Annotated in this window: 52 protein-coding genes and 4 pseudogenes; 20 read left to right on the top strand and 36 right to left on the bottom strand. The window is 43.7% G+C overall.

Translation table 11 applies throughout. The features are described 5' to 3' along the window. Positions 1 to 91 precede the first annotated feature (91 nt). The 8 genes from fusA to fkpA all read right to left on the bottom strand — a co-directional run bounded on the left by fusA (position 92) and on the right by fkpA (position 6624). Complete coding sequence (gene fusA, locus FE394_RS11805; protein ID WP_319926581.1) at positions 92 to 2200, bottom strand: elongation factor G; 2109 nt, start codon at positions 2198 to 2200, stop codon at positions 92 to 94. A gap of 93 nt (positions 2201 to 2293) precedes the next feature. Next, positions 2294 to 2764, bottom strand: coding sequence for a 30S ribosomal protein S7 (gene rpsG / locus FE394_RS11800; RefSeq protein WP_092513454.1), 471 nt, complete (start codon positions 2762 to 2764; stop codon positions 2294 to 2296). A gap of 98 nt (positions 2765 to 2862) precedes the next feature. After that, positions 2863 to 3237 (bottom strand): 30S ribosomal protein S12, encoded by a 375-nt coding sequence (gene rpsL / locus FE394_RS11795; protein WP_319926580.1) that lies wholly within the window; start codon positions 3235 to 3237, stop codon positions 2863 to 2865. 167 nt (positions 3238 to 3404) lie between these two features. Continuing rightward, positions 3405 to 3692, bottom strand: coding sequence for a sulfurtransferase complex subunit TusB (gene tusB / locus FE394_RS11790; protein ID WP_319926579.1), 288 nt, complete (start codon positions 3690 to 3692; stop codon positions 3405 to 3407). A gap of 19 nt (positions 3693 to 3711) precedes the next feature. Then, positions 3712 to 4071, bottom strand: coding sequence for a sulfurtransferase complex subunit TusC (gene tusC, locus FE394_RS11785; RefSeq protein WP_319926578.1), 360 nt, complete (start codon positions 4069 to 4071; stop codon positions 3712 to 3714). 14 nt (positions 4072 to 4085) lie between these two features. Beyond that, positions 4086 to 4481, bottom strand: coding sequence for a sulfurtransferase complex subunit TusD (gene tusD / locus FE394_RS11780; RefSeq protein WP_319926577.1), 396 nt, complete (start codon positions 4479 to 4481; stop codon positions 4086 to 4088). Positions 4482 to 4487: 6 nt separating this feature from the next. Continuing rightward, complete coding sequence (locus FE394_RS11775; RefSeq protein ID WP_319926576.1) at positions 4488 to 5210, bottom strand: helix-turn-helix transcriptional regulator; 723 nt, start codon at positions 5208 to 5210, stop codon at positions 4488 to 4490. Positions 5211 to 5844: 634 nt separating this feature from the next. Next, complete coding sequence (fkpA, locus tag FE394_RS11770) at positions 5845 to 6624, bottom strand: FKBP-type peptidyl-prolyl cis-trans isomerase (RefSeq protein ID WP_319926575.1); 780 nt, start codon at positions 6622 to 6624, stop codon at positions 5845 to 5847. Between the two features lie 260 nt (positions 6625 to 6884). On the opposite strand from fkpA, the gene FE394_RS11765 reads away from it, so the two are divergent. Further along, a complete protein-coding gene (locus FE394_RS11765; protein ID WP_319926574.1) occupies positions 6885 to 7127 on the top strand; it encodes a SlyX family protein in 243 nt (80 codons plus the stop codon). Between the two features lie 117 nt (positions 7128 to 7244). Here the strand turns inward: FE394_RS11765 and slyD are convergent, their stop codons facing one another. From slyD to kefG, 4 genes are all read right to left on the bottom strand, one after another. Continuing rightward, complete coding sequence (gene slyD / locus FE394_RS11760; RefSeq protein WP_319926573.1) at positions 7245 to 7781, bottom strand: peptidylprolyl isomerase; 537 nt, start codon at positions 7779 to 7781, stop codon at positions 7245 to 7247. A gap of 156 nt (positions 7782 to 7937) precedes the next feature. Beyond that, complete coding sequence (locus tag FE394_RS11755) at positions 7938 to 8141, bottom strand: YheV family putative zinc ribbon protein (protein WP_319926572.1); 204 nt, start codon at positions 8139 to 8141, stop codon at positions 7938 to 7940. Between the two features lie 15 nt (positions 8142 to 8156). Next, positions 8157 to 9962: a glutathione-regulated potassium-efflux system protein KefB gene (gene kefB, locus FE394_RS11750; protein WP_319926571.1), complete on the bottom strand. Its 1806-nt coding sequence runs from the start codon at positions 9960 to 9962 to the stop codon at positions 8157 to 8159. Between the two features lie 2 nt (positions 9963 to 9964). Beyond that, positions 9965 to 10528: a glutathione-regulated potassium-efflux system ancillary protein KefG gene (gene kefG / locus FE394_RS11745; protein WP_319926570.1), complete on the bottom strand. Its 564-nt coding sequence runs from the start codon at positions 10526 to 10528 to the stop codon at positions 9965 to 9967. A gap of 193 nt (positions 10529 to 10721) precedes the next feature. Here kefG and FE394_RS11740 point away from each other — a divergent pair, with 193 nt between their 5' ends. After that, positions 10722 to 12671, top strand: coding sequence for an ABC transporter ATP-binding protein (locus FE394_RS11740; protein ID WP_319926569.1), 1950 nt, complete (start codon positions 10722 to 10724; stop codon positions 12669 to 12671). A 336-nt stretch (positions 12672 to 13007) separates the two neighbouring features. Here the strand turns inward: FE394_RS11740 and FE394_RS11735 are convergent, their stop codons facing one another. Continuing rightward, positions 13008 to 13898 carry a LysR family transcriptional regulator gene (locus tag FE394_RS11735; RefSeq protein WP_319926568.1) on the bottom strand — a complete coding sequence of 297 codons (891 nt, stop codon included), beginning with the start codon at positions 13896 to 13898 and terminating at the stop codon, positions 13008 to 13010. Positions 13899 to 15432: 1534 nt separating this feature from the next. Here FE394_RS11735 and murQ point away from each other — a divergent pair. Both murQ and murP read left to right on the top strand, forming a co-directional pair. Further along, on the top strand, positions 15433 to 16338 hold the full coding sequence (gene murQ, locus FE394_RS11730) for an N-acetylmuramic acid 6-phosphate etherase (RefSeq protein WP_319926586.1): 906 nt from the start codon (positions 15433 to 15435) through the stop codon (positions 16336 to 16338). Positions 16339 to 16364: 26 nt separating this feature from the next. Then, entirely contained in the window at positions 16365 to 17813 is a 1449-nt protein-coding gene (gene murP / locus FE394_RS11725; RefSeq protein WP_319926567.1) for a PTS N-acetylmuramic acid transporter subunit IIBC, read from the top strand. 16 nt (positions 17814 to 17829) lie between these two features. Here murP and FE394_RS11720 read toward each other — a convergent pair whose 3' ends face one another. Then, positions 17830 to 18435: a LysE family translocator gene (locus FE394_RS11720; RefSeq protein ID WP_319926566.1), complete on the bottom strand. Its 606-nt coding sequence runs from the start codon at positions 18433 to 18435 to the stop codon at positions 17830 to 17832. 100 nt (positions 18436 to 18535) lie between these two features. Here FE394_RS11720 and FE394_RS11715 point away from each other — a divergent pair, with 100 nt between their 5' ends. The 4 genes from FE394_RS11715 (at position 18536) to crp (ending at position 21709) form a co-directional block, all read left to right on the top strand. Continuing rightward, positions 18536 to 19552 carry a hydrolase gene (locus FE394_RS11715; RefSeq protein ID WP_319926565.1) on the top strand — a complete coding sequence of 339 codons (1017 nt, stop codon included), beginning with the start codon at positions 18536 to 18538 and terminating at the stop codon, positions 19550 to 19552. Further along, positions 19549 to 19767, top strand: a complete 219-nt coding sequence (locus FE394_RS11710; protein WP_319926564.1) for a YheU family protein — start codon at positions 19549 to 19551, stop codon at positions 19765 to 19767. The genes FE394_RS11715 and FE394_RS11710 overlap by 4 nt, the downstream gene beginning before the upstream one ends. A gap of 79 nt (positions 19768 to 19846) precedes the next feature. Next, entirely contained in the window at positions 19847 to 20716 is an 870-nt protein-coding gene (locus FE394_RS11705) for a phosphoribulokinase (protein WP_319926563.1), read from the top strand. 360 nt (positions 20717 to 21076) lie between these two features. Continuing rightward, the gene (gene crp, locus FE394_RS11700; RefSeq protein WP_004240730.1) at positions 21077 to 21709 is read left to right on the top strand and encodes a cAMP-activated global transcriptional regulator CRP; all 633 of its coding nucleotides are present in this window, start codon (positions 21077 to 21079) and stop codon (positions 21707 to 21709) included. 82 nt (positions 21710 to 21791) lie between these two features. On the opposite strand, the gene FE394_RS11695 is transcribed toward crp, so the two are convergent. The 4 genes from FE394_RS11695 to FE394_RS11680 all read right to left on the bottom strand — a co-directional run bounded on the left by FE394_RS11695 (position 21792) and on the right by FE394_RS11680 (position 25764). Next, a complete protein-coding gene (locus FE394_RS11695; RefSeq protein WP_319926562.1) occupies positions 21792 to 23030 on the bottom strand; it encodes an aspartate aminotransferase family protein in 1239 nt (412 codons plus the stop codon). A gap of 122 nt (positions 23031 to 23152) precedes the next feature. Continuing rightward, positions 23153 to 23728 (bottom strand): aminodeoxychorismate synthase component II, encoded by a 576-nt coding sequence (locus tag FE394_RS11690; protein ID WP_319926561.1) that lies wholly within the window; start codon positions 23726 to 23728, stop codon positions 23153 to 23155. A gap of 246 nt (positions 23729 to 23974) precedes the next feature. After that, positions 23975 to 24541, bottom strand: coding sequence for a peptidylprolyl isomerase A (gene ppiA / locus FE394_RS11685; protein ID WP_319926560.1), 567 nt, complete (start codon positions 24539 to 24541; stop codon positions 23975 to 23977). A gap of 263 nt (positions 24542 to 24804) precedes the next feature. Further along, the gene (locus FE394_RS11680) at positions 24805 to 25764 is read right to left on the bottom strand and encodes an AEC family transporter (protein ID WP_319926559.1); all 960 of its coding nucleotides are present in this window, start codon (positions 25762 to 25764) and stop codon (positions 24805 to 24807) included. A gap of 127 nt (positions 25765 to 25891) precedes the next feature. Between FE394_RS11680 and FE394_RS11675 the strand changes: the two genes are divergently transcribed. After that, on the top strand, positions 25892 to 26785 hold the full coding sequence (locus tag FE394_RS11675; protein ID WP_319926558.1) for a LysR family transcriptional regulator: 894 nt from the start codon (positions 25892 to 25894) through the stop codon (positions 26783 to 26785). Between the two features lie 128 nt (positions 26786 to 26913). After that, entirely contained in the window at positions 26914 to 27537 is a 624-nt protein-coding gene (gene yihA / locus FE394_RS11670; RefSeq protein ID WP_319926557.1) for a ribosome biogenesis GTP-binding protein YihA/YsxC, read from the top strand. Between the two features lie 146 nt (positions 27538 to 27683). On the opposite strand, the gene spfP is transcribed toward yihA, so the two are convergent. From spfP to FE394_RS11650, 5 genes are all read right to left on the bottom strand, one after another. After that, the gene (gene spfP, locus FE394_RS20125; RefSeq protein ID WP_438361642.1) at positions 27684 to 27731 is read right to left on the bottom strand and encodes a small protein SpfP; all 48 of its coding nucleotides are present in this window, start codon (positions 27729 to 27731) and stop codon (positions 27684 to 27686) included. A 309-nt stretch (positions 27732 to 28040) separates the two neighbouring features. Further along, a complete protein-coding gene (polA, locus tag FE394_RS11665; RefSeq protein WP_319926556.1) occupies positions 28041 to 30833 on the bottom strand; it encodes a DNA polymerase I in 2793 nt (930 codons plus the stop codon). A 419-nt stretch (positions 30834 to 31252) separates the two neighbouring features. Further along, on the bottom strand, positions 31253 to 31876 hold the full coding sequence (dsbA, locus tag FE394_RS11660; protein WP_319926555.1) for a thiol:disulfide interchange protein DsbA: 624 nt from the start codon (positions 31874 to 31876) through the stop codon (positions 31253 to 31255). Between the two features lie 17 nt (positions 31877 to 31893). Then, entirely contained in the window at positions 31894 to 32880 is a 987-nt protein-coding gene (locus tag FE394_RS11655; protein WP_319926585.1) for a serine/threonine protein kinase, read from the bottom strand. Positions 32881 to 32901: 21 nt separating this feature from the next. Further along, entirely contained in the window at positions 32902 to 33171 is a 270-nt protein-coding gene (locus tag FE394_RS11650; RefSeq protein WP_319926554.1) for a YihD family protein, read from the bottom strand. A gap of 176 nt (positions 33172 to 33347) precedes the next feature. On the opposite strand from FE394_RS11650, the gene mobA reads away from it, so the two are divergent. Genes mobA through FE394_RS11630 form a run of 4 tightly spaced genes read left to right on the top strand, consistent with a single transcriptional unit; the run spans position 33348 to position 36917 of the window. Beyond that, a complete protein-coding gene (mobA, locus tag FE394_RS11645; RefSeq protein ID WP_319926553.1) occupies positions 33348 to 33950 on the top strand; it encodes a molybdenum cofactor guanylyltransferase MobA in 603 nt (200 codons plus the stop codon). Further along, positions 33947 to 34519, top strand: coding sequence for a molybdopterin-guanine dinucleotide biosynthesis protein MobB (gene mobB, locus FE394_RS11640; protein WP_319926552.1), 573 nt, complete (start codon positions 33947 to 33949; stop codon positions 34517 to 34519). Before mobA ends, mobB begins: the two co-directional genes overlap by 4 nt. Before the next feature lie 2 nt (positions 34520 to 34521). Next, positions 34522 to 35505: a glycoside hydrolase family 113 gene (locus FE394_RS11635; RefSeq protein WP_319926551.1), complete on the top strand. Its 984-nt coding sequence runs from the start codon at positions 34522 to 34524 to the stop codon at positions 35503 to 35505. Positions 35506 to 35531: 26 nt separating this feature from the next. Beyond that, positions 35532 to 36917 carry a pyridoxal phosphate-dependent decarboxylase family protein gene (locus FE394_RS11630; RefSeq protein ID WP_319926550.1) on the top strand — a complete coding sequence of 462 codons (1386 nt, stop codon included), beginning with the start codon at positions 35532 to 35534 and terminating at the stop codon, positions 36915 to 36917. Positions 36918 to 37009: 92 nt separating this feature from the next. On the opposite strand, the gene lsrG is transcribed toward FE394_RS11630, so the two are convergent. The 3 genes from lsrG to lsrB all read right to left on the bottom strand — a co-directional run bounded on the left by lsrG (position 37010) and on the right by lsrB (position 39281). Next, complete coding sequence (gene lsrG / locus FE394_RS11625) at positions 37010 to 37309, bottom strand: (4S)-4-hydroxy-5-phosphonooxypentane-2,3-dione isomerase (protein WP_319926549.1); 300 nt, start codon at positions 37307 to 37309, stop codon at positions 37010 to 37012. Position 37310: 1 nt separating this feature from the next. Next, positions 37311 to 38195 (bottom strand): 3-hydroxy-5-phosphonooxypentane-2,4-dione thiolase, encoded by an 885-nt coding sequence (gene lsrF / locus FE394_RS11620; RefSeq protein ID WP_319926548.1) that lies wholly within the window; start codon positions 38193 to 38195, stop codon positions 37311 to 37313. Between the two features lie 66 nt (positions 38196 to 38261). Continuing rightward, on the bottom strand, positions 38262 to 39281 hold the full coding sequence (gene lsrB / locus FE394_RS11615; RefSeq protein ID WP_319926547.1) for an autoinducer 2 ABC transporter substrate-binding protein LsrB: 1020 nt from the start codon (positions 39279 to 39281) through the stop codon (positions 38262 to 38264). Between the two features lie 751 nt (positions 39282 to 40032). Between lsrB and lsrR the strand changes: the two genes are divergently transcribed. From lsrR to FE394_RS11595, 4 genes are all read left to right on the top strand, one after another. After that, positions 40033 to 41022, top strand: a complete 990-nt coding sequence (lsrR, locus tag FE394_RS11610; RefSeq protein WP_419836333.1) for a transcriptional regulator LsrR — start codon at positions 40033 to 40035, stop codon at positions 41020 to 41022. Positions 41023 to 41093: 71 nt separating this feature from the next. Continuing rightward, complete coding sequence (gene lsrK / locus FE394_RS11605; RefSeq protein ID WP_319926546.1) at positions 41094 to 42686, top strand: autoinducer-2 kinase; 1593 nt, start codon at positions 41094 to 41096, stop codon at positions 42684 to 42686. 96 nt (positions 42687 to 42782) lie between these two features. Then, positions 42783 to 43796 carry an AAA family ATPase gene (locus tag FE394_RS11600; protein ID WP_319926545.1) on the top strand — a complete coding sequence of 338 codons (1014 nt, stop codon included), beginning with the start codon at positions 42783 to 42785 and terminating at the stop codon, positions 43794 to 43796. Beyond that, a complete protein-coding gene (locus tag FE394_RS11595; protein ID WP_319926544.1) occupies positions 43793 to 43987 on the top strand; it encodes a hypothetical protein in 195 nt (64 codons plus the stop codon). The genes FE394_RS11600 and FE394_RS11595 overlap by 4 nt, the downstream gene beginning before the upstream one ends. A 59-nt stretch (positions 43988 to 44046) precedes the next feature. Here FE394_RS11595 and FE394_RS11590 read toward each other — a convergent pair. Beyond that, positions 44047 to 44376: pseudogene (locus FE394_RS11590) on the bottom strand (cupin domain-containing protein); the annotation flags it as partial. Positions 44377 to 44451: 75 nt separating this feature from the next. Here FE394_RS11590 and FE394_RS19925 point away from each other — a divergent pair. Further along, positions 44452 to 44637: pseudogene (locus FE394_RS19925) on the top strand (AzlC family ABC transporter permease); the annotation flags it as partial. A gap of 140 nt (positions 44638 to 44777) precedes the next feature. Here FE394_RS19925 and FE394_RS11580 read toward each other — a convergent pair. The 4 genes from FE394_RS11580 to FE394_RS11565 all read right to left on the bottom strand — a co-directional run bounded on the left by FE394_RS11580 (position 44778) and on the right by FE394_RS11565 (position 48185). Continuing rightward, the gene (locus tag FE394_RS11580; RefSeq protein WP_319926583.1) at positions 44778 to 45164 is read right to left on the bottom strand and encodes an acyl-CoA thioesterase; all 387 of its coding nucleotides are present in this window, start codon (positions 45162 to 45164) and stop codon (positions 44778 to 44780) included. Continuing rightward, positions 45164 to 45634 (bottom strand): hypothetical protein, encoded by a 471-nt coding sequence (locus FE394_RS11575; RefSeq protein ID WP_319926542.1) that lies wholly within the window; start codon positions 45632 to 45634, stop codon positions 45164 to 45166. The genes FE394_RS11580 and FE394_RS11575 overlap by 1 nt, the downstream gene beginning before the upstream one ends. Before the next feature lie 199 nt (positions 45635 to 45833). Continuing rightward, positions 45834 to 47189 (bottom strand): glutathione-disulfide reductase, encoded by a 1356-nt coding sequence (gene gorA, locus FE394_RS11570; RefSeq protein ID WP_319926582.1) that lies wholly within the window; start codon positions 47187 to 47189, stop codon positions 45834 to 45836. Positions 47190 to 47342: 153 nt separating this feature from the next. Beyond that, complete coding sequence (locus tag FE394_RS11565) at positions 47343 to 48185, bottom strand: 23S rRNA (adenine(2030)-N(6))-methyltransferase RlmJ (protein ID WP_319926541.1); 843 nt, start codon at positions 48183 to 48185, stop codon at positions 47343 to 47345. A 368-nt stretch (positions 48186 to 48553) separates the two neighbouring features. On the opposite strand from FE394_RS11565, the gene FE394_RS11560 reads away from it, so the two are divergent. Continuing rightward, entirely contained in the window at positions 48554 to 49354 is an 801-nt protein-coding gene (locus FE394_RS11560) for a hypothetical protein (protein WP_319926540.1), read from the top strand. 278 nt (positions 49355 to 49632) lie between these two features. Here the strand turns inward: FE394_RS11560 and FE394_RS11555 are convergent, their stop codons facing one another. The 5 genes and pseudogenes from FE394_RS11555 to FE394_RS11535 form a co-directional block, all read right to left on the bottom strand. Then, the gene (locus FE394_RS11555) at positions 49633 to 49896 is read right to left on the bottom strand and encodes a helix-turn-helix domain-containing protein (protein ID WP_319926539.1); all 264 of its coding nucleotides are present in this window, start codon (positions 49894 to 49896) and stop codon (positions 49633 to 49635) included. A 274-nt stretch (positions 49897 to 50170) separates the two neighbouring features. Beyond that, positions 50171 to 50707: pseudogene (locus tag FE394_RS11550) on the bottom strand (terminase TerL endonuclease subunit); the annotation flags it as partial. After that, positions 50705 to 50971: pseudogene (locus FE394_RS11545) on the bottom strand (phage portal protein); the annotation flags it as partial. The pseudogenes FE394_RS11545 and FE394_RS11550, both read right to left, overlap by 3 nt. Positions 50972 to 50973: 2 nt before the next feature. Further along, positions 50974 to 51522: an HK97 family phage prohead protease gene (locus FE394_RS11540; protein WP_319926538.1), complete on the bottom strand. Its 549-nt coding sequence runs from the start codon at positions 51520 to 51522 to the stop codon at positions 50974 to 50976. 44 nt (positions 51523 to 51566) lie between these two features. Then, positions 51567 to 52130 (bottom strand): phage major capsid protein (locus FE394_RS11535; RefSeq protein WP_319926537.1); only part of this gene is annotated, 564 nt, incomplete at its 5' end.

The following is a 52130-nucleotide window of genomic DNA, read 5'->3' as shown; positions in this document are numbered from 1 at the left end:
TTCAAACTTTTCTTTAGACACGACTCTATTCCTTAATACCGCTCCCCCACCACAAAGATGAGGGAGCTGAAAAGATAGTAAACTCGAAAACTTATCTAGCTTTACGAGTTTCGATAATAGCCTGAGCGACGTTGCTCGGCGCTTCGTTGTACTTCAAAAACTCCATGGAGTAAGAAGCACGACCTTGGGTCTGAGAACGCAGGTCAGTAGCATAACCGAACATTTCAGACAATGGTACTTGAGCACGAACAACTTTGCCCGTAGCTACATCATCCATACCATCGATCATACCACGGCGACGGTTCAAGTCACCGATGACGTCACCCATGTAGTCTTCAGGTGTTTCCACCTCAACTTTCATGATAGGTTCCAGCAGAACTGGTTTCGCTTTCATGAAGCCTTCTTTAAATGCCATGGACGCAGCAATTTTAAAGGCGATTTCCGAGGAGTCAACGTCATGGTAAGAACCATCGAACAGTGCAACTTTAACGTCAACGATTGGATAACCAGCCAGAACACCGCCCTTCAGCTGTTCCCGGACACCTTTGTCGACACCTGGAATATATTCTTTAGGAACAACACCACCAACGATTTCGTTCGAGAACTCATAGCCAACACCGCCAGCTTCCAGAGGCTCGATACGTAGCCATACGTGACCGTACTGACCACGACCACCGGACTGTTTAGCGTGTTTACCTTCCTGCTCAACAGAAGCACGGATGGTTTCACGGTAAGCAACCTGAGGTTTACCTACGTTCGCTTCAACGTTGAATTCACGACGCATACGGTCAACCAGTACGTCGAGGTGAAGTTCACCCATACCTGCGATGATAGTCTGACCAGTCTCTTCGTCACTGCTCACGCGGAATGATGGGTCTTCCTGAGCCAGACGACCTAAAGCGATACCCATTTTTTCTTGGTCAACTTTAGTTTTTGGCTCGATAGCAACAGAGATAACTGGCTCTGGGAATTCCATGCGCTCCAGAATGATTGGAGAGGTCATGTCACAGAGAGTATCACCTGTAGTCACATCTTTCAGGCCGATCGCAGCAGCGATATCGCCTGCGCGGACTTCTTTGATTTCTTCACGTTTGTTGGCATGCATCTGTACGATACGGCCAAAACGTTCTTTCTTGTCTTTAATCGGGTTTAGTACGGTGTCACCAGAGTTAACAATACCGGAGTAAACACGGAAGAACGTCAGGTTACCCACGAATGGGTCAGTCGCGATTTTGAACGCCAGTGCAGAGAATGGCTCTTCATCGCTAGAGTGACGTTCTGCTGGGGTGTCTTTACCGTCTGGCAGCATACCTTTGATGGATTCAACATCGGTAGGTGCTGGCAGATATTCGATAACTGCATCCAGCATTGCCTGAACACCTTTGTTCTTAAATGCTGAACCACAGGTAACCAGAATAATTTCGCCGGCCAGAACGCGCTTACGCAGAGCAGTCTTGATTTCGTCTTCAGTCAGCTCTTCTCCGCCCAGATATTTGTCCATCAGGTCTTCTGATGCTTCTGCAGCGGATTCAACCAGATTCTGGTGCCATTCTTCAGCCAGTTCCTGCATGTCAGCAGGGATCTCTTCATAAGTGAAGGTAGTTCCCTGATCAGCTTCGTTCCAGTTGATTGCTTTCATTTTCAACAGGTCAACAATACCGGTGAAGGTATCTTCAGCACCGATAGCCAGTTGAAGTGGAACTGGGTTAGCTGCCAGACGAGTTTTGATCTGGTCAACAACACGCAGGAAGTTCGCACCCATACGGTCCATTTTGTTAACGAACGCGATGCGTGGAACATTATATTTGTTAGCCTGGCGCCATACAGTCTCAGACTGTGGCTGAACACCACCAACTGCACAGTAAACCATTACTGCGCCGTCAAGAACACGCATGGAACGTTCTACTTCGATGGTGAAGTCAACGTGTCCTGGGGTGTCGATGATGTTGATGCGGTGTGGCTCATACTGTTTAGCCATACCAGACCAGAATGCAGTGGTCGCAGCAGAGGTGATAGTAATACCACGTTCCTGTTCCTGCTCCATCCAGTCCATTGTTGCTGAACCTTCGTGAGTTTCACCAATTTTATGGTTTACGCCTGTGTAAAACAGAATACGTTCAGTTGTCGTGGTCTTACCGGCGTCGATATGAGCACTGATACCGATATTACGGTAACGCGCTATAGGTGTTTTACGAGCCATTTTTTCCTCTCTCGTGGGCGTTCAATTTAGAGAACGGGTAGCCGAGCAGCTACCCAGAACATATTCACTGCCGATGGATTACCAACAACGGGATTACCAGCGGTAGTGTGCGAACGCCTTGTTAGCTTCTGCCATACGGTGAACGTCTTCACGTTTCTTCACAGCAGCGCCTTTGTTTTCAGCCGCATCAGATAATTCATTCGCCAGGCGCAGAGCCATCGATTTATCACCGCGTTTACGAGCAGCATCAACGATCCAACGCATTGCCAGTGCATTACGACGAACCGGACGAACTTCAACTGGAACCTGATAAGTAGAACCACCTACACGGCGGGACTTAACTTCCACAGTCGGGCGCACATTATCCAGTGCCAGCTCGAATGCTTCCAGATGATCTTTACTAGAACGCTGAGCCAGGGTCTCAAGCGCGCTATATACAATTGCTTCTGCGGTAGATTTTTTACCGTCTACCATCAGGATATTTACAAATTTGGCCAGTAATTCAGATCCGAACTTTGGATCTGGCAGAATTTTACGTTGACCAATTACACGACGACGTGGCATGGAAATACTCCGTTTCGAATTTCAGGGTTGTCCAAAACTCTACGAGTTTATTTTGACATTGAAGTGAAAAATGTTTGGCCTTACTTAACGGAGAACCATTAAGCCTTTGGCTTCTTCACACCGTACTTAGAACGACCTTGTTTACGGTCTTTAACACCAGAACAGTCCAGTGCACCGCGAACAGTGTGGTAACGCACACCTGGCAAGTCTTTAACACGACCGCCACGGATCAAAATAACGGAGTGTTCCTGCAAGTTGTGGCCTTCACCACCGATGTAGGAAGAAACTTCGTAACCGTTAGTCAAACGCACACGGCATACTTTACGCAGTGCGGAGTTTGGTTTTTTAGGGGTGGTAGTATATACACGAGTACATACGCCACGTTTCTGCGGGCAAGCTTCCAGAGCAGGAACGTTGCTTTTCACAACTTTCGAGCTACGAGATTTGCGAACCAGCTGGTTAATAGTTGACATTATTAAAAAAACTCCTGGTTTTTTTGCTTCGTAAACACGGATTTTACCCTCCGTCAGTCATGATGACAAAACGTGAGGACGCGGAATTTTATTGCTGACTTGACGAGGTGTCAAGAAATATACAGTTTTTCTATGCTGGTAAAATGGATGAAAAATAAAGTTCACTTCTACCAGGCAAAATTTTGCTGATGTTTCACCGTTAAGCCAACAAAATCGTTGTAATCAATCACCTGTACACTGTTTGACGTTTGCTCAGATAATCCTCGGGCATCCAGATCTTCTTTCAGAACATAAATGCCAGCCCCGGAACGGATCAACGCCTTCAAATAGTGATTATCATTGATACCCAGTAACACTCCATTCTGAATCAGCAGAACGTCATCTGCATCAGATACCAAGCCAAGGATTGCATTGAAGTCATCATGGTAAGGTGAACGGCTGACAGTATATAACATATTACCTTCCTGCAATAGATTAAAATTTCAACACAATATCGTAATCCGCCAACAACTCCCGTATTGCTGTTGCAGGAAGGAACGCTGCCTCCAACACAAGGCTGTTTGCCGGATTGCCTCCCCGAATCAGCAAGTCATCAAGGCAAACGTAACACTTATCAATGTCATAAAGAGGCAGGATTTTGAAAGTTGAAATATAGTCACGGGCAAGAACCTTATCCGGCTGCTGATTAGCCAATAATTGGAATACTCCATCAGAAATAAAGAATACGCCAATCTGCTCTGTCAATGCTGATGTTGCAAGCAGTGCATCCAGCCCTTCCCTACCGGCAGAAGAGCCGTGGGGGGCTTCAGTAAAAACAAAGGCGATTTTTTTCATCTACCCCGATGCCCTTAAAATTGTATAACGCGATCACACAGCATCATGGCTTCTGCCAGAGATCCCAGCCCGCTGAGTTCAAAGCCATCTGCCAGATTTGCAGCAGGAAGATTCAATTCACTGGCTTGCTGTTCATCCACAACACCACGTCGCAAGGCCGCTGCAACGCAAATAAATAGGCTGAACTGGTGCTGGGCAGCTAATACCTGCCATGCCCTGACCAAATCAAATTCATCACTAGCGGGAGCAAGCAGCTGATTACCATTTTGGACACCTTCGCGGTAAAAAAACACGCTATGCAGTTTATGACCTGAGGCGATCAACGCCTGAGCAAATTGATAAGCGGTGCTGGCTTGCTGAGTCCCATAAGCTGGCCCAGTGACCAGCAGGCAATAAGACAGTGACGACATGACTGATTACTTCTCCGGACTCGCACATTCACCATGTTTAAACTGGCGAATATAGAGGTATACCGTATGCTTGGAGATGTTCAAACGATCAGCGACCTGATTAATGGCATCCTTAATATCAAAAATACCTTTCTCATAAAGATTCAGTACTACCTGTCTGTTTTTCGCATTATTGGAAACATTGCGATCAGCATTCACTTCTTCAATAGTAAATTCCAATGTTTGTGCGACCAGATCATCCACGGAAGAAGCAAAATTGACGTTAGAAGAAACATCATGCGTTCTTTCCGGAATAAAGGTTTGAATAATTTCGGAGAAAGGTACATCAAGATTCATATTAATACACAAAAGCCCAATAACCCGACGCTGGCGATTACGAATAGCAATCGTAATAGATTTCATCAACGAACCACTTTTCGCTCGTGTGAAATAGGCTTTGGAAACACTACAGTCTTCATCCGTAATATCATGTAGCATCCGCAAGGCCAAATCTGTGATCGGGGAGCCAATCTTACGACCAGTATGTTCCCCGTTTGCTATTCTGACCGCTGAACATTTCAGATCTTCCAGTGAATGAAGAACTATTTCGCAATGCCCACCAATCAACATAGCCAGACCATCAACAGCAGCTTCGTAAGATTTTAAAATTTCGTGATCCGTTTCATTAAACGGTTGGTTTTCCAGTAAATCAACATCACTGTTATCACCAGATAATAGCGGGGTAGACATGTAATACACCATCCTTCAAGCTCAGACTTGCCTCACCAAAAACATCAGGGTGAGATTTATTATAAAATCACATTACTGCAACTAAGCACCTATCTCAGTAGATATCTACTGTTGCAGGCAGAATACGCTATACCCGCCGTCTTTCAAGCTGTAGCTTTGCTGGCTACCATTCACGCCTCTGTCATATAATTATAAATACGTAGTATAAGCACGTAGTTATAAAAATCACGTAGTTATAAAAATCACGTAGTTATAAAAATATAGTTATGCTCCGGAGGAAGTGTTCTCTTACCGTCGCCTGCATCTTGAAATCCATTGGATATATATTCTATTCAGAGTAATGACATTAAAACTACATTGACGTTAAAACTACATTGAATTGCCGTCAAGCCTTTACTGAACATACCGCAGGGGTTTATCACAGCTTTATGCCTAATACACCTGAAATATGAAAACGATATCTCATTTAATGCTGAGGGAAATAACAAGCAGAGAAATTCATTCCTCATTTAATTCATGCTTATTACCCATCAAATAGAAGGTAAATATCAATAATAACTTGAAAGACAACGGATATACATGAAAAAACAGGAGCTATTAGCCCCTGTCAGTATTATTTTTTCATTATGCAGGATTATTTTGTCTTAGCATCACTTGCTTTGGCAACAGGCTTAATATCCAGTAATTCAACATTGAATACCAGCGTTGAATTAGCAGGGATTTTAGGCAGGCTTGCCTGATCGTAGGCCAACTCTGGTGGAATAACTAATGTGATTTTTCCGCCTTTCTTCACATGCTGCAAGCCTTCTTTCCAGCCTGGGATAACACTGTCCAGACGAATGGACAGAGGTTCTTTACGCTCATAAGAACTATCAAAAACCTCACCATCAATCAAAGCACCTTTGTAATTAACCACCACTGTATCGGTTTCTTTAGGAGCATTACCAGTACCTTCTTTTTCTACTTTATAGAGCAGACCGGTTTTGGTTTTCACTACGCCAGCTTGCTTAGTGAACTCTTCACGATACTTAGCTCCTTTCTTGCCACTCTCCTCAGCTTCTTTCTTTGCCTTAGCCTGTGCCGCATCTTTCACTTTCGATTCAAAAGCGAGGAGAGTGCTTTGAATTTCTTTATCCGTCAGTTTGCTTTTATTGTTTAAAGCATCATCAACACCAGCCAGTAACTGTGCTTTTTCTATATTGATGCCGAGCGCTTTCTGCTCATTCAATGAGCTTGCCATATAACTACCCAAAGAAGCACCCAGAGCATAAGAGTTTTGCTGTTCTACTGTTTTAAACGCGTTATTCAGTTTTACTTCGCTTTTAGTTTCTGTATTGGCAGCCAAAGCTTGAGGTACACTAAAGGCCACCATCAATGTTGTTGCCAGCAAAGTTGTTTTAAACAATGATTTCATCCTACTTCTCCAATAAATTTGGGTGGGGTTACCGTCAGCACAAGTCACACGTAACATTTACTATAACCGCCTACGGAAACCAATGACAATATTTGCTGCACCTTGATCTAAAAACTATTGAGACAACATTAAAGTAAAGAGGTTGCGTGTCATCTTTTTTACTGAATTTTTTGAATACTATCGTGTCAATTTAACTAGAACAATTTTTACGTTATGCAACCAATTGACCCGATAATTGACTATATGCTGGAGAAAAGATAGTGAAACTATCCGGATTTGAACAAGAATTTGAACAAAGATTTGAACAAAGATTTGAACAACTAGAGACTAAACTGGCCTATCAGGAAGCCACCATTGAAGAATTGAATCAAGAAGTCCGGAAGCAGCAAATCGAAACCGATAAGTTGAAAGAGCAGTTGCGATTAATGACTGAGCGCCTAAAAACCAGTCAGACATCAATTATTGCGCCACTTTCAGAAGAAACGCCTCCCCCTCATTATTGATATTATTTATCTGGAATAATACCAGTCAGGGAAGGTTAAAGCATAAAATAAACATAAAATAAAAAAGAGAAGGCCGTTAAGCGCTTCTCTTTTTCTGCTTATTCCGCCAGCCTCAAATTAGTGGCAGCTTCCACCGCAGCATCCATTCTCTTCGTGCTCATGGTGGTGATCGTGATCACCGCAACCACCCTGACCATGTACATGGCCGTGAGTCAGCTCTTCTTCAGTCGCTTCACGAATTGCTACGATTTCAACATTGAATTTCAGGTTTTGGCCAGCCAGCATGTGGTTAGCATCAACGACAACTTCATCACCTTCAATCGCAGTGATTTCAACTGGGATTGGACCCTGGTCTGTGTCAGCCAGAAAACGCATACCCACTTCGATATCATCAACACCAACAAACACTTCTTTTGGTGCACGCTGAACCAGATTGTCATCATACTGACCGTATGCATCATCCGCTTCTACGCTAACATCAAAACGTTCACCCGCCTCACGGCCTTCCAGTGCTTTCTCTAATCCGCTGATCAGAGAACCACGGCCATGCAGATAGTCTAACGGTGCACTCACCGGGGACTCATCAACTAAAACACCATCTTCTGTTCTTACTTGGTAAGCCAGGCTGACTACCAAATCTTTTACTACTTTCATGACAACTCCTGCATACCCGAGGGGAAAACCCCATGAGGGATAGTTTTTATGACTCAAAAAATGCTGCCGATTGTAACGGAATTCTCCGTCTCTGTACCTAGCAACCACAAAATTTATCCACCATTTATTATTAGTACATTTAGTTAGTACATTTCGTTATTGTGGCGTAAAAATACCAATAACCTGCTCCTGTTCCCTGACATGAGAAGTGACGGCTTTATCGGTTTGCCTCTGTGTATGGCCACAATGGACACACTCTACGATATCAACTTTATTCTCCTGCCACATTACCAGCGTATCCTGTGACTGGCATTTTGGGCAAACTGCCCCCGCAATAAAACGTTTACGACTGACCGACATAATTCACCCCCAACGCTATTCATATTCATCCCACCCTTCCGGCTGGCGACGCTCATTAATCATTTCCCGTTCAAACAATTCTTCCAACTCTCTGCGAGCTTCTTTCACGCGGGATATCTGCGCCACATCACCATGTAATTGGGGCATCAATTCACGCAACATGCGCATATCCAGACGTCGGAAATGCTGCTGTGCGCGATGCGCCTGATGTGGATGCATACCTAACCTGATGAGTACCTTGCGCCCTAGCTCCAATGCACTGGAAAATGTTTCCCGATTAAAATCTTTCACACCGCTCTGCAACAGTTCATGGGCTTCTAAACGCCCTCTGGCACGAGCAAGAATATTCAGGTGAGGAAAATGTTTCTGGCACAAATGTACGATTGCCATTGAATCTACCGGCTCATCACTGGTAACGACGATCGCCTTGGCTTTCGCTGCACCGGCAGAACGTAACAATTCCAGTTCGCTCGCATCGCCATAATACACCTTATAACCATAACGGCGCATAGTACTGATGGCACTCACATCGCGTTCCAATACCGTGACCCGGATTTTATTCGCCATTAGCAAGCGACCAACCACTTGCCCGAAACGACCAAAGCCTACCAGAATCACCTGTGGCTCATTATCCTCTACAAATGGCTGTTCATTATTTTCATCTTGTGTGTTGTATCGATGTGTCAACATGCTTTCAATCAACTGCATCACTAAAGGCGTTGTCATCATTGACAAGGTCACCACAACCAACAAAAGTGACATCTGATTTTGATCCAATACTCCCTGCCCAAGCGCCGCAGAAAATAACACAAACGCGAACTCGCCCCCCTGACTCAACACGCCGGAAAACTGCAAACATGATGCTTTTCTTAAAGCGGATATCCTGCCGATAACATAAAGTATGAGGCTCTTTATCAGTACCAGTCCTAGAACGCTCAGTAAAACACTCGACAAATGGGTAAGCAGCACTCCCATATTCAGGGACATGCCAACAGAAATGAAAAAGAGTCCCAACAGCAATCCTTTGAATGGCTCAATGGAAATTTCCAGTTCATGACGATATTCACTGTCGGCCAACAAAACACCCGCAATAAAAGTACCCAGAGCCATTGAAAAACCCAGTGTCTCCATGAAAATCGCAGCTCCCAGTACGATCAACAATGCAGCCGCCGTAAAAACTTCCCTGACACCTGATTTCACAACCCAGCGAAACAGGGGACGCAGCAGATATCGCCCTCCCAGCAACATGACCGCAAAAGCAGCAATTTTCAGCCCGATGCGATACCAGTTACTGGATGCTGCCCCGCCTGCCAGCAGCGGAATAACCGCCAGAGCAGGAATAACCGCCATATCCTGAAACAGCAGGATAGAAAAACCGAACTGTCCACCTTCATGGTTCGTCATTCCTTTCTCTTTCATCAATTGCAGCGCCATCGCGGTAGATGACATCGCAAGCCCGATGCCACCAATAACCGCCGCCTGCCATGAAAAGTTCACTAAACAAAGGAATGAAGCCAATACCAGAGCAGTTAATATCACCTGCGCCGTACCCGCACCAAAGATTGATCGCCTGAGCTGCCAGAGTTTTGTTGGATTCAACTCAAGGCCAATGATAAACATCAGGAAAACGACGCCAAGTTCAGAGAAATGCAGGATTTCATCGACATCTTTGATAAATCCCAGCCCCCATGGGCCAAGTACGATGCCTGCAATAAGATAGCCCAGTACAGCCCCAATCCTGAACTTTTGGGCAAGAGGAACAGCTACAACAGCAGCAAACAAAAACAGTGTTCCGGCGCTTAACAGCGCTGAATTCTCCATGATCATAACCCTCCCAAAGATAATGGCGCTTGCAGCCATTCCCGATAAGCATTCGCATGACTCGCGAGCGCTTCAGGCCGTTGGCGTCTGGCCCAGTAAATGATCATTGGTGATAACCAATGCATATGGCACATAAGTGCCGTCAACTCAAAAGGCCGGAGAATATCTTCCATCGGATAAAGATTATATCCCCCTTTCCGGTAAGCTCCTTCGGGTTCTCCGGTCGTAATAACAGAGCGCCAATACTTCCCCCTCAACACCTGTTCTGCTCCGCTGACAAAATCACGGCTCAACACGCGATCCATCCACTCTTTTAATAAAGCCGGACAACTATAAGTATACAAAGGATGTTGGAAAACAATGATTTTGTGCTCACGCAACAATTGCTGCTCAAAGGGGACATCAATGAAGAAATCAGGATAACTGCCATAGAGATCGTGAACCGTCACATGCTTCAGTTCCAGCGCAGGCTGCAACAAAACTTTATTGGCCACTGAGTTCAAAGGTTCTGGGTGGGTATATAACAGCAGGATTTTTGGCGGCAATACATTAGGTGACAGTAACATCAATCCCCCCAAAACGTGTCAGGACACATATTTTCAGCTACCATGCACGTCAAGCTATCAAATTGAATATGCCCGTCTTTCAAGTTACAGTTTTGTCGGTCAAGTTCCCTTGCCATCACATTGCATCTTGAAATCCAGTAGGTATACATATAACCGAATTATTAACTTAACACACTTTATATAGACAACATCTATGATTGTTTTCTCTTCACTGCAAATCCGCCGTGGCATTCGCGTCCTGCTGGACAATGCCAGCGCAACCATCAATCCCGGCCAAAAAGTGGGATTAGTTGGCAAGAATGGCTGTGGTAAATCAACCCTACTCGCATTACTGAAAGATGAACTTCAGGCCGAGAATGGCTCTGTCACATTTCCCAATAACTGGTCACTGGCCTGGGTTAATCAGGAAACACCAGCGTTGGAAACATCAGCACTGGAATATGTGATCGATGGCGACCGAGAATTTCGGCAACTGGAACAGAAGTTAAAAAACGCCAACGAACAAAATGACGGTCACGCCATAGCCCACCTTCATGGCTTGCTTGATACCATTCAGGCATGGACAATCCGCTCTCGTGCTTCCAGCCTGCTACACGGGCTTGGGTTCTCTCAGACCCAGTTGGAACAACCGGTACGTTCATTTTCCGGTGGCTGGCGCATGCGCCTCAATCTGGCTCAAGCACTGATTTGCCGTTCCGACTTGTTATTGCTTGACGAACCAACCAACCATCTTGATCTGGACGCTGTCATCTGGCTCGAAAAATGGCTGAAAAACTACACCGGTACGTTGATCCTCATCTCCCATGATCGGGATTTCCTCGATCCCATCATTGATAAAGTGCTGCACATTGAGCAACAGGATCTATACGAATACACGGGTAACTACTCTTCCTTCGAACGGCAACGGGCTGCCAAACTCTCTCAGCAACAAGCGCTATATCAAAGCCAACAGGAAAAAGTGGCACATTTGCAGAGCTATATCGATCGCTTCCGTGCCAAAGCCTCTAAAGCGAAACAAGCACAGAGCCGCATCAAAATGCTGGAACGAATGGAGCTTATTGCTCCTGCCCATGTCGATAACCCTTTTCATTTCAGTTTCCGCCAGCCAGACAACTTACCCAATCCGCTTTTGAATATGGAAAAAGTCAGTGCAGGTTATGGTGATAAGACAATCCTTGATTCGATCAAATTAAATCTGGTGCCGGGTTCACGTATCGGTTTATTAGGTCGTAATGGGGCAGGCAAATCCACGCTGATCAAGCTGCTTGCAGGAGAACTTGCGCCACAGCAAGGAGAAATTGCTTTATCAAAAGGCATCAAACTGGGGTACTTTGCGCAGCATCAGCTGGAATACCTGCGGGCTGATGAATCGCCATTGCAGCATTTAGCCCGAATCGCTCCAAAAGAAATGGAACAACAACTTCGGGATTATCTGGGCGGATTTGGTTTTAAAGGTGACCAAGTGACCGATCCGAGCGGGCGTTTTTCCGGCGGTGAAAAGGCTCGTCTGGTATTGGCCCTGATTGTCTGGCAGCGCCCCAACCTTCTGCTGCTCGATGAACCGACCAACCACTTGGATCTCGACATGCGACAAGCATTAACTGAAGCGCTTATTGATTTTGAAGGTGCTATGGTTGTGGTATCGCATGACAGGCACTTACTACGCTCCACGACAGATGAGCTTTATCTGGTACATGATGGCGAAGTAGAACCTTTCAAAGGTGATTTAGAAGATTACCAACAGTGGCTGACTGAATTGCAACGCCAACAAATGCGTGACAGTCAGGAGAAAGCCAATACGGAGTCTTTAGCGAACGGCACTCAAAATTACAGTGCTCAGGAGCGTAAAGACCAAAAACGACGTGAAGCTGAATTCCGTAACCAGACGCAGCCATTGCGTAAGCAACTGACGGCCCTTGAAAAGCAGATGGAAAAACAGGGTACAGAATTAGCAGGTTTAGAAGAAAAACTGTCAGATAACACACTCTACGAGAATGAGCGCAAAGCTGAATTAACTGAATGCTTATACCAACAGACACAAACAAAATCTAAATTGGAAGATATTGAAATGGAATGGCTGGACATTCAGGAGCAACTCGAACAAATGACTGAAGCATTTAATTCCAATCAAGGAGTTAATTAATTTTTCAAGTCTGATGGGTCAGATATAATCGGGCATTGTTACGCAATGCCCGATTTATTTCTATCCTCTTATTCCATCACTTACTCAAATACTGAAAATAATTTTCCCTGTTTACAGGAAAAAATAAAACTCGCATGTAAACATCTCGTTTACTTGCCGTAAAAAATGATAATTCATTTATGCAGACAGGTTATTTATAATTGGAAAAAACCTAAGATTCGTATTCTCATGTTGCACTCCTTACTGAGAGAATTACTACAATTTTCACAACAAATTACATTCTCACAAGAGGTTGAATGATAAAAATCCTATAGAAATCAGACACCGTTTATTGACTTATAGATTAGCAACAAGCGTAGAAAAGCTCTCAGCATCATCAATAAGATGATCATCTATTGATTTTCCCCACACCACACCAAGCTCAATTTTTTTGTCTGTTTCAACAATTTCCAACAAATTCATATAATACTCAGGAATAGCACTAATAATACGCTTAGGAACACACGTATAAGCACTATTTTTTGTAATCATTTCGATTATTAACATAATGTCATTTGTCTTTAATAACAAATGCATATTGTCACCAGTATAAATAGGGAAAACATTAAGGCAATCAGTTAAGTCGATCATCTCTTTTTTTTCTGACGAATTTGCCGGAAAAATCCCATTCCCAAATTTGCTCAGCGCTGTTCTGAATTTAGATATCAGATTACTCCTTTTCTTAAAGATATAAACCAATCTTTCCGTGAAAATTTTTTTCGGTTCTAATTGAGCAATGGAAGCCAACGGCATTACCGCAACATGTAACATACCTGCATTCAATAAACTTATCTGTTGCTCAACTGACAGACCGGTTACCAGCGCCAGTACAACATTCCCTTTCTTCTCCGCGATCTGCTTCTCTATTTGAGAATAGTTATGGATAGGAAAGCAGGAACCGACATATAAGTGCCTGACCAAATCTTCTTTTGAATCAAAATGAACCCGACTTTTAAACTGTTCATAATGAGTTAAAAACTTTCTGGTATTTTCCAGCGTTTTCTGCCCAAAATCCGTCAATCTTGTTCCATTTGGCCCCCTTGTAAATAGTGAAGCACCAAGAATATCTTCCAACCCGTGTATTTTCTTCGTCAAGGCAGGCTGAGAAAGATAAAGCCTCTCCGAGGCCTTATGATAATTAAGTGTCTCAGCCAAAACGATAAAAGCTTCAAGATTGCGTATATCCATGTTCTTTCGCCCAATGATTGTTAAAAAACTACAAAACATTACAGATTCATGGTGATAGCATTTTAACTTAGTGTTTTGCCAAAGGTTTTATCAGGTCAACTGGTCAAAATGTTAACTAATAAAATGTTAGTTAATAAGGGTACAATTAGCAAAAGATTTATTAATATTATGTTTTAATTCCACCTGATAACAATTTCAACAGTGACTAATGGAAAAGTACAATTTTGGTAATACATAATAAGGCAACCTCCTGTTATCCATACTGAGCAATATCCATTCCATAATTTAAATTTCTGCGTTATTTATCAGGCTGAAATTTAAAACAGATAGGGAATGGCCGATACTAATAACCTTACTGCTGATTATTTTATATATCCTAAGATTAGGGCCACCACCAAGAACTTATAATGAACGGCAAGTTATCAATTGATAACTTTCATTTATTAGTAACCCACTTAAGGTGATACCAAAAAACATTCAAATTAAAATATCATACTACGAAACTATTGTATAAATGATTTAATTTAAAAATATAAAGAAAAGTATATATATCTGACTTACTCGTATAATGAAACAAACAGCAGATAATTCACATCAATTTTATTATTAATATAAAGACTGATCTTTACTTTTATGGCTATTAAATGCTTTACTCTTGCTACGTGTTAATAAGGTAAATCTCCGACTTAAAGTATTATATTAAATACAACAATAATGATGATGAAAACCATCATAAAACGAGTAAAGCAACATCTCGAAAATGTAATATCAATAAACAATAGTATATGGAGAGGAAGGTTTTATAGCGCGTTGTTCTTAATGAAATACATCTACTCTTATTTCAAGTTTTTGATCTTTTTTATATCGGAATATTCTGTATTGGGCTGTTATTTTATGGAGAACATACATGGATTTTTGCATCTTGTTTCAACACGTTGAGGTACTGCCTTGAACTTCACTAGCGTTTTCGCAGTAGAAAAGTGCTTTTTATTGATATCCATTTTGGCTTGGATGCCTTCGCTCCCTACCTTACTTATCAAAGAAGCGGTTAAATACCCGTCTGCATATGTGTTTGTCAGCACAGATGAAAATAAAATTTTTATCACGTGATAATATAAAGCAATCTAATAATTTCAAAATAGAAATACATTAATATAGTTCCTTAAGCACTATTAAGACAATGGTGTGCAATGAATAATAGTTATCAAATGATAACTTAATATTTTCACTAATGTAAAAATAGAGTAAATAAGTCAGACTTCATGTTTGTTTTTTTAATTTTAACAATTTGTAATTTATTACATATTTCTCTGGAGATGTAAGCTGTGGATCTAATAACCAACAAGCCATTAAACATCTAACTTAATACACTTAATATTAAATAATTAGATTTTACAGTTCTTCTTTACGTTTCTCATCATTGATATTTATGCAAAAATTAAATCTATTGATATACTTTATACCAAGTACTCATATGGTAATTTAACATCCATAATTTACTTATTAATCACCCATAAACATACGACAAACCATGATGAAAATCGACCTAAACAATATGGTGACAGAAAGCCGCAATCCTGCCAGTAAACACATCGATCAATTATCAACGCTCGATATGCTGCGCGTCATCAACGATGAAGATAAAAAAATCGCTGTCGCCGTTGAGAAAACACTCCCGCAAATTGCCAGTGTGGTTGATAAAGTCGCCGGAGCATTTCGCCAAGGGGGACGCTTAATTTATAGCGGAGCGGGAACTTCAGGGCGTTTAGGCATTCTGGATGCCAGTGAATGCCCACCGACATATGGCTCAAAACCAGAACAAGTGATCGGTTTAATCGCCGGCGGACATCAGGCCATTCTGAAAGCGGTCGAAAATGCAGAAGATAATCGGCAATTGGGTGCAGATGATCTTAAAGTACTACACTTTAATCAAAGAGATGTACTGGTAGGGATCGCAGCCAGTGGTCGAACACCGTATGTTTTGGGCGCGATGGAATATGCGAAATCAGTCGGTGCTACCGTGGCATGTATCAGTTGTAATCCAGACAGCCCGATGGTGCAGTTGGCTGATATCGCTATCACGCCCGTCGTCGGACCGGAAGTTGTGACGGGTTCTTCCCGCATGAAAGCAGGAACAGCACAAAAGCTGGTGCTGAATATGATCACAACAGGCGCGATGATCAGGATTGGTAAGGTATATGGCAATTTGATGGTAGATGTAGAAGCTACCAATGCTAAATTAATCGAACGTCAGAAAAATATTGTCATGGCCGCCACAGAGTGCAGCAGGGAAATGGCAGAACACGCGCTTAATGCCTGTGATGGTCACTGCAAAACCGCAATCGTGATGATTTTATCGGATATCAGTGCCGAAGAAGCCAAAGCGCTATTGGCAGAGCATCAAGGTTTTATCAGGCCAGCTATTTTGAAAGACCGATAATCATTACCTCTTTTAAGGGGTCATAAATGGCTAAAATTAGTCAGGAAATGTTGGTCGAAATACTCAACGCCATCGGCGGGGCGGGTAACGTTGCATACTGCGGTAATTGCATGACCCGCCTGCGATTGACTCTGCGTGATGATTCTCTGGCCGATAAGATCAGATTGAAAAAAATCTCAGGGGTTTTAGGCGTTATAGAAAGCGATGACCAATTCCAGATTGTCCTTGGCCCCGGCAAAGCCCAGACAGCCGCAGATATGATGAATACGCTGTTAAGTGAGCCAGCGCCGCATGACACTGATGTTCATCCCGATAACCTGAAAGATATTGCCTCCTCCAACAAAAAGCATCTCAAAGAAAAACAAACCAGCTCAGTCCATAAGTTTCTGGCTAAATTTGCCACCCTCTTTACTCCCCTGATCCCCGGTTTTATTGCCGTTGGTCTGTTATTGGGCTTCGCTACCCTGCTGGAACAAATTTTTATCAAAGGCGTCGAACATCCCGATGCCTTATTGCTGGAGATGATCGGCTATATGAAGATCTTCAGCAAAGGGATGTTCAGCTTCCTGAGTATCCTGATTGGCTACAATGCGCAAAAGGCATTTGGTGGTTCAGGCGTTAATGGCGCTATCATCGCGTCTCTGTTCGTACTGGGCTACAACGCGGAAGCCACCAGCGGTTTCTATTCCGGCATTAATAACTTCTTTGGTTTCCCCATTGATCCGCGAGGTAATATCATCGGAGTGCTGATCGCCTGTATTCTCGGTGCTTGGGTAGAAAAACAGATCCGGAAAATCATGCCTGCTGATCTGGATATGATCCTGACCTCCGCCGTTACTCTGCTCATCATGGGCGCTGTTGCTTTTGTCATTATTATGCCCGTTGGCAGTTATCTGTTTACCGCGATGTCATGGCTGTTCATTAACTTGAATGGCAATCCATTCGGGACTGCTATCTTGGCGGGATTGTTCTTAATCGCCGTGATGTTTGGTGTGCATCAAGGCTTTGTCCCCGTCTATTTTGCCTTGATGGATGCACAAGGTTTCAACTCTCTCTTTCCTATTCTGGCAATGGCAGGAGCGGGTCAAGTCGGATCGGCTCTGGCGTTATATATGAAAGCCCAAAAAGGCTCTCAGCTACGTACTCAAATCAAGGGCGCCATCATTCCAGGATTTCTGGGTATCGGAGAACCCTTGATTTATGGTGTCACCCTGCCTCGCGTCAAACCTTTTGTCACCGCCTGTCTCGGCGGTGCTGTGGGTGGTTTTTTTATCGGGCTGGTTGCCTGGTGGGGATGGCCGGTCGGATTGAATAGTGTTTTCGGCCCCTCGGGATTGGTTGCCCTTCCCTTGATGACTTCCAACAGTGGTATTTTCACCGGCATGGCAATATACGGTACCGGGCTGATTGTGGCTTATATTGCTGGCTTTGTGTTGACGTTATTCTTCGGCAGTAAAAATATCGACCTGAGTTAATTCAGCCGAATCGATGTCAATCAATCCAGATCAGGGGTACGCAGGCAGCAGTCAGAATACCCATTGCGATATTGAATATAAACCACGAGTGGCGATTTTTTAGTAAACGCCCGATGAGTGAACCGAGAAGCAGCCAAATGATTCCAGCGATAGTGCTGGAAACTAACATCACTACACTAATGGTAAAAACAGAGTGGTTATATTGCACTCCGGACAGGCTATAGCTACTGACTGCGCCTAAGCCCATAAGCCATGTTTTAGGATTCAAAAACTGTAATAACCAAGCTTGATGAACTTTTATTGGCGTTCCTGCCTGCGTTGCGGTATCCAGTCGCTTATAATGCGAAGTCGCTGTTTTCCAGGCCAGCCACAATAAATATACGCTACCAAGCACTTTCAAGCCCGTATGCAGGGCAGGATAGAGCAGCAGCAACGCAGCAACACCAAAGGCAGATAACACCAAAATTGTCTGCATCCCCAAAACGATACCCAGACAAAGAGGAGTCGAGCGGCGGATACCAAAATTGGCCCCCGATGATGCCAGCAACAAATTGTTTGGCCCCGGAGTGACAGCAGAAATAAACATAAATGTACTAAGAGAGAATATAAGGCTTACGGTCATGGGTAGACGCCCCTCACCCAAATGGTCAACATTTCCTTTCAAGGAAAATAGCAGTATGTTATTCCACATACAAGACAACTAATCATGAAATCAATTCATTATGAGTGATAACTTTTATCCCTTAAGCGGGGCCAGCAACCCCCATTTACAAACTTTTTTGCCTCGTCTGCTTCGACGTCGCCCAAAATTGCAACCTCATTGGCAGCGGCTCAGTTTACCCGATGATGATTTTGTGGATTTGGCATGGAGCGAAGATCCCGAAACGGCTTCCCACAAACCGCGCATGGTTCTTTTTCATGGTTTAGAGGGAGGCTTCAACAGTCCTTATGCCCATGGTTTGATCAGCGCCTGTCAGGAAAAAGGCTGGCTTGGTGTGGTGATGCATTTTCGTGGATGTAGTGGTGAACCTAATCGCCAACAACGCATTTATCATTCAGGGGAAACCAGTGATGCCCGCTATTTCCTCAACTGGTTAAAAACGACTTATGGCGATGTTCCTACTGCTGCGGTTGGTTATTCTCTGGGCGGTAATATGCTGGCCTGTTATCTGGCTGAGGAGAAAGAACATGCCCAAGTGGATTCTGCGGTCATTGTCTCCGCCCCGTTTATGCTGGAAGCTTGTTCTAAGCGGATCGAGCAAGGATTTTCTAAGATATATCAACGCTATCTGCTCAATAAACTGAAAAATAATGCTACCCGTAAATTACTGCGTTATCCCGACTCTCTTCCCTTAAGTCTCAGCCAGCTCAATTCAATGAAAAAGCTGCGTGAATTTGATGATGCCGTCACAGCCAAAATTCACGGCTTTAAAGATGCCGGTGATTATTATCACCAATGCAGCGCACTGCCTCGTTTGCCGGATATCACGACTCCACTGCTGATCATCCACGCAAAAGATGATCCTTTCATGACGCCTGAAGTTATCCCCGAACTGGCACATTTACCGCCTAATATTGAATATCAAATGACTGAGTATGGAGGGCATGTGGGTTTTGTCGGAGGCTCACTGACAAACCCACAGATGTGGCTGGAACAGCGTATCCCTGACTGGTTATCGCCTTATTTAGAGCCATTACATGCAGAACAATTACAACATCATCAGGAGCAATCACAATGATGATCCCGTGGCAACAGCTGGAAGCCGATACTCTTTACACTTTAATCGAAAGTTTTGTCCTGCGGGAAGGCACGGATTACGGCGAACAGGAAAAAACACTTGAACAAAAAGTACAGGATGTCAAACGTCAACTTGAACGGGGGGAGGTTCTGCTGGTATGGTCTGAATTACACGAAACGGTCAATATCGTACCTAAAGAGATGTTCCGTCCATAAGGTCTGACTTATTTTATGCATCCTCAGCGACTGATTGAAAAAAGATGATCCCAATTTTTATTGATTAAGGAGTCTGTTCATGTCTGCCAAACACCCGGTCATTGCAATCACTGGCTCCAGTGGAGCTGGAACAACAACAACCAGTGTAGCTTTTCGCAAAATATTTCAACAGCTAGACGCCACTGCCGCAATAATCGAAGGGGATAGTTTCCATCGTTATACTCGTCCTGAAATGGATGCCGAGATTCGGAAAACGAAAGAACAGGGCAGACATATCAGTTATTTCGGGCCAGAAGCCAACGATTTCAGCATGCTGGAAAAAACGTTTTATGAGTATGGAGAAACAGGTAGCGGCCGCTGCCGGAAATATCTTCATACCTACGATGAGGCCGTACCCTATAACCAAGTACCGGGTACTTTCACACCGTGGGAACCTTTGCCGTCAGGCACTGATATTCTGTTTTATGAAGGATTGCATGGCGGTGTTGTCACCCAGCAACACAATGTCGCCGGTTATGTGGATTTGCTGGTTGGCGTTGTTCCGATAGTCAACCTTGAATGGATACAAAAGCTAATCCGTGATACCAGCGAGCGCGGACACTCCAGAGAAGCGGTCATGGATTCCGTTGTCCGTTCAATGGATGACTATATCCGCTATATCACACCGCAGTTTTCACGTACTCATATCAATTTCCAGCGCGTTCCCACCGTTGATACTTCTAATCCTTTTTCAGCCAAAGCCATTCCCTCGCTGGACGAAAGTTTTATCGTAATTCGCTTTCGTGGCCTAACCCAAATTGATTTTCCTTATTTACTGGCAATGCTTCAGGGATCATTTATTTCCAGCATAAATACCATCGTTGTTCCGGGAGGAAAAATGAGACTTGCCATGGAATTAATTATGGCACCTCTCGTTCAACAATTATTGGAAGGCAAAAAAATCTCATAAATTAAATCTAATTTTATTTTTAATAAAACGGGTAACAAAAAACAATAATACAGAAACAATAAAACCGACTCTTTAGACTGATTTCTGGTAATCTGGCAACCAGTTTAATAGGCTGAAGCGATACAGGAGAAGACAGAAATGTTTTCCTGTGTTACAAACTAGGTTACAAGCGGGCTGACAAGAAATATGGATTAAGATAAATACACCGACATGTACATATTTTCATTCATATAAAATTTCCGCTTATCAGTTTTTCAGCAAGTTAATATGTTAATCTATTGACTTTATAAAGCTAGCCTAAAGAGAAACTGTCTGTTTCTCTTATCATAAAGGCAGAAATAACAACAGAGGATAAAGCGAATGGTTCTCGGCAAGCCACAAACAGACCCTACTCTTGAATGGTTTTTGTCACACTGCCATATTCACAAATATCCATCCAAGAGCACGCTTATTCATCAAGGCGAGAAAGCAGAGACGCTTTACTACATTGTTAAAGGCTCAGTTGCCGTTTTAATAAAAGATGAAGAAGGCAAGGAAATGATTCTCTCTTATTTAAATCAAGGGGATTTCATTGGTGAACTTGGATTGTTTGAAGAAGGGCAAGAACGTACTGCTTGGGTGCGGGCTAAAAGTGCCTGTGAAGTGGCTGAAATTTCTTACAAGAAATTTCGCCAGTTAATTCAGGTCAATCCAGACATTCTAATGCGTTTATCTGCTCAGATGGCAAGCCGCTTACAAACAACTTCCGAAAAAGTAGGTAACTTAGCCTTTCTGGATGTCACAGGCCGTATTGCCCAAACATTACTTAATCTGGCAAAACAGCCTGATGCGATGACGCATCCTGATGGTATGCAGATCAAAATCACACGTCAGGAAATTGGGCAGATTGTGGGTTGTTCCCGTGAAACAGTTGGCCGTATCCTGAAAATGCTGGAAGATCAAAACTTGATCTCTGCACATGGTAAAACCATCGTTGTTTATGGAACCCGTTAGTTCCTGAAAAAACCTGAAACTCGGCCAGTGCAATCTATTTTCTGCACTGGCTTTTTTTATTCAGGATTCAGGCAGTTTCTTTTCAACCACCTTCTTTCGAACAATAAAGCGCTAACGCGTGTGCTATTGCTGCATCCAACCGCGCCATGCCTTCTGTTATCTCATCCTCAGGAATAATTAATGATGGCGTAAAGCGCAAAATACTGTCTCCGGCACTCAATAACATCACGCCTTGCTCTGTCGCTTGTTGCAATATTTTTCCGGCTTTACCCTGATATTCAGATTTCAGTACCGCTCCGATAAGCAGCCCTTTTCCCCGGATTTCATGGAAGATGCCATATTTTTGGTTTATTTTTTCCAAGGCGTGGATAAAGAGATCGTGACGTTTTCCCACTCCCGTCAACACTTCCGGCGTGTTAATGATATCCAATGCAGTACAGCCAATGGCACAAGCCAGCGGATTTCCGCCATAAGTTGTCCCATGAGCTCCTACTTCCATTGCAGCCGCAATATCATCGGTCGTCAGCATCGCACTGATTGGGAATCCCCCACCCAACGCTTTTGCCGTCGTCAGAATATCAGGATTGATCCCATCATGTTGATAAGCATATAACTTGCCTGTCCGCCCCATTCCACTCTGCACTTCATCAAAAATCAGCAGAGCCTGATGTTCATGGCACAACTCACGCACACCATGAAGAAATTCTGTCGTTGCGGGAGTAACACCACCCTCTCCTTGAATCGGCTCCAAAACAACAGCACAGGTGCGATCATCGATCACAGCCCTGACAGCATCTAAATCATTAAAAGGAACGTGGACAATATCAGCAGGTTTAGGCCCGAATCTTTCAGCATATTTCGGTTGTCCTCCTACCGAAACAGTAAAAAATGTGCGCCCATGAAACGCCTGATGGAAAGCAATAATTTTGGTTTTATCGGGATGATGGCTGGTAATTGCATAACGACGAGCTAATTTAAATGCCGCTTCATTGGCTTCCGCACCAGAGTTAGCGAAAAAAACCTTCTGTGCAAACGTCGCATCAATCAATTTTTGCGCTAAGGTTAAGGCGGATTCATTGGTAAAAATATTGCTGACATGCCACAATTTTTCACCTTGCTGTTTCAGGGTATCCACCAGGGCGGGATGGCAGTGTCCCAGCGCCAAGACCGCAATACCACCAGCGAAATCAATATATTCTTTACCTAATTGATCCCATACCCGACTACCTTTACCCCTGACCGGAATAAAGCTCGACGGCGCATAGATTGGCAGCATAACCTGATCGTAATCATTTCTGCTTTTTGCTGTTTTTTCTGCCATTCCCCTCACCTTATTTTTATATTTGCCATATCGAAGTGAAATAATAATCACTAAATATGAATAAAAAATCACATTAGAGCAAATAAAAAAAGCCAGAGTGAGGGACTGCCTGTAGTATCTGATTAATATTTTAGGAAATTATTTAATAACTCATGTCCCTGCTCACTCAGAATGCTTTCCGGATGGAACTGCACTCCTTCTAATGGCAAGGTGCGGTGACGTATTCCCATGATTTCATCCACATCACCATTACGCTGGCTCCATGCTGTGACTTCAAATGAGGCAGGAAGCGTTTCAGCCGCAATGACCAGAGAATGATACCGAGTGACTGTCAATGGATGATCCAAACCCTTAAATACTCCTTGCTGGCTATGATGGAGCAGACTGGTTTTCCCATGCATTATCTCGCGGGCTTTGACAACGCTGGCACCAAAAGCCTGACCTATCGCCTGATGCCCCAAACACACACCGAGGATAGGCAACTTACCGGCAAAATGCGAAATCGCTTCCAGTGAGATGCCTGCTTCATCCGGCGTACAAGGCCCTGGAGAAATAACTAAGTGTGTAGGCGCCAGCTTTTCGATATCTTCAAGCTGTAGCTCATCATTGCGCTTAACTAAAACCTCTGTCCCTAACTCGCAAAAATATTGATATAAATTGAATGTAAAAGAATCGTAGTTATCTATTATTAGTAACATAGGAGTATATCCTACTGATTTTATAGTTTTATAAGTCGCCCTACCCCATTAGGGTATTATGCATTCTGTATTACGGTAAAATCAGGTAAAGCAGTATCAACGGCAACGGGGGGACTCATCATACCACAGAAGTATTTTTAAAATAGGGGCGTGCAGAGAGGGGAAGAAAGGATAAGGGAAACACCGGACGGCACTCAAATAACCAATTATGATTATCTGAATACCGTCTTACATGCTTTCGATCAATTAAGGCCCAACTTTAGCTGACAAGATCACAATCGGTTTCGCGGGTACATTTTGGTAAGGACCAACATTTTCTGTTTTGACCTGAGAAATTTTATCTACCACATCCATGCCTTTTACGACTTTACCAAAAACGGCATAACCGAAATCACGCTGCCCGTGGTCAAGGAAAGCATTATCGGTAACGTTGATAAAAAACTGACTGGTTGCACTGTCTTTATCTGCGGTACGTGCCATAGCGATAGTGCCACGAAGATTACGTAAACCGTTGTCTGCTTCATTCTTGATGGGATCTCTGGTGGCTTTCTGCTTCATATCTTTTGTGAAGCCGCCACCCTGGATCATAAAGCCGGGAATCACACGATGGAAAATAGTGTTGTTATAAAATCCATCATTGACATACTGAACAAAATTCTTAGTACTCATTGGTGCCTTATCGCCATCCAACGCAAGTTCAATCTCTCCGGCTGATGTCATCAGCTTTACGTGGGTTTCGGCAGCCAATGCTGGAACAGCTATCGCACTGATAGCACATGCAGTCATAAACGACACTAAAATACGTTTAAACATTGATGGTTCCTTTATTTTTTGAGGTCAACAATAAAACTCATAACAACAAAACTCATTAAGTGTAATTCCCAATGGGAATAACTTCCAAAGATTTACCTACATTTACGAGTATTTTAGATGAATTGAGAGAAAATCTATCTGTGAAACTTTTATATTCGCATACTTTGACGAAAGCTATTTTCGGAATAAGCTCAATATTGATGCGCTTTCCACGCTAACGCATTCTAGTATCACATTGTTTCGTTGAAGATGACCCTCCAAACTTACGCAGAAAACAATTGCAGAACAACAGGCATCGTCGCCAATGCAATAAGCAGGGAGATAATAATAGAAAGGGAAATAACATCCTGTTTGAAACCATATTTGTTGGCAAAAACATATACTCCTGCACCGATCGGCTGAGCAGCCATAACGACAGCGGCAATCAACCAGACATTATCTTTCTGCTGCATCCCCAAGAGATAATAAGCGCAGATAAACGTAACCAGTGGTTGAATACCTAATTTGAGGAGCAACATCGGCACTGCAAGTTGTAGCGCCCCGCCATTGATATGTTCTGTAACTTTAAGGCGGGATAATCCTAATCCCAACGCGAATAACGCCGTTGGACCGGCGGCATTCCCAAGAAAACCCGCAAAAGATTGCAGAAATTCCGGGACGGGGAACCTGAAGATAACAAAGACCAAACCAGTAATAACTGAGACAGTTAAAGGGTTAGTCAATGTGGTTTTTAATGCCTTAGCAAGAGTGTGACCAATGGATATTTTACTGCCAGATTGCCGCGTGGAAAAAATATCGTAACTAATGATAACGGCCATAATAGCGGGAATATTATGCAGGATAGTGGCAATAGCTGCGGGCAATGCAGCAGACTCACCATAAACAGAAATCAGGATTGGGACACCCATATATCCGGTAGTGCCATAACACGCCCCCATGCTTAAAATCGACGATTCAGGTAAACCAATTCCCATGATTTTTGCTATCAACGCCCCTAAAATATACGCGGCACCAATGCCAACAAGAGTAGCAGTAATAAAATCCCACTGCCGCAATTCATTGATCTCAGCTTTTGCAATAGCGAGAAACAATAAGGCCGGGAGTGCGATATAAAGTACATAATCATTGATTAATTTATCAGAATGTCCGCTATCAGGATTCAAACGACCAAAACAATAACCGATAAATATGATCAAAAATATTGGCGCAACGATCATAGCCATTTAAAATCGCTCCCACATGAATTTTTATATGCTGTTTGGCAATGTTGTGATAGTTATTTAATTTTGTTAAATAAATAATTCCTTTTTTATCATTGAATTTCTCAATGATGGCCGCAAGGGTAACTCTATGACGCTGGATACTCGTACCAATCGTTTTGATGGGCGTGGGATAACGCTTGAGCAACTACGTGCATTTGTGTTTGTTGCCACACATGGCGGATTTGCTAAAGCAGGTGAAGAGTTAGGACGTACACAGTCTACGCTTAGCCTTAGCATTAAACGGCTTGAAGAGGATATCGGCTGCCGCCTGATTGATCGACGCCAAGGCTATATTATTGGTTTAACCGATGAAGGAAAACAGCTATTACCTGCGGCCAAAGACATTCTTTCCCGTATGACACAGGCGCTTCAATCAGTGAAAAAATCGCAACTGAAAGGCAGAATAGCGCTCGGTGTTCCTGATGATTTTGGCATCAAAAATCTGCATGAAGCGATCTCTTGGTGTCTGGCTGAATATCCTGGATTAAAAATAGAAATTACTGCGGCCTCATCGGCTGTTCTTACTGACCTACTGGGAAAACGTCAATTAGACATGGCCATTACTAAAGAAATGGCAGGACAACCAATTAACGCCAATAACAGAAGCATCCTGTATATCGATTCATTGCATTGGGTCGCCTCAAGAGCCGAATATTTCAATAAAATCCAAGAAATCCCGTTAGTCATTTTTGCCGAAGGCTGTGTTATTCGAAACTGTGCAGTTAAGGCGCTGGAACATGTAGGAAAACCGTATTTCTTCGCTTATGTCAGTTCCTCATTCGAAAACATAAAAAGCGCGGTAGAACATGGGATTGGGATTGGATTATTACCGCATAGTGCATTAACCGATGATCTGTATATATTATCATCCGAGCATGGCGCACCCAGCGTTCCAGAAATTCAGCTTGTTTTGCATATTACAGCTCAAGGGGAGTTATACACGCTTTTTGCTGATTATCTACGACGTTCTCTATCATTATAAATGCCGATATATATCCAAGAGATTTCGGGTTACAAAAATACCGGAATAAAGTTACACCTGTCCACAAGCCATTGCTCTCGGTATAATCACCGCGCTATTTTTGTGTATTTCTCTAGGAGAGAATCATTTTGACTATCAAAAACTACAACTATCACATGACCCACTTTGTCACGAGTGCACCTGACATTCGCCACCTGCCTCAAGATGTGGGCATTGAGGTAGCGTTTGCCGGTAGGTCAAATGCGGGTAAATCCAGTGCGTTAAACGCATTGACCCGCCAAAAGAGCCTTGCGCGTACCAGTAAAACTCCGGGCCGTACTCAGCTGATTAACCTGTTCGAAGTGGAAGAAGGGGTTCGTCTGGTGGATTTACCGGGTTATGGTTACGCTGAAGTACCCGAAGAGATGAAACGCAAATGGCAGAAAGCCTTGGGAGAATATCTCCAGAAGCGTGAATGCCTGCTGGGACTGGTGGTTTTGATGGATATCCGTCATCCGCTGAAAGATCTGGATATGCAGATGATCGAATGGGCTGTTGTGATGCAAGTGCCTGTTATGGTCTTGCTGACTAAAGCCGATAAACTGGCATCCGGTGTCCGTAAAAGCCAACTGGCAAAAGTCCGTCAGGAATTGGCGTCTCTGGATGGTGATGTTCAGATCGAATACTTCTCTTCCCCGAAAAAAATCGGCATCGATAAACTTGAGCAGAAGCTTGATCTTTGGTTCAACCAACCTGCCATCGAGGTGGAGTAACATCCCCCGCGCTCACCACATCCCCATCGACCATACCCGATAGACCTCAAATTGCAGCCAATAACGCTGCAAATTGATCGGTGAAAGGTATAAAACGGACATAAAAAAACGCCCCAGTCAAAAAAGATGACTGGGGCAGCTAATATTCAGCTAAATCCGATTACGTGAAGTAAAAGGTCTGAAAGATAGAACATCTTACCTCTGTACCCTACGCCGACAACTTTACCCTATTCCTTTAATCAAAAAAAGACTTTTTTGTAATTAATTTTCATTGATTACCTCGATTCAGCTTCTATTATTTAACCAAATCAGGTTATTACTTCATCATCAATGTAGTTTAATTACATAATTGTGAGATCTAGATCTAATCCAAAACCTAACTCAAATTGTTGTTACAAGCCTCGTTGCGGCACACGCCAGACAATTATCGTTCATTAAATAAACCGTAATTTCATAAAAACTATTCAATAAACAATATTCAATAAAAACTATTCAATAAAAAATCAGTGCGCCTGATCCCAGTTATCACCAGTACCGACATCCACTTTTAATGGCACATCAAGCTGCATACTTTGTTCCATCAACTCTCTGATTTTCTGTTCAGCAGACTCCAATTCAGACTCATGCACTTCAAACACCAATTCATCGTGAACCTGCATGATCATGCGCACATTTGGCTGCTCATTGACGATCCAGTCATCTACCACAATCATTGCCAACTTAATAATATCCGCTGCTGTACCCTGCATCGGTGCATTGATGGCTTCACGCTCTGAAGCCTTACGGCGCATAGCATTACGTGATTTGATATCCGGCAGATATAATCGACGGCCTTCCAGCGTTTCAACAAATCCATGATCGGCGGCTTGCTGGCGTGTACGTTCCATATAAGCCAACACTCCCGGATAGCGCTCAAAATAGAGATCCATATAACGTTGTGCCTCGCCGCGTGGAATGCCCAACTGGCGGGATAAACCAAACGCACTCATACCATAAATCAGGCCAAAGTTAATCGCCTTAGCACTGCGACGCTGCTCGCTGGTCACCTGTTCCAGTGATACACCAAATACTTCGGCGGCAGTCGCACGGTGAATATCTTTACCTTGCGCAAACGCCTCCAGCAAACCTTTATCCTGTGACAGATGCGCCATAATCCGCAATTCGATCTGCGAATAGTCCGCCGCCATAATGCGGTAGCCTTTCGGCGCAATAAATGCCTGACGGATACGCCGTCCTTCATCGTTGCGGACAGGAATATTTTGCAGGTTTGGATCACGGGAAGAGAGTCGCCCTGTCGCAGTCACTGCCTGATGGTATGAAGTATGAACGCGATTTGTCAGTGGATTCACCATCTGAGGCAATTTATCTGTATAAGTGGATTTCAGTTTTGCCAAACCACGATGTTCTAAAATAACGCGGGGTAACTCATGACTCTCTGCCAACTCTTCCAACACTTCTTCGTTCGTCGATGGCGCACCATTTGGCGTCTTTTTCAGCACAGGCAGGCCCATCTTTTCAAACAAAATGACTTGCAACTGCTTAGGTGAAGCCAGATTGAATTCTTCACCCGCCAACACATAGGCGGATTTTTCCAACTCATCTAAACGCGCAGTAATTTCCCGTGAATGTTCTGCCAACGTTTGGGCATCGATCAATACGCCTGTCCGCTCGATACGGGAAAGTACCGGTACTAGCGGCATTTCGATTTTCTGGAAAACCTTTGTCAGCGTCGATTCGCTCTCCAACTGAGGGTACATCGCCTGATGCAATCGCAAAGTCACATCCGCATCTTCAGCCGCATATTTTGATGCTTCCTCCAGCGGAATTTGATTGAAGGTGAGCTGTTTTTTCCCTTTGCCTGCGATTTCTTCAAACGTAGTCGTTTTATAACTAAGATGACGCTCTGCCAGACTGTCCATGTCATGCCGTCCTGCCACGCTATTCAGGACATACGACTCCAGCATGGTATCGAAAACGATGCCATTCAAAGCAATGTCATAACGGGCGAGGATACCACGGTCAAATTTCAGGTTCTGACCAATTTTGGGCAGGCCAGCATCTTCCAGCAACGGTTTTAAAGCCGCGAGAACATCATGCAGATCCAGTTGTTGTGGCGCATCCAGATAGTCGTGTCCCAGTGGCAGATAAGCTGCTTCAACTTCTGATTCTCCCGCTACAATAGCAAAAGACATTCCCACCAGATTAGCAGTCAGTGTATCAAGGCCGTCAGTCTCAGTATCAAAAGAGAATGCCGGTGCCAGCTTCAGCTTTTCAATCCACTCATCAAGGGATTGACGTTCAAGAATGGTTTGATAGTTTTCCGGTGAAATCTTAACCGCAGTTGGCGTAGCTACCACTGATTCTGATTTGGCATTGATATTAGCCGGTTTTTGACTATTACCCTCCAGCCAAGTGCCATTCTGTACGCCGTTAATCCAACGCTTGAATTCATAATGACTGAACAGCACCAACAGTTCATCCGCATCTGGTGGCACAACGGAAAGTTCCAGACAAGTTGTATCTAGCTCAACATCAGTTTTAATCGTTGCCAGTTTATATGAAAGATAGGCGACCTCTTTATGCAATTCCATTTTTCCGCTCAGCGTTTTGGCTCCACGGAAGCTGAGAGTGGCAATTTCATCAAGTCTGGTATAGATATCATCCAACCCGCCGAGGCCTTGCAATAATCCCAGTGCAGTTTTCTCACCAACACCCGGCACACCGGGAATGTTATCGGAAGAATCCCCCATCAGGGCGAGGAAATCGATGATCAGTTCAGGCGGAATACCATACTTTTCCGTGACTTCTTGCGGCCCTAAAATGGTATTGGTCATGGTATTAATCAGCGTGATATTCGGTGTCACCAACTGCGCCATATCTTTATCACCCGTGCTGATCAGGACCGAACGGCCTTCCTTTTCCGCCTGCAACGCCAATGTTCCGATGACATCATCGGCTTCGACACCCGGTATGACCAGAATTGGCAAGCCCATTGCCTTAACCATTTTGTGTAGCGGCTCAATCTGAGCACGCAAATCATCCGGCATCGGGGGGCGGTGGGATTTATATTCGGCAAATAACTCATCACGGAACGTTTTGCCTTTGGCATCAAACACAACCGCCACATGACTGGATCTATACTGCATGATTAAACTGCGCAGCATGTTCAGTACGCCATACATGGCGCCGGTCGGTTCTCCCGCACTATTCGTCAGTGGAGGAAACGCATGGTATGCACGATAAAGGTATGAAGAACCATCAACCAAAATCAGGGGATTGTCTGCTATCTGTACCATAAAATTTTCTTCGTCGTTCTGTGGGATGAATTGGAATGAATAAAGAATAGAATGCCATACTGCGTCGTTATAGACGAATTTTGCGAGAATTTTCTCGTACTAACCTGCATTTTATAACAAATATTTTGATGAGTGTTCTGTGGATAACTTTGTGCACAAAAAATTGGCACATAAAGCAGATTTATGTTTATCACTATAAAGAGTAATTAACAGGAGGTAAAAATCAATGAATTACAAGAAATATTAAGAAAATATTGCAATCACTTAAAAATCACCGACTTGTGGATATTACCGGAGTTTATGTTATGAAAGGGGCTTTTCAGCAAGTATTGTGCCAGCTTTATCATAGCTGACACAATGCCTATGTTATTTTATATTAGTGCCAGAGTTCTTGTTTCCTTTATGGCCTGGCCTGCGGCTTATTTTTTTGTCACCAGATAATTCACTGTTTCAGAGAAACTTTTTCCATAGTCCAGCACAGAAGTCCCTTCAACGCCGCCGTTGTTAATCAAGTATTTTCCATTGACAAATACTGCCGGAACGCCGCGCAATTCGAAATCCTTAGATGCCTGTCGCTCTTTAGCGGCTACAGATTGCACAATAAAACTGTTCAATGCAGCATCATATTCTTCACCCGGTACACCAGCCTTGATAAAGGCTTTGCGAATATCTTCCTTACTATTGATGCTTTGGCTTTTCTGAATACCCTCAAACAGAATTGGAGTGATTTTATCTTCAATCTTCATGACGATCGCAACCGCCCATGCATCCGTCAGATCTTTACCCAAAAGTCCCAGAAAATCGACATGATAACGCTCATGGGTCACACCTGCTGGCAGGTTTTTCTCAACAGTAGAAGGCACATGATAAACATTTTCAAACTGATAACAGTGCGGGCAATAAAAAGAGAAAAACTCCAAAACCTGTGGCTGACCCGCAACCGCTTTTTTTAATTCAGTATATTGTTTGCCTTCAGAAAAATCGGCAGCGGATGCATTGAATGCCATAAACGCGCCAACCAGTACTAGCCAAAATTTTCTCATAATGGTCTCCAGAAAGATTAATACATCGGGTTAAGCTGTAAAGGTTTTTCCTGTAACAGCTTTATTTGTTCGGAAAAAATATTTATTTGCGTATGCCAGAAATCACTGTCGGCCATCCACGGAAATGCTTTGGGAAAAGCCGGATCTTGCCAACGACGAGCAACCCAAGCCAAATAATAGACCATTCTCATCGCACGCAGCGGCTCTATCAGAGCCAGTGTCTTCGGATCAAAATCCGTAAACTGACTATATGACTCAAGCAAGATATCCAACTGAATCAGTCGTTCCTGCCGTGCCCCATTGAGCAGCATCCACAAATCCTGAACCGCAGGGCCATTACGGGCATCATCAAGATCAACAAACCATGCCTCATCACGCCACAAAATATTGCCGGCATGACAATCACCATGCAACCGCAATGCTGACCAGTCATTATGCCATTGACCTGCGACGGCTTTGTTCAACTCATCCAGCGCAGCAAGAAAACCTTTCTTATATTTAGCAGATATAAGTTCACATTCAGCCAAATATTGATACGGTTGATACAAATATTCATCAAGATTGAGGGTAGGACGTGCAGAAAAGGTTTTTTGGCGACCAATTTGATGCATTTTTCCCAGTAATCGGCCAACATCTTCCAACTGGTCAAAATTGTCCAATTCGTACTGACGTCCCCCCACACTGGGGAAAATGGCAAAACAGAAACCACCATACTCCAACACCGTCTGCCCATCAAACATCAGCGGAGCGGCAACCGACAAATCAGCCTGCTGCAAGTCATGCGCGAAATCATGTTCCTCTTGGATCTGCTGCCTGCTCCAACGCATGGGACGATAAAACTTCACGACATAGCGTTTACGGTTTTCATCCATGAACTGATAAACGCGATTTTCATAACTATTCAGTTCAGTCAGACCAGAATCAATGTACAAGCCAGACTGCACTATGGCATCCATAATCAAATCCGGCGTAATATTCTGAAAATTAAAAGCCTTTGGTTCCATCACTACACGATTCTCTCTTTATCAGTCTTTAATAATGCCTCGGGCACGCAACAAAGCGGTCTTAAAATCTTCTTCATAATCTTTTTTCAGGCCGGGAATTTCTGCATGGCTATCCGTACCGCGCATTTTCAGGTGATAAATCAGAACATCATCCGTTAACTCAGCCAACGGTCCTTTGAAACCCGCTTCATCAGCTTGTTTTTGCAAGAGTTCCACCAGATTTAAATCCGGCTCATTCTCCCATACCGGATGTAAAAGTTCGATCACTTCGTTGAGGCGCTGACACTTCATTTTTAATTCCTAATTTAACTATATAAATTAACAAGGTTAACGGTTTTGAGAAAGAATTGGTCTGTCAATCGACGTAAAGGTTATACTTCCCCCTCAAAGCAGCATCGTTAGATATTGATTTACAATGGTTATATATACTTAAAAAAATTTCATTGCCCAATATCAGGTAATTTAACATGACGCAGACAAAAATCAGTGGCGCAATTCTGGCTGGGGGACTATCCACCCGAATGGGGGGAAATGACAAAGGATTGTTACAATTCGATGGCTCACCATTGTACCAACATATCGCCGCAAAATTGCAGCCACAGGTTCATGAGCTATTAATTAATGCCAATCGTAATCTGGGGACTTATCAACAAAGTGGTTATCCCATCATACCGGATATCGTTACCGATTTTTCCGGGCCGCTGGCGGGTATGCTGTCGGTTTTGAAAAACGCCATCAATGAATGGGTGGTGTTTGTTCCCTGTGACGTACCTGATTTCCCCGAAGACCTCGTCGCAAAACTGTGGCATTACAAACAACACGCTTGGGCTGCTTATGCCCATGACTGCAAACGCGCCCACCCGACCTTAGCTCTGATGCACCGCAGCCTGATCCCCCGATTGGAAAGCTACCTTGCACTGGGGGATAGAAAACTCATGTTTTTTATGCAGATGATTAAGGCAAAAGCCGTCTATTTTCCTGATCCCAATGCATTCACTAACTTAAATACACTTGAAGAATGCCATAACTGGGAATTCCACCATTGGGATAAGTTCCAGGAATCAGCATGAGTCATAGTATCAACGGGACAATACCGTCTAATACCATATCGTCTAATACAATACTGCCCATGCTGGGTATCACCGCTTATAGTGGGACAGGCAAAACGACGCTATTAAAACAGCTCATCCCATTATTGCGCCGACAACATATCCGCGTTGGGCTTATTAAACATACCCATCACAATATGGATGTGGATAAACCGGGCAAAGACAGTTATGAACTGCGCAAAGCAGGAGCAGCCCAAACATTGGTCGCCAGTCAGCAACGCTGGGCACTGATGACAGAAACACCGGATCTGCCCGAGCTGGATCTGCAATACCTCGCCAGCCAGTTCGACGCGAATTTACTGGATCTGATACTGATTGAAGGATTCAAGCAAGAGCCTATCCCGAAAATAGTACTTTACCGGGATGGTCTGAACCATACCGTTAATGAGCTACTTGATCCCTATGTCATTGCAATTGCCAGTAATATTCTCCTGACTACATCACTTCCACAGCTTGATATCAATCAACCGGAGCAGGTATCAACGTTTATTATTGAATGGCTATATTCACAAAAAATACGAGGGTATTGATTATGATGAATACAGTAAAAACAGGAAAAATAAAATCCGGCAATATCACAGTATGGGATGTTGAAAATATAGAAAAAATTTTATCCGATATCAGTCGTTTCAATTTAAATACCGTCAATGTACCTATCCAAATAGATATTCCGGATGTTACCTCCTCTATTATGGCCGTTAATCAATCTCAGAAGAAAAAAGCCATTACTCTAATTGAGGAGTTATTGCGCCATAATATCCAAATTATTGTTGAACCTTTCCCATTCATTCAACAAGGCGGAATCGGTGAAACAGAATGGAATCCGAGTAACATCAATGATTTCTTCTGGCATTGGAAAACCATCGTTTTACAGGACATTCTGACGTCAATCACCAATCAATATACTATTTACGGACTGAAAATCGCCTCCAACTTTGTCAATATGGAATATGCGGAAGGCTATTGGAATGATGTCATCGATTTTGTCCGCCGACAATACCAAGGCAATGTGCTATACCAGATGAATTGGTGGGTAACCGCGATTTGGGACTCTATCTACGAAAAAAGATTTATCGAGAAAATTAACCGCCCTTATTTAAAAAGAGTCGATATTGTCAGCATTGATAGTTGGTTCGAGGTTTCAGATAAGAATATTCCTTCTTATACAGAAACAAAACAAAGTTTATTCTCAACAACAGTTTATAACCGCGAACAAAATATCATTCAACAACTCGAACAATTACATCAGGCGACAGGAAAACCGGTCTATTTTGGTGGTTTTAATATTCCGGCCCGTGAATTAGGTCTGAAATACCCTTGGAACCCAGATGTTTCAGCCGTGTTCTCAACAGACGTTCAAATTAACGGATGGCGGGCTTATAGAGAAGTATTGGAAATAAAATCCTATTTTAAAGGATTTTCAATCTGGTTTATTGGCTCTCATGATACGAATCATGCTTATCAGATCCACTCTGAAGCAGCCGAGAAAATCATCTCTGGATGGTATGAAAAATAAAATAACGATAAAAGAGAAACTCAACAATGAAAGATCCTATTCGCGATGCCTCGCTGTCTGCGGTGAAAATAGCAAGTGAAATCGCGTACGACTACGTCAGTGAAGTACGAAACCAACGGGTATTTCCCGACGCCGATGCGTTATCAGGTTTACAAAATTTCGATAAGCCTTTGCCCCAACAAGGAACCAACTGCCAACAAGTACTTGAACAGCTCCATGCATACGGCTCTCCCGCAACCGTGGCGACAACAGGAGGCCGATATTTCGGCTTGGTTGTCGGTGGCTCAACACCTGCCGCTATGGGAGCTAACATCATAAGCAGCGCCTGGGATCAAATAGCATTAATGGAATCATCCTCTCCCGTTGCTAATGAATTAGAAAAGATCGCAGGGCGCTGGGTTTTAGAGCTATTGAATTTATCATCCGAGGCATTTGTCAGCTTTGTGACGGGTACAACAATGGCGCATGTCAGCGCCTTGTCCACCGCACGAAATTACCTGTACCAGAAACAAGGTTATGACATGGCAGAACAGGGATTACACCGTGCGCCAGAATTAAAAGTTGTATTATCCGAAGAAGCACATATCTCTGTTTTAAAAGCATTGCGATTGCTGGGTTTTGGTCGTTCACAATTCATTTTTGTGCCTTGCGATCGTCAAGGACGAATTATCGAGAGTGCCGTTCCAGAATTTTCAGACAACATGATTCTGGTGTTACAGGCCGGTAATGTTAATTCCGGCAGTTCAGATAACTTTAATGCCCTGATCCCAAAAGCCAAAAAAGCGGGCTGCTGGGTACATATTGATGGCGCTTTTGGCCTTTGGGCGCGGGCATCAAGAGAAAAATCCGCATTAGTCGAGGGAGTTGAAGCTGCCGATTCTTGGGCTGTGGATGCCCATAAATGGCTCAATACTCCCTACGATTGCGGCATGTGTATCGTGCGCCATAAGCAGGCACTCAGAGAGGTAATGACCACTTCTGCGGCATATGTAGCAACGCAAGATATGTGGCAGGCAAAAGATATGTTGCCGGAATTCTCCCGCAGAGCCAGAGCTGTCGAAGTATGGGCGGCAATCGCAGAACTCGGCTCTCAGGGAATCGAAGATCTGGTCGAACGCTGCTGCCTGTATACACAAATGCTGGCTGAGGAATTGGAATCACTCGGTTTCAACATCCTCAATGACATTGTTCTGAATCAGGTAGTCGCGTGTTTACCCGATGTCACCCTACAACGTGCGATGCTACAAAAGATACAGCAATCCGGTGAATGCTGGTTTGGTCAAACAACATGGCAAGGACAGGAAGCCATCCGGCTCAGCGTCAGCTCTTGGGCTACTACAGAAGAGGATATTCAGCGCACCTTGCAGGCGATTGCAGTTGCTATTGACGAGTTGAAACAACAGGCCATTTAAATTCGATAAAAAATTAAACGCCCTGATGGGTAACATCAAGGGCGTTATTTCAGTTTTCAAGTCTCAAGTTTCAAGTTTCAGGCAACTGCCCTTTATTGCCCTTCCGGCATCAAACCAACAAACGTCGTTTTCTTACGTGACTCACTCATCAACGCTTCCAGCTTTTCAACACAGCGCAGGTAATGAGGTGTTTTCTTGTGTGCCGCAACGGCCGCTTCATCGGTATAGGCTTCATAAATATAGAAACGAGTCGGGATATTTTCGTCACGCAGCACATCAAAACGTAAATTACCCGGTTCTTTAACCGAACCGAGATGATTATCCCTGAATACCTCAATAAACTCGTCGATTTTGTCGGCTTTAACATTAACCTCAACTAATGTGACGTGCATATTATTCCCCCTTGGCCTTTTCACTCAGAAACAGTTCATAGGCCTGAGCGGGTTTCTCGTTGTGATGCACTACCGCTTGCACCGCTTTCAGCATTGCAACAGGCGCTTCGGACTGGAAAATATTTCGTCCCATATCCACACCGGATGCGCCCTGATCAATTGCCTGATAGCACATCTCAAGTGCATCCAGCTCCGGCAGTTTCTTACCACCCGCAATCACAATCGGAACCGGGCAACCCGCCGCGATCCGTTCAAAACCAGTATCGACATAATAGGTTTTGATAATATTCGCGCCCATTTCCGCCGCAATGCGGGTTGCCAGCGAGAAGTAACGTTGGTCACGCGCCATATCTTTACCGACACCCGTTACTGCCATCGTTGGCATGCCATAACGAGCCCCCTGATCCACCAGCTTGATAATATTCTTGATGGATTGGTGTTCGTGCTCCGAACCGATATAAACCTGTGCAGCCACGGCGCAGACATTGAGTCGAAGCGCATCTTCCATTGCGACCGCGACAGCTTCATTGGAAAGCTCTGTCAGAATAGAGTTAGCGCCGGACGCACGCAGCACTACGGGTTTATTGGTTGCAGGCGGAACCTGACTACGCAGAATGCCACGAGTACACATCAGCACATCGGTATGTTCAAACAATGGGGCGATATTAATATCGATACGCTCCAAGCCCGTCGTTGGTCCCTGAAAATAACCGTGGTCAAACGCCAGCATAACCGTTCTATTGGTGGCCGGATTAAAAATCCGGGACAAGCGGGATTGCATACCCCAATCCAGTGCCCCGCAGCCTTTCAGTTCAAACAGCGTATTCTTTTGCGGTGTATCAATTCCAAAATCTTTACCGTCTTTGATATCATCTAAATCTGCCATTTCTCCCTCCAAAAAGGTATCAGCGACAAGCTATATGTCAGTTCTATGAATCAGAAATCGTCTTGGTTAGAAATCATATTGATTGATATTGTCTTTGGTGAAAATCACCCGCTCCGGCATGACGACGATGCCATTACCTTTCGCTTCATAACGATACCCTTGTACACTGTTAGGTGAAATTTCAACATTGCCAATATCAGGAATATTTAATTTATCTCCCACATTCAGATCGCCTTTTTGCAGCATCTCATTGGCAATATGAATGGCTATCCTGCCCTGCTTAACCACATCCCACAGAGCGAACTGTTTGACCGTGCCATTTTCAACATAAGGGCGCATCACATTCGGAGTACTGAATCCGACAATCGCGACATCCTGACGTTTCAGATTTTCTGCTGCCTGAGCCGCTGCTGGCAGAGCATTAGCATCCGGTGCAATAATCGCATCCAAATCTCCCCACGCTTTCAAAATACCTTCCGCAGTCTGCAAAGATTTTGTAGCATCGTTATATCCAAGCCGTGTAGTAACAATTTCCCAGTTAGGATGTTCCTCTGTAATTTTGATCTTAGCTTCTCGCACCCACTGGTTTTGATCAGTCACCATTGGACTGGAATAAAAAAATGCCACTTTCGCGTTTTCTTTTTTTATCTGATTAGCGGCCATATCCACCAGAAGCCCCCCCAACTGTTTTGGCGTTCCCTGATTAATATAGATAGAACGGCATTCTGGTGATGTATCTGAATCCCACGTCAATACCTTGACACCCCGCTGCATGGCGCGTTTCAAGGCGGGACACAAACCATTTATTGACACTGCCGATACCACAATCGCGTTATAGCCTTGATTAACAAATTTATTGATAAGCTGAACCTGCTCCAGCATGCTTGACTCTGTTGGGCCACCGTAAGTAACTTCAACACCTAGTCTCTTACCGGCTTCTACCGCACCTTGACCAGCGCTGGTAAAAAATCCCACACCGACCAATTTAGGAATAAATGCAATCTTCTCTGCCGCCTGTGCCCAAGAAATACATACCAAACTTAATGCAACAGCCACAACTAGCTTTTTCATTGTTGCTCCTTTCATGCCTATCTCCGTCTATTCTTGTTTCAATACCATTTATGTTTCAGGATAACCTTTTACGTTTCAGAAATATGTTATTGTGAAACAAAAACCTGTCGGCATTATTACCAATTACAAATTTAATGACGATACAGAGAAATAGAATTCCCTATCAAAGAAACTGTTGACTCATCTAAAATCAAAATATAGGAATTACACCTAGCGTGCTCTCAACTAATAGCTAATCTGCCAAATTCAAACTATCTGTTGGTACTCTCAACCCAATTTGGCACTCAAATTGGGTTGATGATTTCTACATTCGACAATTCAATGCCAGCAATGATTTTCATCAGCATTGAGAATTTTAATCTAGTAATACATGCAATTGTCCCAACATCAATGTGAAACCGATTTGTTTCAACACTATCAAACAGAGAGTTGCTTAATGATCCATGGCTGGCAAAAGTGGCATGCATTCATGGTGCAGGGAAAGAGAATTATCTGTATGAATAGTGGTATTGCTCTGTGACATCACATTCCTCATAGCATGAAGAGTTTACGTTTCTAACACCGATATCAAATATGAATATTTATTTATTTTAAATACATTTATTCACCAATGTCATTCAAAAAGCAAGGTTATCTCAATGCTCAGATCACGTTTTGTGAGAAAATTTTTAATAAAATTTAAATATGTTCAAAAACTTCTTGGGAGTCCTATAGTACATTAGTGATTCTCATACTTATTCTTTCCTTGTAGATAAAAGAAATTATTATGTCGATCAAATCAATGAAGAAACTATCAGCAAGATGCGTATTACCCGAGGAAATTGACTATTTAGGAAACAATATGGATGAAGAAGAACTCATGGCCCGTATCGCCTGGTTTTACTATCACGATGGCCTGACACAAGGGGACATCGGGGAATTACTTGGCATCAGTCGCCTCAAAGTCTCCCGTTTGCTGGAGAAAGGACGGCAGTCTGGCATGATCCGCGTTCAGATTAATTCACGCTATGAAGGATGTCTGGCGCTGGAAAATGCCTTGCAAAAACGTTTTAGCCTCAAACAAGTTCGCGTATTGCCCACTCTTGACTGCATAACTACAAATGCTCGTCTCGGTGTCGGTGCAGCTGATCTATTAATGATGCTAGTTGACTTTCGCCAGTTGTTGGCGATTGGATTTGGCGAAGCCCCCATGTGCACGTTGCAGCATCTGAGTGGTTTTATCTCATCTCAGCAAATTAGGTTGGTGACACTGTCCGGCGGAGTTGGCTCTTACATGACTGGCATAGGTCAGCTCAATGCTGATTGTCCTGTCAGCATCATTCCTGCACCTCTGCGAGCCTCTACCCGTCAAGTCGCGGCAACGTTTCGCGAGGAACACAGTGTACGGGATATGATTCTGACTGCCTGTGCCGCTGATATTGCTGTCGTCGGAATTGGTGCGATCAACCAGAAGCATCAAGCAACTATCATGCGTTCCGGCTATATCAGCGATGGGGAACAATTGATGTTTGGCCGCAAAGGCGCGGTCGGGGATATTCTTGGTTACTTCTTCAATGAGGAAGGTAGACTGGTCAGCGATATGGAGATCCATCAGGAACTGATCGGTATCTCTTTGCCGGAACTGAAAACCATCCCGAACGTGATTGGTGTGGCAGGAGGCATCGAGAAAGCGGAGGCTATCGTTGCTGCACTGAGAGGAGGTTATATCAACTCACTAGTGACAGAAGAACAGACCGCAAAAGCTATGCTGACTTGATCGACTAATAATATCTATCCATTCCCTGCGCCATATCGAATAAGAATATAACGACAGACGAGGATAGCATCATGAATCAACTCGCTTATGTTCAACCATCAGGGAAGTATCTGATGGCGCTTGATGCAGGAACTGGCAGTATCCGTGCAGTTATATTTGATCTCGAAGGGAATCAAGTCGCCGTCGGACAGGCTGAGTGGATACATCAGCCTGTACCGAATGTTGCTGGTTCTATGGAGTTTGACCTGAAAAACAACTGGCAGCTGGCCTGTCAATGCATCAGGCAGGCACTGCAAAAATCAGGACTGCCCGCCAACGCGATTCAGAGTGTTGCCGCCTGCTCAATGCGAGAGGGAATCGTTCTTTATAACCGTAATGGCAATCCCATCTGGGCCTGTGCTAACGTGGATGCTCGTTCCAGCCATGAAGTCAATGAGCTAAAAGAGCTATATAACAATACGTTTGAGTATGACGTCTACCACTACTCCGGCCAAACTCTGGCACTGGGTGCCATGCCTCGCTTACTTTGGCTGGCACATCACCGCCCTGACATCTATCAGCAGGCCAGCACACTGACGATGATCAGCGACTGGCTGGCTTATATGCTGAGTGACGAGCTGGCTGTTGATCCTTCCAACGCCGGAACCACGGGAATGCTGGATTTAGTCAGTCGTGATTGGCGTCCAAACCTGCTGGAAATGGCCGGATTGCGTTCCGATATCCTCTCCCCCGTAAAAGAAACAGGCACTTTACTCGGTTATATCACGGAAAAAGCAGCAGCAGAGTGTGGCCTGACCAGCGGTACACCAGTAATTATGGGCGGTGGTGACGTGCAACTTGGTTGTCTCGGCATTGGTGTCGTCAAACCTGCCCAAACTGCGGTACTTGGCGGCACATTCTGGCAACAAGTCGTCAACCTGCCTGAGCCGATCACCGATCCGAACATGAATATCCGCATTAACCCACATGTCATCCCCGGCATGGCACAGGCAGAATCCATCAGCTTCTTTACTGGCCTTACCATGCGCTGGTTCCGCGATGCTTTCTGTGCGGAAGAAAAACTGCTGGCAGAACGGCTGGGTGTTGATACCTATAGTCTGTTGGAAGATATGGCGGCACGGGTTCCTGCTGGTTCTTATGGTGTGATGCCGATTTTCTCGGATGTGATGCGCTTTAAATCGTGGTATCACGCCGCGCCATCTTTCCTCAATCTCTCGATAGATCCGGAAAAATGCAACAAGGCAACGTTATTCCGGGCGCTGGAAGAGAACGCAGCTATCGTCTCGGCGAGTAACCTCGATATGGTTTCGGCATTCTCAGGCGTTCAGGCCGACTCTCTAGTATTTGCGGGGGGTGGCGCGAAAGGAAAACTTTGGTGTCAGATTTTGTCTGATGTTACCGGATTGCCGGTACGAGTTCCGGTAGTTAAAGAAGCGACAGCGTTAGGCTGTGCGATTGCGGCGGGTGTAGGCGTTGGGTTATATGACTCCATGCCCGCAACAGGAGAAAGATTGGTGCGTTGGGAACGGGAATATCAGCCTAATTTAAGCCACCGTGAAATTTACCAGAAAGCGAAAAAAGATTGGCAAGCCGTGTATGCAGGCCAACTACATTTGGTAGATGATGGATTAACGACGTCGTTGTGGAAAGCACCGGGGTTGTGATCCCTCATTGACGAGATAAAACAGAGCAAGTGTGGCGGCTTGCTCAACTATACTAAAGGCTTTATTCTTACAAAAACAATTGGATAGGAATTCGCCATGTTTACCACTTTAGACCTAACAAATTTTGGTGCTTTCAAGCAGGCCGAATTTAAATTTGCTTCTGGAATAAACGTCTTTATTGGTGAAAACGGCACCGGTAAAACACACCTGATGAAACTCCTGTACTGTGTACAGCAGCAAGGTCACAGTTCCGATACTTTAAAAAAGAAACTAGCCAATGTCTTTCGCCCAAGTGGCGGTAATGTTTCAAGATTAGTAACACGTAAAAAAGGTTCAACCAGCGCATCAGTCACTATTGATGGCTCATATGATGGCTCATCTCATAAGTCTTTAACGATTAAATTTGATAATACCCGCCACAATCACTTCAATATAGAAGGTGGGCTTGATTTATCTGACGCCCCGGTCTTTATTCCCGTGAAAGAAGTGTTGTCGTTTGCACCGGGATTTATTTCGTTATATGACAAATATGAACTGGCATTCGAAGAAATCTATTACGACATTGTAAAACAAGCCTACTTGCCTGCCCGCAAAGGCATGCCACTCAAAGATGAACAGCCTTTGCTTGAATTGATCCGAAAAACAGTGGGGGGACGCGTTAGTCTTAATGGTGACGAATTTCAACTGACTTCAGGTAACTCTAAATTAGAAATGTCTCTTGTCGCCGAAGGGCATCGCAAATTAGCTTTAATTTGGCAGCTCATCCACAATGGTTCCCTGTTCAGTAATAACACCCTATTTTGGGATGAACCAGAAGCTAACCTTAATCCCTCTTTGATGCAGAATGTGGCCAGAATACTCGTAATGCTTGCCGAACGTGGTGTACAAGTATTTGTTGCTACGCATAATTATGCTTTTTTGAAAGAACTCGAATTTGCTAGGCAGCACAATGAATCCATACGTTATTTTGCATTGGAAAAAACCAAACATGATGGCGTCATAAGCCATACGTTTCAACATTATAAAGACGTAGCACCCAATAAGATTGCTGATGAATATTTACGTCTGTATGACCTTGAGATTCAACATTCATTAGGAAATGCAAAATGACAATACAAATGTATCCTGAATGGATTGAAGGTGATCTCTATTTTGATTTTTCTAAAGCACAGTCTGTAAAGAAGCTGGATGCCAAAGGCACGGATGGTCATGGCCTAAGCCACTTACTTAAATCCGTCGATTTTGTCGTCGAGTGGTCAAACCAACTTTGGTTGATAGAAATAAAAGATCCTGAAAAGTGAATCTTACTCCAAAGTCTATTTAAACAACATCAACTGTTTCAAAGACTCACAGAATAATATTAATTCTGCTCAGCCACCAAAATCGCCCGAGTATCTGGCTCCAGTGCTTTGAAGACATGCTCCAGATCCGCCGGATAACAGATATAATCACCTTCACCTAACTCTACCGGCGCTTCCGTTAACCCTACCAATGCACGTCCATGTGTGATGATAATGTGTTCCACTGAACCCGGTGGATGCGGTTGAGAAATCCGATCGGCTCCCGGCTGTGTCATCAACAAATAGATATCACGACGGGCACCCGGCGGGCAGGTTGCCAACAAAATCGCCTGATAATCCGCCTGCTCCGCGACCACTTTAGTCCCTTCACCCCGCCTGATCACCTGCGTCATGCCATTACCTCAATCGTTCATTAAAAAGAACGTAACGTTCAATTTGGATAACATTAACTTGGATGACATTGTATGTTCATTCATTATTTCTCCTGTCTGACAGGCGATATTAAAAAAGCGATATTTCTGGTCTGTCTGGCTGCAGGAATCGTCGGTATTTCCTACGGTTCACTGGCTATGGCATATGGTTTTCCTTTATGGGTTCCACTTGCGTTATCCACGTTAGTGCTGGCTGGCGCATCAGAATTTATGTTTATTGCCTGGAGAAAAGTACCGCTGATTGTTGTGATTCTGGTTGCGGCAAGCGTGACAGCATTGCTGCGTTATGCAGGTATAAGGCTAAAAAACACTGCCGCATATAGCGGCAGGTGATAAATACAGCATTCTTATCTAAGCAATTAATCAACGACAGCGTTCATAACAATCTCAGGTACCGTTGGGCGCCCATTAACTAAACACGTCGCCACAAATGTTGCATCGGCATATACGATGCCATCAACCAAAATTTGTTGCTCAAAATTGATCCGATTACGTTTTTCGTTCTTGGTAACCTTACAAGTGGCTTCCATTTTATTGCCTTTTTTCAGGCTCTTTCTAAAGCGCAGGTTATATTCAAGAATCATGTGCATACGCCCAAGCCTGAATTCTTCTTCCAAGTCCAAACCTAACGCTTCTTTCATGAAGGCATGTCGCGCCCATTCCAAATAAAATGGGTAATAGAGGCCATCCACAACACCTTGAAAATCGAGATGCTGCTCATCAACAAAATACTCTTTGGAAAACATCATAGATCCTTAAAATAGTTCAACAAGGCAAATCTCATAGGAAGAATGAGACTCTCAAAGTCCTTTTTCGAAGTCTCTTCCCCCGTACATATATTTATCGCCATACTCTTATCGTCGGTTAGGCCATAAATCAAACTGATACCGTGGAATATATTATGCTTCCTTCTTTCTTTATCGATGAAATTATTGACATCGTTTTTTAACACATCATCCCATATAACCGTACTGACATCCCCACCCTTTATTTTTGTTAGTTCCAGACCAATTTTTATTAATAGGCTATCTTTATACTTCCCATCATAATAAAATTTTTGGTCCCAACTAGCATAGCCATTACTCTGATGAGCAGATACATTATTATTTTCAACTAATAAGGTAGATACATAGGTAATACGCTCAAAATTATTCAGGAACCTAATGACTTCATTACTATAACGATGAAATTCTATTTTTATTTTTTTTGAATCCACTTCACCCTCCTACATTCTGCAACATTAGACTTGGTTAAGATGAATATCAGGGGATCCAACACCGGAGAAGTTAAATTTCTATACCCCATGGGTTAACAGACATATATTAAACACAATAAAATAACTCACTCTACATATGCAAAAAGGCCAGAATAATCTGGCCTTTTATTTTCAAGAATAAGCAATTGTATTTTCTACGCTAACTTCGCATAGTCACAAACTCTTCCGCCGCTGTCGGGTGGATAGCAACCGTATTGTCAAAATCCTTTTTCGTCGCCCCCATTTTCAGCGCAACCGCAAAACCTTGCAGGATCTCATCCATACCAAAACCGATACCGTGAATGCCAACGATTTTTTCGTTTGCTCCCGCGCAAACCAGTTTCATGCGGCATGGCTGACGGTGCTGCGTCACAGCAGTGTACATCGCGGTAAAGGATGATGTATAAACCTTAACCTGATCGTCGCCATACTGCGCCTTTGCCTCTGGCTCCGTCAAACCGACTACACCAATTGGCGGATGGCTGAATACTACCGTTGGCACATTGGTGTAATCTAAATGCTCTTCAGGTTTGTTATTAAACAGACGCTCTGACAAACGGCGTCCCGCCGCAATCGCGACAGGCGTTAACTCCACCGCGCCCGTGTTATCACCAACCGCATAAAGACCATTAACATTGGTATTCTGATATTTGTCGACTTGGATATAACCTTTCTCATCCAGCTCAACACCAGTTGAGGCCAGATTCAGATTATCCGTCATCGGTTCACGCCCGATTGCCCAAATCAACGAATCAACCGTTTGTTCCCGGCCATCCTGCAATTGAACCGTCAGACTGCCATCACTATTTTTAATCACGGACTTTAAGATTGCTTCCGTATGCAGTGTTGGCCCTTCGTTTTTAATCACTTCCAGCAACGTATCCACGATCAATGGATCAAAAGAACGCAACGGTGCATGTTTACGGACAAACAAGTGAGTCTCACTGCCCAGCGCATTCAGAACACCTGCGATTTCCACTGCAATATAGCCAGCTCCCACCACAGCAACACGCTTCGGCATTTCATCCAGTTCAAAGAAGCCATCTGAATCAATACCATATTCTGCACCGGGGATCTCAGGACGCATCGGACAACCGCCCGTCGCAATCAGAATATGGTCAGCCGTGATTTTTTCGCCATTCACCTCAATGGTATGAGCATCAACAAAGCGAGCAAATCCCTGAATGACATCGACCTTATTATTGCCTAATACACGCTCATACGATTGATGAATGCGATCAATATAGGCCGTGCGACTGGCAACCAGTTTCTTCCAGTCAAAACGATTGACCGTCGTATCAAAACCATAGTCGGGACCATATTGATGAATAGACTCCGCAATCTGGGCAGCATGCCACATCACTTTCTTCGGTACACAGCCCACATTGACACAAGTTCCGCCCAATGCTTTTGCTTCAATCAGGGCGCATTTTTGCCCATACATGGCGGCACGGTTAATGGAAGCAATGCCACCACTGCCGCCACCAATTGCAATATAATCGTAATGTTTACTCATCATAAGTTACTTCCGTCTAATCAATTAACTTACTGGATAAAGTTCAACCTGACGCTTATTATTACAAAAAGTTATCACCTGCTGTGGACGATTCTGGCTCTTATTGCCATAGACCACAGCTATTAAGTGATTTCGCTAAGCTGAACTCTTACCTTATTCAGGTACGATCCACTCCACTAAGGTATGTCCCGTACCTTCAGGAATCAGTACCTGATTGAGCCATGGCAAGACAGCTTTCATCTGCTGTTCCAATTTCCACGGCGGATTAATGACAATCATGCCTGAAGCCGTCATACCACGCTGATCACTGTCAGGGCGCACGCCAAGCTCAATCTGCAAAATCTTGCGGATACCTGTCGCTTGCAGATCTTTCACCATCCGTTTAATCTGCTGGCGCAGCACAACGGGATACCACAGCGCATAAGTGCCGGTTGCAAAACGCTTATATCCTTCCTGAATACCTTGAACGACATTCTGATAATCCGACTTCAACTCATAAGGCGGATCGATTAGCACAAACCCACGGCGGCTTATTGGCGGCAATTTTGATTTCAATTGCTGATAGCCATCTTCACGCAGGAGACGTGTACGTTCGTCCCGTGAAAACTCCGTGCGTAACAGAGGAAAATCACTGGAATGCAGTTCACTCAGATTCAGCTCATCATATTCCCGCAATAAATGACGGGCGATCAGCGGAGAGCCCGGATAATAGCGCAGAGAACCCTTTTGATTCAGCGCCTTCACAACACTCATGTACGCAGCCAATTCCTCGGGGATATCATCACGCTGCCAGATACGGGCAATACCGTTCAGATACTCTCCCGTACGCTCCGCATGTTCGCCGCTCAATTGATAACGACCAGCACCCGCGTGAGTATCCAGATACAGGAAAGGTTTTTCTTTGGTTTTAAGTGATTCAATGATCAGGCTTTGCACCGTGTGCTTCAACACATCAGCGTGATTGCCGGCATGGAAGCTGTGACGATAACTTAACATTAATTTATTTCCTATTGATTTTTAATAAGTTTTAGTTTCATACAAGGCGAATAAATCAATTTATTACCCCACATATTACCCCACAAGTCATTGCACGAGCACTAAAACACAATAAAGCATAGTAACAAAGTACATGCCGTCATAGCATCTTAAAAAGAGTAAATGTAGGCTAAAGAGGTGAAGTGTGGGGAAACAGATTACCCCACAGGGAGAAAATGAGGCCAGAGTGCTAATCAATGGGTTTAATGCGTGACCAAATTCTGTTTTTAAGTCCATTTAATTGTCATACTTGAATAAGTACCACTACTTATTTTAATATTCTAAATTAAAAATAAATTTCGATTTAATCTGATAAATTTGGGATAGCTATGCGATTTACTCATGACAAAAAAATCAGGAAGTCAATAATTAAACTATTTACACTTACAGAACAAGTTACCTTACTCAAAAGTTTTGCATTAGTAAAAAATGAAACATCAGATGATTTTACCAGTTGGATAAAATGGCTGGCCTATGAAAATATGGAATCTGTAAAACGAGCCACTCTATTTTTTATTATAATCGCCATTGCATTATATATAATGACCTCCAAAACCAATTGGTTAAATTACCTTTTCCCTATCTATTTATCCGTTTCCTTTTTGAGAATATTAGAACAAGCTAAAAACATCGGTTACAGTTATTCCATAGGTATAAAACTGTTTTTATTCGCTCTCACTAACAGAATATTTTTCAAGCCTCGATCAGAACACAACTCTAGTGAACCGATAAACAAAAAAAGAAAAAAAATCTATATAGAGAAAAATACTAAATTAAGAAAATTAATTATAAAAACGTTCACATTTAAAGAACAATTGGCTTTAATTAGAAATTTCTCTTTTGAAAGAGAAACAACTGATGGAAATTTTCTTGCCTGGATAATAATAGATTCCGATGCTTCTTTTTCATCATCAAGAATGATGCTAATTTGTATTTTTATTCTTTTTATAGTAACCATAATACAACAACCTGACGCAATATATTATATATCTATTATTTTTCTTATAGTTATGCTACCTATTAGCATATTAACTCCTATAATTTTAAATCACTGCATCACAGGTTATAAATTCATTACCTGCATAAAATTATCTTATTTTCAAATAAAAGTGAAACTTTCTAAATTATAGTTCATTCTTATTATTAATTATGTTAGGTTAATCAGATAAATCACCTGATTAACTTATCTTGTGGCCAAAATACTATTCTCGTCTAATTGTAAATGAATGAACAATAATATACACAAGGCGGAGTTACCTAAGATACCATAATACATGCTGCTGCTTTTCTCCCCGACCAATACAGAACACAAAAAATCAAGAAATGAATATAAAGATACTTAGCCATGAGTATCAAATTATAATTACAAGTATCATTTTATCTCATGGCTGATTTCACTGAAATAGAACTATTCAATGGAAACTTTACGTACTGTCCGTTCAATAGGCTGACCATCGCCATCAAAATATCGACTAGGCCAAATCTCCGAAGGATGGATTCCGAGGTAATCAGCAATAATCCATTCCCCTTTAGGCCATGGCCGACTGAGAGTATTTGCCAATGTTGATGAACTGAGTCCTGATTCACGGGAAACAGCCGCTAAGGTTGTACCACGTTTACGTAATGCAGCAATAATATCAGCTTGATGCCAGTCATTTTTAACGTTATTCATTCTTGCTACCCCTTCCATTAATTGAAAAAATTGATGGTGGCGATTCAAGCAAGGTTTGCAGACCGGTCACGAATTCCGGCGAGGCATTAACCTCCCCTGCCTGAATCACCATTGAAAGGGTGATAGCGGGCACTGGTAGAAACTTCCTACCAGTGATTCGTGATACAAGGCTGCAAAACCTTGACCATCGGATTTTGCCGATGGCGGGGCTACTTTAATGAATTGGTTTATCAAATTTAATAAGTGAACCAGTAAAACAGCTTAACTTTTTACGTTATATCCCATTGAATATGTTAAGGCGCTCTTGCTGCTCTTCACTTAAGCTAAACGCAAACTCTTCATGCTCTATCTGCCATGTGCCAAAACTCATCAGGAACGCAATCGCAGGGTCGATTTTATTCGCGGATTTCTTCTTGTTCGGTTTGATATTGGCGTTCGCGTCGGTTTCCATCACGACATTGGACATTGCCCACGCGAGCACTGGATCGCTGTTGTGGCGAATAACTTTGCGGTTAACGAATACCTCAGCCGATTTCACCACCGGACTAAAGCGCTGATAGGTTTGTGGGAACGGCTCAACATCCAATCCGACGCCCTGCAATTGAGTGCGTAAATGCGTAGCGTTCCACGTATCAAAACCCACCAGCTTGATATCAAATTGCTGGCTGTCATTGAGAATATCATCACGGATACGGTCATAATCAATGCAATCGCCTGCGGTGGTGCGTATCCAGCCTGCTTGCACCCATTGACGATAAACCGCCCGATTCTTATTGGCGGGGTTTTGTAACTGGGCTTCAGGCAGACACTCATTCAGCAAATAATCGACCGGATGGTCACTCAACCATTCGCGGGATTCTTTGCCGTTCTGGTGCTGAACCCGATAGAGATAGCAGGGCATGGAGGCCACCGCTTCACTAATCACCGTCACGGCATTCATCACAGCGGGTAAACCTTCTGCCGTAGATGGAGAAACATGCTCGCCTGATTTGGTATTAGCCATGCCTGCCAGAGAAAAAAATTCATCCAGCGTCATGCTACGGGTTTCAGAAGATTTGCGTGTAAAAGGCCACATCATTACACCTCGGACAGTTGTAGCCAGTAATGACGCAAATCGGCATCACGGGGCTTAGCGGCATTCAGTGAACGCTTGGCAATCTCTACCCCACTTTCAGGATAGGCGGGTAAGCTGGTGATCGTGATTTCCCGTAGCTCGGCTTCTAACACGGTTCTGATATAGGGTGTTTGACTGGTATCCCACTGATCTTTAATGGCACGAAAACCAAAGGACATGCCTTGTATATCCCCGCGTTCAACCAGTGTTAATACATCGTGCCCCAATTGCGTATCTGGCGGGGTTAGCTCGAAGCGCAATCCGGTGGCATCTTCGAAAAGCTGCAACGTGCCGGACGTGGTACGGCCTAACAAATTCATCGGGTCGTGCTCGTACAACGCCCTGATATCAGCTCCCGCAGCTAAACTGGCGCTAAACGCATTTGGGACGAACTGTTCGATAAACTCATCCCACAGCACGTGTGATCGGCTGTTCCACTTAATTACATAACCTGTCAGCGTCTTATTGCTGGCAGACAGTGAAGCTGTGCGGATTTCAAAATCATACTTCATTGATGGACTCCAAAACTTGGAAAGGGGTGCTATCCCCCTTCTTCTTAGTTGCCGGATACTTTCACTTCCAGTACCTTAATTGCGTTGGAATCCACCAGCCCGCCACCCAGATACTTATCTGTATATACCTTATAAAATCCCGGCTCGGTGATATTGTCAGGGCGGGTACGAATGCCCGTTTCATGGTCAACAATGAAATAGCCACGTTTGAAGTCACCCAGACCGATCACACCTTCCGGCATAAATTCGAGGTAATGGACAGGCAAACCCAGCAGCATATCCGGATCACCCGCCTGCAAACGTTCACGCCAGATATAATCACCATTGCCGTTTTTCAGTTTCTGCACCTGCGCGGCTGTGCTGGAGTTCATCACCCAGACTGCATTTTTACGGTATTTGTTTTTGAGTAAGAATTTCAGGTCAATCAGGCTATCGGCGGAAAGCGCGGTAACTTCCAGCTTTTGCAATGTACCAAACGCGCGAGTTTTGTCAGTTTGGGTATCACGGGGATAAGACAGAAAACCTTTCGCTTTTTTGCTGCCGTCACCGCTCACAAGATCCGTTTCTTCGGTATCAACGAATATGTCAGCAATTTCAGACGTCAGCCA

Origin of the sequence: Xenorhabdus littoralis (assembly GCF_033949345.1) — a bacterium.
Classification (GTDB): Bacteria; Pseudomonadota; Gammaproteobacteria; order Enterobacterales; family Enterobacteriaceae; genus Xenorhabdus; species Xenorhabdus littoralis.
The sequence above is the reverse complement of the archived record's forward strand: the minus strand, read 5'-3'. Positions and strand labels throughout refer to the sequence as shown.

Excerpts from the sequence above, each read along its gene's own strand:
- FE394_RS11735 (WP_319926568.1), bottom strand. The coding sequence starts at position 13,898 with ATGGATATACGCAATCTTGAAGCTTTTATCGTTTTGGCTGAGACACTT.
- kefB (WP_319926571.1), bottom strand. The coding sequence starts at position 9,962 with ATGGAGAATTCAGCGCTGTTAAGCGCCGGAACACTGTTTTTGTTTGCT.
- tusC (WP_319926578.1), bottom strand. The coding sequence starts at position 4,071 with ATGAAAAAAATCGCCTTTGTTTTTACTGAAGCCCCCCACGGCTCTTCT.
- FE394_RS11540 (WP_319926538.1), bottom strand. The coding sequence starts at position 51,522 with ATGAAGTATGATTTTGAAATCCGCACAGCTTCACTGTCTGCCAGCAAT.
- FE394_RS11720 (WP_319926566.1), bottom strand. The coding sequence starts at position 18,435 with ATGACCGTAAGCCTTATATTCTCTCTTAGTACATTTATGTTTATTTCT.
- fusA (WP_319926581.1), bottom strand. The coding sequence starts at position 2,200 with ATGGCTCGTAAAACACCTATAGCGCGTTACCGTAATATCGGTATCAGT.
- slyD (WP_319926573.1), bottom strand. The coding sequence starts at position 7,781 with ATGAAAGTAGTAAAAGATTTGGTAGTCAGCCTGGCTTACCAAGTAAGA.
- FE394_RS11710 (WP_319926564.1), top strand. The coding sequence starts at position 19,549 with ATGATGATCCCGTGGCAACAGCTGGAAGCCGATACTCTTTACACTTTA.
- ppiA (WP_319926560.1), bottom strand. The coding sequence starts at position 24,541 with ATGTTTAAACGTATTTTAGTGTCGTTTATGACTGCATGTGCTATCAGT.
- murQ (WP_319926586.1), top strand. The coding sequence starts at position 15,433 with ATGAAAATCGACCTAAACAATATGGTGACAGAAAGCCGCAATCCTGCC.
- tusD (WP_319926577.1), bottom strand. The coding sequence starts at position 4,481 with ATGTCGTCACTGTCTTATTGCCTGCTGGTCACTGGGCCAGCTTATGGG.
- FE394_RS11630 (WP_319926550.1), top strand. The coding sequence starts at position 35,532 with ATGAAAGATCCTATTCGCGATGCCTCGCTGTCTGCGGTGAAAATAGCA.
- crp (WP_004240730.1), top strand. The coding sequence starts at position 21,077 with ATGGTTCTCGGCAAGCCACAAACAGACCCTACTCTTGAATGGTTTTTG.
- FE394_RS11650 (WP_319926554.1), bottom strand. The coding sequence starts at position 33,171 with ATGAAGTGTCAGCGCCTCAACGAAGTGATCGAACTTTTACATCCGGTA.
- FE394_RS11555 (WP_319926539.1), bottom strand. The coding sequence starts at position 49,896 with ATGAATAACGTTAAAAATGACTGGCATCAAGCTGATATTATTGCTGCA.
- mobA (WP_319926553.1), top strand. The coding sequence starts at position 33,348 with ATGACGCAGACAAAAATCAGTGGCGCAATTCTGGCTGGGGGACTATCC.
- FE394_RS11635 (WP_319926551.1), top strand. The coding sequence starts at position 34,522 with ATGATGAATACAGTAAAAACAGGAAAAATAAAATCCGGCAATATCACA.
- dsbA (WP_319926555.1), bottom strand. The coding sequence starts at position 31,876 with ATGAGAAAATTTTGGCTAGTACTGGTTGGCGCGTTTATGGCATTCAAT.
- FE394_RS11565 (WP_319926541.1), bottom strand. The coding sequence starts at position 48,185 with ATGTTAAGTTATCGTCACAGCTTCCATGCCGGCAATCACGCTGATGTG.
- lsrF (WP_319926548.1), bottom strand. The coding sequence starts at position 38,195 with ATGGCAGATTTAGATGATATCAAAGACGGTAAAGATTTTGGAATTGAT.
- lsrK (WP_319926546.1), top strand. The coding sequence starts at position 41,094 with ATGAATCAACTCGCTTATGTTCAACCATCAGGGAAGTATCTGATGGCG.
- FE394_RS11560 (WP_319926540.1), top strand. The coding sequence starts at position 48,554 with ATGCGATTTACTCATGACAAAAAAATCAGGAAGTCAATAATTAAACTA.
- lsrB (WP_319926547.1), bottom strand. The coding sequence starts at position 39,281 with ATGAAAGGAGCAACAATGAAAAAGCTAGTTGTGGCTGTTGCATTAAGT.
- FE394_RS11600 (WP_319926545.1), top strand. The coding sequence starts at position 42,783 with ATGTTTACCACTTTAGACCTAACAAATTTTGGTGCTTTCAAGCAGGCC.
- mobB (WP_319926552.1), top strand. The coding sequence starts at position 33,947 with ATGAGTCATAGTATCAACGGGACAATACCGTCTAATACCATATCGTCT.
- FE394_RS11690 (WP_319926561.1), bottom strand. The coding sequence starts at position 23,728 with ATGTTACTAATAATAGATAACTACGATTCTTTTACATTCAATTTATAT.
- FE394_RS11675 (WP_319926558.1), top strand. The coding sequence starts at position 25,892 with ATGACGCTGGATACTCGTACCAATCGTTTTGATGGGCGTGGGATAACG.
- rpsL (WP_319926580.1), bottom strand. The coding sequence starts at position 3,237 with ATGTCAACTATTAACCAGCTGGTTCGCAAATCTCGTAGCTCGAAAGTT.
- polA (WP_319926556.1), bottom strand. The coding sequence starts at position 30,833 with ATGGTACAGATAGCAGACAATCCCCTGATTTTGGTTGATGGTTCTTCA.
- FE394_RS11580 (WP_319926583.1), bottom strand. The coding sequence starts at position 45,164 with ATGTTTTCCAAAGAGTATTTTGTTGATGAGCAGCATCTCGATTTTCAA.
- FE394_RS11595 (WP_319926544.1), top strand. The coding sequence starts at position 43,793 with ATGACAATACAAATGTATCCTGAATGGATTGAAGGTGATCTCTATTTT.
- FE394_RS11680 (WP_319926559.1), bottom strand. The coding sequence starts at position 25,764 with ATGGCTATGATCGTTGCGCCAATATTTTTGATCATATTTATCGGTTAT.
- kefG (WP_319926570.1), bottom strand. The coding sequence starts at position 10,528 with ATGTTACTGTCACCTAATGTATTGCCGCCAAAAATCCTGCTGTTATAT.
- FE394_RS11705 (WP_319926563.1), top strand. The coding sequence starts at position 19,847 with ATGTCTGCCAAACACCCGGTCATTGCAATCACTGGCTCCAGTGGAGCT.
- tusB (WP_319926579.1), bottom strand. The coding sequence starts at position 3,692 with ATGTTATATACTGTCAGCCGTTCACCTTACCATGATGACTTCAATGCA.
- murP (WP_319926567.1), top strand. The coding sequence starts at position 16,365 with ATGGCTAAAATTAGTCAGGAAATGTTGGTCGAAATACTCAACGCCATC.
- gorA (WP_319926582.1), bottom strand. The coding sequence starts at position 47,189 with ATGAGTAAACATTACGATTATATTGCAATTGGTGGCGGCAGTGGTGGC.
- rpsG (WP_092513454.1), bottom strand. The coding sequence starts at position 2,764 with ATGCCACGTCGTCGTGTAATTGGTCAACGTAAAATTCTGCCAGATCCA.
- fkpA (WP_319926575.1), bottom strand. The coding sequence starts at position 6,624 with ATGAAATCATTGTTTAAAACAACTTTGCTGGCAACAACATTGATGGTG.
- FE394_RS11655 (WP_319926585.1), bottom strand. The coding sequence starts at position 32,880 with ATGGAACCAAAGGCTTTTAATTTTCAGAATATTACGCCGGATTTGATT.
- lsrR (WP_419836333.1), top strand. The coding sequence starts at position 40,033 with ATGTCGATCAAATCAATGAAGAAACTATCAGCAAGATGCGTATTACCC.
- lsrG (WP_319926549.1), bottom strand. The coding sequence starts at position 37,309 with ATGCACGTCACATTAGTTGAGGTTAATGTTAAAGCCGACAAAATCGAC.
- FE394_RS11740 (WP_319926569.1), top strand. The coding sequence starts at position 10,722 with ATGATTGTTTTCTCTTCACTGCAAATCCGCCGTGGCATTCGCGTCCTG.
- FE394_RS11775 (WP_319926576.1), bottom strand. The coding sequence starts at position 5,210 with ATGTCTACCCCGCTATTATCTGGTGATAACAGTGATGTTGATTTACTG.
- FE394_RS11715 (WP_319926565.1), top strand. The coding sequence starts at position 18,536 with ATGAGTGATAACTTTTATCCCTTAAGCGGGGCCAGCAACCCCCATTTA.
- FE394_RS11755 (WP_319926572.1), bottom strand. The coding sequence starts at position 8,141 with ATGTCGGTCAGTCGTAAACGTTTTATTGCGGGGGCAGTTTGCCCAAAA.
- FE394_RS11695 (WP_319926562.1), bottom strand. The coding sequence starts at position 23,030 with ATGGCAGAAAAAACAGCAAAAAGCAGAAATGATTACGATCAGGTTATG.